This window comes from Pseudoalteromonas sp. A601, from assembly GCF_002165575.1.
GTDB lineage: Bacteria > Pseudomonadota > Gammaproteobacteria > Enterobacterales > Alteromonadaceae > Pseudoalteromonas.
The window spans coordinates 115343-173013 of the sequence record NZ_MXQF01000007.1; the positions used below are offsets into that span (position 1 = coordinate 115343).

General features: G+C 39.4%; 49 protein-coding genes (2 of these 49 running past the window's edge). 27 read left to right on the top strand and 22 right to left on the bottom strand.

The annotated features are described in order from the left end of the window. The 5 genes from B5G52_RS07600 to yegD form a co-directional block, all read left to right on the top strand. A protein-coding gene (locus B5G52_RS07600; RefSeq protein WP_087532050.1) for a TonB-dependent receptor crosses the window boundary here: on the top strand, positions 1 to 1639 show its 3' portion. 641 nt of this gene lie to the left of the window's left edge; only the last 1639 of its 2280 coding nucleotides appear in the window; its start codon lies beyond the left edge, outside the window; it ends in the stop codon at positions 1637 to 1639. A 106-nt stretch (positions 1640 to 1745) separates the two neighbouring features. After that, a complete protein-coding gene (locus B5G52_RS07605) occupies positions 1746 to 2045 on the top strand; it encodes a hypothetical protein (protein WP_087532051.1) in 300 nt (99 codons plus the stop codon). Between the two features lie 58 nt (positions 2046 to 2103). Continuing rightward, positions 2104 to 2760: an HAD family phosphatase gene (locus B5G52_RS07610; protein WP_087532052.1), complete on the top strand. Its 657-nt coding sequence runs from the start codon at positions 2104 to 2106 to the stop codon at positions 2758 to 2760. Between the two features lie 30 nt (positions 2761 to 2790). Beyond that, positions 2791 to 3657, top strand: coding sequence for a DNA ligase (locus B5G52_RS07615; RefSeq protein ID WP_087532053.1), 867 nt, complete (start codon positions 2791 to 2793; stop codon positions 3655 to 3657). A gap of 64 nt (positions 3658 to 3721) precedes the next feature. Beyond that, the gene (gene yegD / locus B5G52_RS07620) at positions 3722 to 5089 is read left to right on the top strand and encodes a molecular chaperone (RefSeq protein ID WP_087532054.1); all 1368 of its coding nucleotides are present in this window, start codon (positions 3722 to 3724) and stop codon (positions 5087 to 5089) included. A 12-nt stretch (positions 5090 to 5101) separates the two neighbouring features. Here the strand turns inward: yegD and B5G52_RS07625 are convergent, their stop codons facing one another. The 3 genes from B5G52_RS07625 to B5G52_RS07635 are packed head-to-tail and all read right to left on the bottom strand — an operon-like array spanning position 5102 to position 7418. Next, positions 5102 to 5566, bottom strand: a complete 465-nt coding sequence (locus tag B5G52_RS07625; RefSeq protein ID WP_087532055.1) for a methylglyoxal synthase — start codon at positions 5564 to 5566, stop codon at positions 5102 to 5104. A gap of 17 nt (positions 5567 to 5583) precedes the next feature. Further along, the gene (locus tag B5G52_RS07630; protein ID WP_087532056.1) at positions 5584 to 6222 is read right to left on the bottom strand and encodes a LysE family translocator; all 639 of its coding nucleotides are present in this window, start codon (positions 6220 to 6222) and stop codon (positions 5584 to 5586) included. Beyond that, the gene (locus B5G52_RS07635; RefSeq protein ID WP_087532057.1) at positions 6222 to 7418 is read right to left on the bottom strand and encodes a multidrug effflux MFS transporter; all 1197 of its coding nucleotides are present in this window, start codon (positions 7416 to 7418) and stop codon (positions 6222 to 6224) included. Before B5G52_RS07635 ends, B5G52_RS07630 begins: the two co-directional genes overlap by 1 nt. Before the next feature lie 205 nt (positions 7419 to 7623). Between B5G52_RS07635 and B5G52_RS07640 the strand changes: the two genes are divergently transcribed. Next, positions 7624 to 8097 carry a hotdog fold domain-containing protein gene (locus tag B5G52_RS07640; RefSeq protein ID WP_087532058.1) on the top strand — a complete coding sequence of 158 codons (474 nt, stop codon included), beginning with the start codon at positions 7624 to 7626 and terminating at the stop codon, positions 8095 to 8097. A 2-nt stretch (positions 8098 to 8099) separates the two neighbouring features. On the opposite strand, the gene B5G52_RS07645 is transcribed toward B5G52_RS07640, so the two are convergent. From B5G52_RS07645 to bcsR, 12 genes are all read right to left on the bottom strand, one after another. After that, entirely contained in the window at positions 8100 to 8591 is a 492-nt protein-coding gene (locus B5G52_RS07645) for a polymer-forming cytoskeletal protein (RefSeq protein ID WP_087532059.1), read from the bottom strand. After that, on the bottom strand, positions 8581 to 9729 hold the full coding sequence (locus B5G52_RS07650) for a M23 family metallopeptidase (protein WP_087532060.1): 1149 nt from the start codon (positions 9727 to 9729) through the stop codon (positions 8581 to 8583). Before B5G52_RS07650 ends, B5G52_RS07645 begins: the two co-directional genes overlap by 11 nt. Before the next feature lie 153 nt (positions 9730 to 9882). Further along, a complete protein-coding gene (gene fahA / locus B5G52_RS07655; RefSeq protein WP_087532061.1) occupies positions 9883 to 11196 on the bottom strand; it encodes a fumarylacetoacetase in 1314 nt (437 codons plus the stop codon). 115 nt (positions 11197 to 11311) lie between these two features. Beyond that, positions 11312 to 12358 (bottom strand): 4-hydroxyphenylpyruvate dioxygenase, encoded by a 1047-nt coding sequence (gene hppD, locus B5G52_RS07660; protein ID WP_087532062.1) that lies wholly within the window; start codon positions 12356 to 12358, stop codon positions 11312 to 11314. 313 nt (positions 12359 to 12671) lie between these two features. Further along, positions 12672 to 15407, bottom strand: coding sequence for a metallophosphoesterase (locus B5G52_RS07665; protein WP_087532063.1), 2736 nt, complete (start codon positions 15405 to 15407; stop codon positions 12672 to 12674). 269 nt (positions 15408 to 15676) lie between these two features. Then, positions 15677 to 17173 (bottom strand): peptide MFS transporter, encoded by a 1497-nt coding sequence (locus tag B5G52_RS07670; protein WP_087532064.1) that lies wholly within the window; start codon positions 17171 to 17173, stop codon positions 15677 to 15679. 296 nt (positions 17174 to 17469) lie between these two features. Next, a complete protein-coding gene (locus B5G52_RS07675; protein WP_087532065.1) occupies positions 17470 to 21303 on the bottom strand; it encodes a cellulose synthase subunit BcsC-related outer membrane protein in 3834 nt (1277 codons plus the stop codon). Next, positions 21294 to 22424 carry a cellulose synthase complex periplasmic endoglucanase BcsZ gene (gene bcsZ, locus B5G52_RS07680; RefSeq protein WP_087532066.1) on the bottom strand — a complete coding sequence of 377 codons (1131 nt, stop codon included), beginning with the start codon at positions 22422 to 22424 and terminating at the stop codon, positions 21294 to 21296. The genes B5G52_RS07675 and bcsZ overlap by 10 nt, the downstream gene beginning before the upstream one ends. A gap of 2 nt (positions 22425 to 22426) precedes the next feature. Further along, positions 22427 to 24673 (bottom strand): cellulose biosynthesis cyclic di-GMP-binding regulatory protein BcsB, encoded by a 2247-nt coding sequence (gene bcsB, locus B5G52_RS07685; RefSeq protein ID WP_087532067.1) that lies wholly within the window; start codon positions 24671 to 24673, stop codon positions 22427 to 22429. Continuing rightward, on the bottom strand, positions 24666 to 27335 hold the full coding sequence (bcsA, locus tag B5G52_RS07690; protein ID WP_087532068.1) for a UDP-forming cellulose synthase catalytic subunit: 2670 nt from the start codon (positions 27333 to 27335) through the stop codon (positions 24666 to 24668). The genes bcsB and bcsA overlap by 8 nt, the downstream gene beginning before the upstream one ends. Beyond that, complete coding sequence (gene bcsQ / locus B5G52_RS07695) at positions 27328 to 28047, bottom strand: cellulose biosynthesis protein BcsQ (RefSeq protein WP_087532069.1); 720 nt, start codon at positions 28045 to 28047, stop codon at positions 27328 to 27330. The genes bcsA and bcsQ overlap by 8 nt, the downstream gene beginning before the upstream one ends. A 6-nt stretch (positions 28048 to 28053) precedes the next feature. After that, complete coding sequence (gene bcsR / locus B5G52_RS07700) at positions 28054 to 28263, bottom strand: BcsR/BcsP family cellulose biosynthesis protein (RefSeq protein ID WP_254911165.1); 210 nt, start codon at positions 28261 to 28263, stop codon at positions 28054 to 28056. A 98-nt stretch (positions 28264 to 28361) separates the two neighbouring features. On the opposite strand from bcsR, the gene bcsE reads away from it, so the two are divergent. The 3 genes from bcsE to tyrR all read left to right on the top strand — a co-directional run bounded on the left by bcsE (position 28362) and on the right by tyrR (position 33811). Further along, positions 28362 to 29984, top strand: coding sequence for a cellulose biosynthesis protein BcsE (gene bcsE / locus B5G52_RS07705; protein WP_087532070.1), 1623 nt, complete (start codon positions 28362 to 28364; stop codon positions 29982 to 29984). Between the two features lie 169 nt (positions 29985 to 30153). Next, positions 30154 to 31746 (top strand): cellulose biosynthesis protein BcsG, encoded by a 1593-nt coding sequence (gene bcsG, locus B5G52_RS07710; protein ID WP_087532071.1) that lies wholly within the window; start codon positions 30154 to 30156, stop codon positions 31744 to 31746. A 508-nt stretch (positions 31747 to 32254) separates the two neighbouring features. Further along, positions 32255 to 33811: a transcriptional regulator TyrR gene (gene tyrR / locus B5G52_RS07715; protein WP_087532072.1), complete on the top strand. Its 1557-nt coding sequence runs from the start codon at positions 32255 to 32257 to the stop codon at positions 33809 to 33811. A gap of 14 nt (positions 33812 to 33825) precedes the next feature. On the opposite strand, the gene B5G52_RS07720 is transcribed toward tyrR, so the two are convergent. After that, positions 33826 to 34314 (bottom strand): hypothetical protein, encoded by a 489-nt coding sequence (locus tag B5G52_RS07720; protein WP_087532126.1) that lies wholly within the window; start codon positions 34312 to 34314, stop codon positions 33826 to 33828. A gap of 108 nt (positions 34315 to 34422) precedes the next feature. Here B5G52_RS07720 and B5G52_RS07725 point away from each other — a divergent pair, with 108 nt between their 5' ends. Further along, on the top strand, positions 34423 to 34959 hold the full coding sequence (locus B5G52_RS07725; protein WP_087532073.1) for a thioesterase family protein: 537 nt from the start codon (positions 34423 to 34425) through the stop codon (positions 34957 to 34959). A 38-nt stretch (positions 34960 to 34997) separates the two neighbouring features. On the opposite strand, the gene B5G52_RS07730 is transcribed toward B5G52_RS07725, so the two are convergent. Continuing rightward, on the bottom strand, positions 34998 to 35651 hold the full coding sequence (locus B5G52_RS07730; RefSeq protein WP_087532074.1) for an OmpW family protein: 654 nt from the start codon (positions 35649 to 35651) through the stop codon (positions 34998 to 35000). 235 nt (positions 35652 to 35886) lie between these two features. Here B5G52_RS07730 and B5G52_RS07735 point away from each other — a divergent pair, with 235 nt between their 5' ends. Continuing rightward, on the top strand, positions 35887 to 37305 hold the full coding sequence (locus B5G52_RS07735; RefSeq protein WP_087532075.1) for an MATE family efflux transporter: 1419 nt from the start codon (positions 35887 to 35889) through the stop codon (positions 37303 to 37305). Between the two features lie 57 nt (positions 37306 to 37362). Further along, positions 37363 to 38544, top strand: coding sequence for a succinyl-diaminopimelate desuccinylase (gene dapE / locus B5G52_RS07740; RefSeq protein WP_087532076.1), 1182 nt, complete (start codon positions 37363 to 37365; stop codon positions 38542 to 38544). Between the two features lie 66 nt (positions 38545 to 38610). On the opposite strand, the gene B5G52_RS07745 is transcribed toward dapE, so the two are convergent. Next, entirely contained in the window at positions 38611 to 40323 is a 1713-nt protein-coding gene (locus B5G52_RS07745) for a lysophospholipid acyltransferase family protein (protein ID WP_087532077.1), read from the bottom strand. A gap of 162 nt (positions 40324 to 40485) precedes the next feature. On the opposite strand from B5G52_RS07745, the gene B5G52_RS07750 reads away from it, so the two are divergent. After that, a complete protein-coding gene (locus B5G52_RS07750; RefSeq protein WP_087532078.1) occupies positions 40486 to 41406 on the top strand; it encodes a glyoxylate/hydroxypyruvate reductase A in 921 nt (306 codons plus the stop codon). A 96-nt stretch (positions 41407 to 41502) separates the two neighbouring features. After that, positions 41503 to 41634 (top strand): hypothetical protein, encoded by a 132-nt coding sequence (locus B5G52_RS22350; RefSeq protein ID WP_254911166.1) that lies wholly within the window; start codon positions 41503 to 41505, stop codon positions 41632 to 41634. An 18-nt stretch (positions 41635 to 41652) separates the two neighbouring features. Here the strand turns inward: B5G52_RS22350 and smrA are convergent, their stop codons facing one another. The 3 genes from smrA to B5G52_RS07765 form a co-directional block, all read right to left on the bottom strand. Further along, positions 41653 to 42231, bottom strand: coding sequence for a DNA endonuclease SmrA (gene smrA, locus B5G52_RS07755; RefSeq protein WP_087532079.1), 579 nt, complete (start codon positions 42229 to 42231; stop codon positions 41653 to 41655). A 132-nt stretch (positions 42232 to 42363) separates the two neighbouring features. Further along, positions 42364 to 42609, bottom strand: a complete 246-nt coding sequence (locus tag B5G52_RS07760; RefSeq protein WP_087532127.1) for a hypothetical protein — start codon at positions 42607 to 42609, stop codon at positions 42364 to 42366. Between the two features lie 99 nt (positions 42610 to 42708). Next, positions 42709 to 43161 carry a hypothetical protein gene (locus tag B5G52_RS07765; RefSeq protein ID WP_087532080.1) on the bottom strand — a complete coding sequence of 151 codons (453 nt, stop codon included), beginning with the start codon at positions 43159 to 43161 and terminating at the stop codon, positions 42709 to 42711. 114 nt (positions 43162 to 43275) lie between these two features. Here B5G52_RS07765 and B5G52_RS07770 point away from each other — a divergent pair, with 114 nt between their 5' ends. Continuing rightward, positions 43276 to 43659 (top strand): response regulator, encoded by a 384-nt coding sequence (locus tag B5G52_RS07770; RefSeq protein ID WP_087532081.1) that lies wholly within the window; start codon positions 43276 to 43278, stop codon positions 43657 to 43659. A 75-nt stretch (positions 43660 to 43734) separates the two neighbouring features. Here the strand turns inward: B5G52_RS07770 and rpsT are convergent, their stop codons facing one another. Further along, positions 43735 to 43995: a 30S ribosomal protein S20 gene (rpsT, locus tag B5G52_RS07775; protein ID WP_016708897.1), complete on the bottom strand. Its 261-nt coding sequence runs from the start codon at positions 43993 to 43995 to the stop codon at positions 43735 to 43737. Positions 43996 to 44249: 254 nt separating this feature from the next. Here rpsT and murJ point away from each other — a divergent pair, with 254 nt between their 5' ends. The 12 genes from murJ to B5G52_RS07835 form a co-directional block, all read left to right on the top strand. Then, complete coding sequence (gene murJ / locus B5G52_RS07780; RefSeq protein WP_254911167.1) at positions 44250 to 45830, top strand: murein biosynthesis integral membrane protein MurJ; 1581 nt, start codon at positions 44250 to 44252, stop codon at positions 45828 to 45830. A 73-nt stretch (positions 45831 to 45903) separates the two neighbouring features. Beyond that, positions 45904 to 46830, top strand: coding sequence for a bifunctional riboflavin kinase/FAD synthetase (gene ribF, locus B5G52_RS07785; RefSeq protein ID WP_087532082.1), 927 nt, complete (start codon positions 45904 to 45906; stop codon positions 46828 to 46830). Positions 46831 to 46855: 25 nt separating this feature from the next. Beyond that, entirely contained in the window at positions 46856 to 49684 is a 2829-nt protein-coding gene (ileS, locus tag B5G52_RS07790; RefSeq protein WP_087532083.1) for an isoleucine--tRNA ligase, read from the top strand. Between the two features lie 9 nt (positions 49685 to 49693). Continuing rightward, entirely contained in the window at positions 49694 to 50194 is a 501-nt protein-coding gene (lspA, locus tag B5G52_RS07795; RefSeq protein ID WP_087532084.1) for a signal peptidase II, read from the top strand. After that, entirely contained in the window at positions 50191 to 50649 is a 459-nt protein-coding gene (fkpB, locus tag B5G52_RS07800) for an FKBP-type peptidyl-prolyl cis-trans isomerase (RefSeq protein WP_087532085.1), read from the top strand. The genes lspA and fkpB overlap by 4 nt, the downstream gene beginning before the upstream one ends. Next, on the top strand, positions 50649 to 51578 hold the full coding sequence (gene ispH, locus B5G52_RS07805) for a 4-hydroxy-3-methylbut-2-enyl diphosphate reductase (RefSeq protein WP_087532086.1): 930 nt from the start codon (positions 50649 to 50651) through the stop codon (positions 51576 to 51578). Before fkpB ends, ispH begins: the two co-directional genes overlap by 1 nt. Before the next feature lie 32 nt (positions 51579 to 51610). Further along, positions 51611 to 52654, top strand: a complete 1044-nt coding sequence (locus B5G52_RS07810) for a sensor histidine kinase (RefSeq protein WP_140394309.1) — start codon at positions 51611 to 51613, stop codon at positions 52652 to 52654. Then, a complete protein-coding gene (locus B5G52_RS07815; protein ID WP_087532088.1) occupies positions 52651 to 53352 on the top strand; it encodes a LytTR family DNA-binding domain-containing protein in 702 nt (233 codons plus the stop codon). The genes B5G52_RS07810 and B5G52_RS07815 overlap by 4 nt, the downstream gene beginning before the upstream one ends. A 147-nt stretch (positions 53353 to 53499) precedes the next feature. Further along, positions 53500 to 54060, top strand: coding sequence for a type IV pilus modification protein PilV (pilV, locus tag B5G52_RS07820; RefSeq protein ID WP_087532089.1), 561 nt, complete (start codon positions 53500 to 53502; stop codon positions 54058 to 54060). Between the two features lies 1 nt (position 54061). After that, on the top strand, positions 54062 to 55060 hold the full coding sequence (locus B5G52_RS07825) for a PilW family protein (protein ID WP_087532090.1): 999 nt from the start codon (positions 54062 to 54064) through the stop codon (positions 55058 to 55060). Then, complete coding sequence (locus B5G52_RS07830) at positions 55048 to 55530, top strand: pilus assembly protein PilX (protein ID WP_087532091.1); 483 nt, start codon at positions 55048 to 55050, stop codon at positions 55528 to 55530. Before B5G52_RS07825 ends, B5G52_RS07830 begins: the two co-directional genes overlap by 13 nt. A gap of 13 nt (positions 55531 to 55543) precedes the next feature. Next, positions 55544 to 57671, top strand: partial view of a pilus assembly protein gene (locus B5G52_RS07835; protein WP_087532129.1) — the 5' portion only. 1037 nt of this gene lie beyond the right edge of the window; only the first 2128 of its 3165 coding nucleotides appear in the window; its start codon is at positions 55544 to 55546; the stop codon falls past the right edge of the window.

Below are 57671 nucleotides of genomic sequence, written 5' to 3' on the forward strand. Positions count from 1 at the left end.
CCAAGAGCGTGATGACTATATTGATAATCGTTTAGCAGGTAACGAGATTGATGATGCAACGGGTGGCTATCAAGAAACAGCTGCTCGTGTGCAGTTTTTATATGAAAAAGATGACTTAAGTGCACTATTTAACTACCACACACGTGATTTAAATGGTAAGCCAATTGTATTCCATGCAAATGCAATTGAAGCGGGCACTAATAAGCCTCGTGCTGATTTTGACCCAGAAGTTATTTATCAAGATTCAGTGCAGTTTGCGACGCAAAATGTTGAATCTCAAGGTGCAAGCTTAAAAGTTGAATATGATTTTAATGATTATACTCTAACATCAATCACCGGTTGGGAAAGTGCTGAAATCTTCTCTCGTGCGGATGTTGATGGTGGTTACGGGTGTGATAACCCATTTCAACCAGGTTGCCCTACAGCTGAGATGGGGCCGGGGGTCATCTTTTTGACATCTGAAACGGCAGATGCATTACCTGATCATAATCAATACACGCAAGAGTTACGCTTATCAAGTGACTTTGCTGGCGATTTCAACTATCAAGTAGGTGCTTTTTATTATAATGAAGAGCAGGTAATCGAAACTTACGGTTATGACGGTTTAGGCGCCAATATCTTAACGGGTTATGTACGTCAAGATCAGGAAACGACTGCATGGGCTGTATTCGCATCAAGTGAATATCAGTTAACTGATAAGTTAGAAATCACAGCAGGTTTACGTTATTCAGATGATAAGCGTGACTTTACTGCGTCACGTTATGCATCACCTGAGTCAACTACTGCTAACTTAACTAAATCAGTGGCACCAGAAGATAGCCATGTGTCATGGGATTTAGCTGCTGCTTATAAATACTCTGATGACGTAAACTTATTTGTTCGTGCTGCAAACGGTTTCCGTGCACCAAGTGTTCAAGGACGTATTTTATTTAGCAACGACGTGACAGTTGCAGACTCAGAAACCATTAACTCTATTGAAGCCGGTATTAAGTCAGACGTACTTGATGGCAGTGGTCGTGTTAATGCAACCGTTTTTTACTATCAAATGGATGATCAGCAGCTAACGGCTGTAGGTGGTAGCTCAGGTAATGAGGCACGCTTGCTTAACGCTGATAAAACAGTGGGTTATGGTTTTGAAGTGGATACGCAGTGGGTATTATCAGATAACTTTGATGCAACCTTTAACTTCAGTTATAACAATACAGAGTTACAAGATGATGGTTTATATTCAGCTGGTTGTTTTGCTTGTACTATAACTGACCCGCTGACAGAACAAGGTTATAGCTTAGACGGTAATAGCTTACCACATGCGCCAGAATGGATTGCTAACTTTATTTTACGATATACAAAAGAAGTGGGCGATGGAGAGTTTTACGCATACACTGACTGGTCTTACCGTAGCGAAATTGACTTCTTTTTATATGAATCGGTTGAATTTACTGGTGAAGCCCTACTTGAAGGTGGCGTGCGCACTGGTTATAAATGGTTCTCAGGTGACTATGAATACGAAGTTGCTGCATTTGCGCGTAATATAACAGATGAGCAAGTGTTTATTGGTGGTGTTGATTTTAGTAATAATGCAGGCATCGTAAATGAACCTCGCTTTATTGGCGCAGAGTTTAAAGTTAACTTCTTTTAAGGTTAACTAAATATATATAAAACCCGCTTTTACAGCGGGTTTTTTCGTTTATATTACCCGCTGTTACTGCTAAAGTAGCACTAATTATATTTTAAAGAGGATGACCATGGCTGGATTTTGGAACTACCGCGTAATTTTTTGTGAAGCAACCAAAGATGAAGCGGCGCAATATCAAATTCATGAAGTTGAATATAACTTAAATGGTAAAGTAACGAACTGGTCTGAAACCGGTGCTGCACCATTTGGTAACACTGTCGAAGAACTACAAGCTGACAGTGATCGCCTAAAAACGGCATTTGATAAGCCGGTGTTAAAAGTGGTTCGTAAAGAACGAGGTTATGAACTTGTTGACGTTGAAACAGGTGAAGAGGCCTTTGCCGAGCCTCCTGCAGGCTTAACGCAATAATGTAAAATGAAAAGGTGCCAAGTGCGCCTTTTTTTAGCACTTTAAATAAGGAGTGGTGATGACTTTACAGGCAATACTATTTGATATGGACGGCACGCTGGTTGACTCCGAAAGTGTGCACTTTAATTGCTGGAATGACATTTTAGCCGAGTATGGAATTCGTTATGAAGAAGATGAATTTTGTCAGCGTTTTTCAGGTAAAGCAACTGTAGAAGCGGCAAAAGAAGTTGTTAGTTATTACAATTTAGCAATTTCACCGCAAGCACTAGCGCAACGTAAGTATGACTACTTTAGTGAATTTGTCACAACTCACTTGCCACCACTTATGCCATTTGCAAAAGAAACCTTACTCGCGGTTAAACAAAGTGGTCTAAAGATGGCGTTAGTAACAGGCAGTGCACGAGATGAAGCCTTACCTATCCTTAAAGGATATGGTTTTTATGAACTGTTTGACTGTGTAGTAACGAAGGATGATGTGGTAAACCCAAAACCTGCTGGCGATCCGTATTTATTAGCACTGCAAACACTCGCAATTAATCCTGCAAATGCCGTCGCGGTTGAAGATACCAATACCGGCGTAACTGCTGCTTTTAATGCAGCGCTTGCTGTAATTGCAGTGCCTAATAAACATACTTTAAGCCATGACTTAAGCAAAGCAACGGCACAGCTTGTTAATTTGCATGAGTTTTTGCAATGGGTACAAAATAAACTATAGTTTAAGTATCTTACTTGTAAGGATACAACAATGAAAAAAGGACTCTATACTTTATTATATTTATGGCTAGTTTTACTAAGCTTACCTTTTTTAGCCCAAAGTGCTGATAAGGCAGATACCACACCCCACGTACAACTTGCAAAAGTGTATGATAAAAATAACACAGCTGAAGTATCTGAATATTTAGTAAGTGAAAAGTTTGACGGAGTCAGGGCCATTTGGACTGGGGCTGAGTTTGTCACTCGAAATGGCAACTCCATTAATCCACCGCGTTGGTTTAGCAGTGTTTTGCCTAATGTGTGGCTCGATGGGGAGCTTTGGACAAAGCATAATGACTTTGCAGCTTTAAGTGGCATTGTGCGCACAGCCAAGCCGATAGACAGTGATTGGCAGAAAGTGTCTTTTCGTATATTTGATATGCCCGATCAGACAAATCCATTCAGTATTCGCTATAAAAATTACCAGCAGTTAGTGAAAGCAATTAACAAGCCACACATCATTGCTGTAGAACAACATCAGTTTTTATCAAACCAAGCCTTAACCGCCTTTTTTGAACGAATAATTAAACGCGGTGGTGAAGGGGTTATGTTACATCTTGCGAGTGCAAAGCATCAAAATGGCCGTACATCAGCACTATTAAAACTCAAACCTTACTTTGATGATGAAGCCATTATACTTGACTATTTACCAGGTAAAGGTAAATACTTAGGTATGCTTGGTGCAATACGCGTTAAAAATGAAGTCGGCATTGAATTTACAATCGGCACAGGCTTTAGTGACCTCCAAAGACAAAATCCACCCGCTATTGGCGCAAAGATAACGTACCGTTACCATGGCTATACAAAAAATGGATTACCTCGCTTTGCCAGCTTTTTACGTGAGCATGTGCAGGAATAACGTTTTAAAGCTGGATTAAATGTGCTAAATTGCGCGGCCTTTTTGTCGTCAACGTGGTGAAGCAATGGTAGTAGGTTTTGATTATGGTAGCTCTAATTGTGCAATGGGTGTCATGGGTGAAAACAACCTTGTTGAACTTGTGCCATTAGAGCAAGGTAAGCATTACTTGCCATCGACTCTATACACTCATCATAGTGCATTAGTCGTTGATTTTGTTGCTAAGCACCTAACTGGCACTCCATTCGAACACGATTATAAAAGCCAACGCCAAGCCTTGCTAAATACATTGCCACGTATAAAGTCTGACCTTGATTTAGCGGTTGATGAACAAAGCTTATTTATTGGCCGTGAAGCAATTAACGAGTATGTGCAATTTCCTGAAGAAGGTTACTTTGTTAAATCGCCGAAATCATTTTTTGGCGCAACGGGCTTAAAACAAGGACAAATCAATTTTTTTGAAGATATTGCTACGGCAATGATTTTAAAAATAAAACAACGCGCTGAAGCGTCTTTACAACAATCCTTAACACATACAGTAATTGGTCGCCCAGTTAACTTTCAGGCTGTGGGTGGGGACGAGTCAAACCAGCAAGCCATTGGTATTTTGGAGCGCGCAGCTAAACGTGCAGGTTTTAAAGACGTTGCATTTTTATATGAGCCTTTAGCCGCAGGGGTTGATTACGAAAGTAATTTAACTCAAAACCAGAAAGTACTCGTGGTCGATATTGGTGGTGGTACGAGTGATTGCTCATTTGTGCAAATGGGCCCTGATTTTCGTGGTAACAGTGAGCGCGATCATGACTTTTTAGCCCACAGCGGTAAACGTATCGGTGGAAATGACTTGGATATTGCGCTGAGCTATCACGGTTTAATGCCGCTATTAGGCCTTGGCAGTTCGTTCAAATCGGGCTTACCTTTACCCAATCAGCCTTTTTGGCAGGCATGTAAAATTAACGATGTGAATTTGCAAAGCCAATTTTACGCGCAAGCACATGCTCGTGAGCTCATTGCTGCGCTTCGTGAAGTAAGTGAACCTGCGCTTTTCCAACGCTTAATTAATTTACAGCAAAATAAACAAGGGCATCAGCTAGTACAACAAGGCGAAGCCGCTAAAATTGCCTTATCATCCCAGCAAAGCTTTAATTGTAATTTAGACTTTCTAGCGAAGGATTTATCTAAAATATTGAATTTAAGTGACCTAGCGTTAGCCGTTGATGATTCTATAAGTCAAATAGTGACGCTGGCTAAAGAAGCAATTAAAGAGGCAAGTGTCACGCCTGATGTTATTTATTTAACGGGAGGCAGTGCACAGTCGCCGTTAATAAAAGCGGCACTCAAACAGCACTTAGGTGATATTAATATGGTGAACGGCGACCACTTTGGTAGTGTTACCGCCGGCCTAACCAAATGGGCAAATATGATTTATAAGTAAGCCGATGTTTACTTATAAATCTACTTGCCGAGTTGCGAGGTATTTTTCGTAATCCGGCAAGGTACGCTCAAGCTCACTATTCATTAACGTTGAGCTTAATAACATATCTGCACTGACTTCATTACAGGCCACAGGAATATTCCATACTGCAGCCAATCTTAGCAATGCCTTTACATCTGGATCATGGGGTTGTGATGCAAGAGGATCCCAAAAGAATATAAGCATATGTACTTCGTGCTCGGCAATCTTTGCTCCGAGCTGTTGATCGCCACCCATAGGGCCGCTCAATAGTTTTACAACGTTTAATCCTGTCGTGCGTTCGATTAAATGTCCTGTGGTGCCTGTACCATACAATGTGTGTTGGCTAAGGCTTGCGTGGTGTTTTTTACACCAAGCTTGAAGGGCTGCTTTTTTACCATCATGGGCAACCAAAGCGATATTTTTATGTGCTGGGAGTGACTGTAATTTTTGTTCCATATTGACTCTTATTGTTATTACATCAGTAAATTAATGGCCAGTGCTATAAATACTACGCCTGTTAGTCGATCTATCCAAATCTGGCTTTGTGGATGTGCTCTAAAATAGTTTGCAATTTTATCGCCAAAGTAAATATAAGTGCAGTCGATAGGAAAAGCAAAAAGAGGGTAGAGTAAACCAAAAAATGCCAGCTGAAATGTGGTTGAACTCGACAACGTCGGATCAACAAATTGTGGTATGAAAGCAATAAAAAACAGCGCCACTTTTGGATTAAGCACTTCTGTCATCATAGCTTGAAACATAACATTGGACTTCTTTTTGGAGCTTACATGAGGCTTCTCGTCACTACTGCATTGTGGTTGCATAAACGTGCTTTTAAGCATAATAACGCCTAAGTAGCAAAGGTAGGCAGCGCCAGCGTACTGCACTGTCGCATATGCTGTTTCAGAGGCTTTTAAGATAGCTGTTAAACCAACTACGGCTAATAAAGTGTGTACTACGCCGCCAAGGGCAAAACCAAACGCACTTTGTAAGCCGGCAGCACGGCCATTAGCAAACGTTTGCGCCATTAAAAATGCATTAGAAGGCCCTGGTGCCACTGCTATTAAAAAACTCGCGGCTAAAAATGATAATACAAATTCAGGATTGACGAGCATTACTTTACCACTTCAGTTGTTGGATGATAAATATCTGCTTTGCGCGTGATTAAAATTAGCCATAGTGGTAACAATAGCAATAAATGAAAGGCAATAAATTGCGGTGCATTAAAGGGCAGCACTTGGGTTAGTATGACTAATACACCTGCACCACTCATTTGCATTAAGCCAATCAGTGCTGATGCGGTGCCTGCTTGTTTTGGGAAATGTGACAAGGCCATGCCCGCGGCGGAACCTAAACTCAGTGCAAAGCCAAGTGCAGCAATCAAAATGGGCAACATAAAAGTAAATGCTGTTTTAAAATGACTCAGTAACAATATGAGCACACCAGAAAAAATGAGTAAGCTAACTCCTAGCTTCAATGCTTTTTGACTGTGACGCTTGATATACATAGGCGCAATAAAGCTGGCGACGATACTAATAATCGCATTCAAGGTAAACCAAAAAGTAAAGTCACTCACAGTGCCACCCAACTCGGTCATGATCCAACCCGGCGCAAGAGTGACAAAAGCTAAAATTGCCGACATGGCTATCATGCATAAAAGGCTGTTAAAAAAGAATACATTTGTGGTAATAATTGGCACAAACCGACGTAAGTCTAAAATATGCCCTTGATAGTGACTATCACTTGGCCGAGTTTCTTTAAAAAACAGCAAGGTGATTATAAGGCCTAGGCAGGCGAAGCCGACTAAAAATAAAAAGTTCATTCGCCAGCCAAATTGCACGGTTAACCAAGCGCCTAAAATAGGTGCGAGCGCTGGCACAAAACATACAATTCCATTTAAGTAAGTAATCATTTGGCCACTCTTAGCGCTACCGTATATGTCTCGTACAATTGCAAATGCCACTACAAAAGTTGCACAAGCGCCAAATCCTTGTAGTGCTCTAGCAAACATTAAAACACTAAAGCTTGGTGCTAGGTAGGCCAGTAAGCCCGCGATGCCATAAAGGCTTATTCCTGTAATTGCAATGGGTTTACGGCCAAACTTATCAGCTAAGGGCCCTGCAATAAGCTGACCCAAACCAACAGTGAGCATAAAAATAGCAACAGTGAGCTGCACTTTTTGCTCACCTACAGAGAGGGCTTGCGCTATTTCAGGAAAAGCAGGCAGGTAAATATCAATAGCCAACGGGCAGAAAATAATTAATAAAGCGAGAATTAATACGGTATGCAATGAGTGTTCAGTTTTTGGCATGGATGCTCCTTATACTCGTATTTTATTGTGCCTGTTATGAAATGGAAAGCGATAATAGAGAGACATATACCCAAATCACCTCAAGATGCAGAATTCAGCGTTTAACTGGCGCTTAATATCAAGATGCACCATAATAATTAAACTTCTGTTAACTGGTCTGATGTGTTAGTTTTATTGATAATAAAAAATTTGCTTGAGAAAAATAATGAGTGATAAATCTGCCGTTTTAAAAACCTGGCTAAAATTAAAAAAGCTACCATTTGGGAATTGGCTATTTACTAAAGCCGTCTGTGTTAAAGCCCCTTATTTTGCTTCAATGAAGCCCTATATTTTAGATGTTAGAGATGGCTATTGCAGTGCCGTGGTTAAAAACCGTCGTAGCGTTCATAATCACATTGGGACTATTCATGCCATTGCACAATGTAATTTGGCTGAACTATGTGCTGGGGTTATGGTTGATGCAACAGTTCCCTATAAAACCCATCGCTGGATCCCAAAAGGAATGACGGTTAATTATTTAGCAAAAGTGGATACAGATGTCACAGCTATTGCAGAGATTCAGTTGCCAAGACCATGGATTGATAAAGAAGATTTAGTGGTTCCGGTCAAACTGTACAATACCCGCAATGAGCTTGTATTCACCGCAGATATTACAATGTACATTACTAAGAAAAAATAACCTTATTCCTTTTCTGCGGCTTGCTTGTTGAAAAACGACAAGTCGTTATCACCTTCGTTTAAAACCGATGTTAGCTCAGGTTTTGACTCAATTGATTGACTGATCAACTCAACAGTTTCGGCCTCATGCCGCTGTTTTAAGTTACCCTCAATAACAGCTCCAGCTTCAATGCTTAACGTATCTTGATAAACATCGCCGTGTACTTCGGCAGTCTGTTCAATCGTGACTTTACTCGCGTTGAGTGAGCCAATAATTTTGCCTTTGACAATAACACTATCTGCGACAACGCTGCCTTCAACAGTACCTGTGGTACCAATGACAAGATGACTAACTTTTACATCACCATCAATTCTGCCATCAAGTTGAACTTCGCCCTGACTGACTAACGAACCAGTAAGACGAACGTCTTCAGATATAATTGAAGGTGCGTGATTAGTTCTTTTAAGTTGGTTACCAGCTGAGTGAGTATTAATTTGCTTTTTTTTACCGAACACGAGAGAGCGCCTTTGTAATTTTAACTGGATTAACATGTTTGTCGTTAAGTAACACTTCATAGTGTAGGTGAGTGCTCGTACTTCTGCCAGTACTGCCCATCAAGCCAATGACATCATTTTTAGTAACTGACTGTCCTTTTTTAACTTTAATTTTATTAAGGTGGCCAAAGCGTGTTACAAAACCATTTTTATGCTCAAGCTCAATAAAGTTACCATAGCCGCCATTGCGTCCGGCTCGTAGTACGGTGCCATCGGCAGGGGCAAAAATTTCAGTCTTATGCCACCCAGCTAAATCAACACCTTTATGAAAAGCACGACGACCATTCATTGGATCTTTACGTAAACCATAGCTGCTCGAAATATAATAGTCAGCAGCGGGTAGCGACTGTGGAAGTTCGCTGAGTAAACTCTCAAGGTTATTTAAGGATAATAGTTTATCGGCAGTGGTTAAAAATTCGCTGGGGATCCTTGATTCATCAAATAAATTTAAAGGACCACCTTGGGCCGAATCATTAACTGGATAATTTAATTGATTAGCAAACGCTGTATCAAGGCCTGCACCTTTGAGCATTGTTAAAATGTTTTTTTGGCGCTGATCAATATGAGTTTCTAGCTTATTAAAGCTTTGCTTATATTGTGTACTGAGTGCAGCTAAGCGTTGCTCAAGCGAACTGCTTTGCTGTAGTGGTATATGACTTCCTTTGCTTTCATCTATTAACGGCTCATGTAAGTCGCTTTGCTGTTGTTTTTCTTCAATTTCAAGTGTCGTACTATCTTCAGCTTTACTTAGAGAGTCAGGTAGTGATTCAATCATGCTTTGTAGTAGTGCATGTTTTTGTTCGAGTGTGGCTAATTGTTCTAACTGTTGTTCATGCAGACGCTGTTGCGCTTGTTGCTGCTGTTGCCATTTTTGTTGTTTTGTTATTTGGCTTTGCTCAATATCAGAAATTATATTGGTTTGGCTATAAACCTGCAAAGTAGAAACTGTTAACCAAGTTATTGCTGTTAAAATACAAAACATGGCAAAAACTTGCAGCCAAGGGGTTAAGATCACATGCTTCACTTCACCATTTTGACGGATCAAAAGCTGTCTAACTGGGAATAATTTGTGATAAAAAGACTTAATAAATACTGACATGGCTTATAAATACTGGCTATTAACCAGATTAAGATAGCAATTTGATATAAAAAAGCCAGAAAAAAATTGTAACCTTTACAATTTAGTGTGTAAAAAGCGCCCAACTGGGCGCTTTCATTTTTTAACATGTAGTTAAAAAGTTAGGTGGTTTAATCACTTAGCAGGTAGAACTGTGCCTTCAACAGAGCCAAAGCCAATTCGAGCAAACCCGTCTTTTTCACACCAGCCACGCATAATAACATTATCGCCATCTTCTAAAAAGCTACGTTGCTCTCCATTGCTTAGCGTGATCTTCTCTTTGCCACCACGCGATAGCTCAAGTAAAGAGCCCGCTTCTTCATGCGTTGGGCCTGATTGAGTACCTGAGCCTAACATGTCACCTGGCATAAAGTTACAACCATTGACGGTGTGGTGAGTAACCATTTGCGCTACCGTCCAGTATGAATGCTTAAAGCTTGATTTAGACACTTGCGCTGGTGCATGGCCTTCGTCACGCATTTTCTGCGTTTCAATCTGTACATCCATTTTAATATCAAAAGCACCGTGCTCACGGTTATGAGCTGACTCTAAATAATCTAATGGTTGTGGATCATTTTCATCACGGGTCCATGATGTTTTGTAAGGTGCTAATGCTTCAGTGGTGACAATCCACGGTGATACTGTTGAAGCAAAGTTTTTCGCAAGAAATGGCCCTAACGGTTGGTATTCCCATGCTTGTAAATCACGTGCTGACCAGTCATTGAATACACAGAAACCAAATACGTGATTTTCTGCATTTTCAATAGCAATGGCATCCCCTAACTCGTTACCTTTACCTAAGTAAATACCAAGCTCTAATTCATAATCTAAGCGTTTACATGGGCCAAGCGATGGAACATCGGCATCTGGCGCTTTAGTTTGTCCGTTAGGGCGATGGAACGTTTGTCCTGATACATCAATTGATGATGAACGGCCGTGGTAACCAATTGGCACCCACTTGTAGTTAGGCAGTAATGGGTTATCAGGGCGGAATAAACTGCCTACGGCTGTTGCATGATAAATTGAGGTATAAAAGTCAGTGTAATCACCGATGCGACATGGCAAGGCAAATTCAATGTCAGCTTGAGCGATTAATGCATCAGTTAGTTGTGTTTGCTCAGCTGCACCTTCACGTAGTGCTTTAGATAAAGCTAAACGCAATGCTGACCAGTATTGTTGGCCAAGGCCCATAAATTCGTTCAAGGTTGCTTGGCTTGCAGCAGCAGCCGCTGTTTGGGCATCACCAGAAAAAATAGCGATCTCGTTTACTTTTGCAAGGTCAATTACTTGGTCGCCAATAGCAACCGCACCGCGAAAAGCTTCGTTAGAGTGCTTACGACGAACTTCAGCAAAAGGTAAGTTTTGAATTGGGAAGTCACAATTTTCGGCGTTGGCGGATTCAACCCAGCTAGTTAAATTAATATCATGGGTTTCGTTAATGAGGCTCATATTCTTTCCTTATGGTTTGCGCTGATTGAATACACTAGTATATGGAGGCAATCAGCACAAATTTAAACGACAAAAAGCAGCGAGTTCGCTGCTTTTTAATTTTATATTCTAAAGCTTAAAGGACGCCGCGACGCTCTTGGTCACGCTCAATCGATTCAAACAGTGCTTGGAAGTTACCTTCACCAAAACCACCGTCATCAACACGTTGGATCATTTCGATAAAGATTGGGCCAAATAAGTTTTTAGAGAAAATCTGTAATAGGTAGCAGTTTTCGCTTTGGCTATCGACTAATATTTGGTGCTCACGGATTTTTTCTTTGTCTTCTGCAACCCAAGGTACACGGTCAAAAATAGTGTCGTAATACTCAGGAATAATATCAAGCGTGGCAATCGTTGACTTATCTAGCTTATCGAGCGAGCTTACTAAGTCATCTGTTAAGAATGCTAGATGCTGAACACCTGGACCATTATACTCACCTAGGTATTCATCAATTTGGTTATTATCGTTGCCTTTACCTTCGTTAATTGGAATAGAGAAGGTACCGCACGGTGATTTAAGTGCATACGAAAGTAGCGCAGTTTTTTGACCTTTAATGTCAAAGTAACGCACTTCGGTAAAACCAAACACGTCTTTATAGAAGTTAGCCCATGTTTCCATCGTGCCTTTATAAACGTTGTTTGTTAAGTGGTCGATGCGCAAGAAGCCTTTGTCAGCAACAATATTTTGTTCGCTTAAATCTTCAAAATCATTTTCGTAGATAGAACCATTATCACCAAATTGTTCAATGAAATAGATTAAGCTGTCGCCAATACCGTAAATTGCTGGGTATGGTAGGTCTTTATGGGTTGAGTCAGTCGCTGGTTTTGCCCCACGTTCTACAGCTGTTTCGAATGCTTTTTGTGCATTCTCAACACGCCAACCCATCGAACAAATAGCAGGGCCATGGCTTTTTGCAAATTCAGCAGAAAAACCGCCGCGCTCGTTATTCAGTAAAAAGTGAATATCGTTTTGATTATAGTAAACGATATCTTTACCTTTAAATGTTTTTAATTTAGAAAAACCAAAATCGGTAAATACTTTGTCCATGTAGTCAGCGTCTGGCGTTGCGTACTCAGTAAATTCGATACCAACTAAACCTAAAGGGTTTTTTACTTCACTCATTTTAATTCTCCCGCAATATTTAAGCACTGCGTTTTGTTGTATTTAATAGCGCAGATGATTAACCATAAATTGCATGAGGGGAAGAGGGGGCAATTATTTAGCTCAGAGGAGGTTTGTAAATTAAATGGGACGGTGAGTCAAAACTGAATTGCAGGTTCTAGAATACCGTTATATAAGCTTGAGATTTTTCACTTTAAAAATAATGCTAATGTATTTTTTAATATTGATTTATATAGTATTTATGAGACTTTCAGTGAAGTCGCAGGGTAAATAATAGGAGCGTTTCTCTCTATATCTCACCCTGCGATTGTAATTATTTGTTTACGTTTTTAGCGCGATTGTTAAAAAACTTGCTACGTTGTTCAAGCCAGAGGTTAGGCATGATGGTGGGGGCGTTTTGATAATGGCGTTCTACAGTTTGATTTAGTTCACGAGTGCTCGGTATAAATTGCAGTTGTTGCTGCGCACCACCCATTGCCTTTATTTCATCTCGAGTCATACTTCGCCCAGCGTATAACAGCGCATTTAAATAACCGGGTTCTGTTTCATAATCATCGTCAGTTAAAAGCAGTACTGCTTTATTCAGTGCCCAGCGACTGTTTATTTCACCTTCAGTTTTCACTCCTGCTAACTCACCATCTACATACACCTCAAAGACACCATTGCTTGGTGCGGTATAAAAGACAAATGCGATGCGATGCCAAGTATCAGGTTGAGTTGCACCAAAATACCCACTCTTACTTGTAGACTTGCCCAAACCGCCCTCAGGATTAATAAAAATATCAGCATCGTCTTCGGGAGTATTTTCTATGTTTGTTTGCATCAGTGCCCGGTAGATATCCTTAGCGGCAAATGGCCAATATATATCCATGACTATTGTGTAATCTGATACTAATCCTTGCTCTGCAAAATCGCCATTAGCTGGAGTATTTAAATTAATAATTAAGCCTTCATTTGGTGCATGATCGCTAAAAGCCATAACGCCAGATGGGCCATCAATTAAATCATCTATTTCTAGAGAGGTGGTAGTATCGAATGTACTTTCTCTTGGCCCCCAATTTGTAGTATTTGGATCATAGTAGTTTAGTGTTGACGGTCCATAGTCTGCTTTGAATGGATTACTTGCGTCGTTAAAGTTCCAAACAGTTATATTATCAATACTTTGGCACGCATTTAGAGGTTTATCTGTATCTATATGTAAACACTGACTGGTGCGATAGCGGGCATATTTATCAAGTAGTTCCCAGGTTTCAGCTAATAAAGCAGGGTCAGTGAAACCTATATCGTTAAAGAATAGTTCACCATTAAATGCGGGCCCTTTTTGTAAAGCTAAAGTGTAATTACTGTCATCATTAATAGACTCAGGAAGAAGCGATACCCAGTCAGGTTGACTAGAAACAATGTCTTTTAATTGCGATCCTGACACTGTTACCTGATAGATAGCGCTAAAACCTGGCGTGTTAGAAGGCTGTCTTTCGACTTTAAAGGCATTATGAAAATCTTCTTGTGTTAGTGTGCCCGGTGTCCAGCGAGTTTGTACTTGAGCGGAGTCAAACAATACAGCATCGACTTGATACTGATGCTGTGCGCTTAGCGCGGTAATTTCCATGACTTGTTCTGCTGTAGGGTAGTTTTCTGAAATTGCTATTTCAGTATTTGCATCTGGTGCATATTTACCCATTATTGAATCTATTTCACTCTGCAGCTGTTCATCAGTCGTTGAGATGGTAGATGTTGCTATAGTTTCGTAATCAATATTCGTAAGCTCTTTCGTATTTGAATCGAAAGTAAGTGTTAAATCCGTCAGCCCTTGGGCAAAGAAGTTAGGTTGTATAACAATACTGCCATTTTCTAATAGTTGATAATTTTCGCCACCATGGGTATGTCCGCCAAGTACTAAATCTATTCCCGGAACATTTTGTGCTATACGGGTATCAGTGCCTTCACCTAGGTGGCTTAGCATCACCATGAAGTCTACATCTTGGCTATATTTACCGACTATTTCTTCAGCTATTTCTTGCCATTCCCAGTTCATTTTAAAGTTCGCGATGAAGTCTGGGATCGGTGCGGTTTCTATTGGTTGATCTAATTCATTCCAAGGCACAGATGTCATGCCAAAAAAGCCTACTTTTAGGCAGCCGACTTGTACGATAGAAAACTCCACCCCATCAAAGGTTTGTTCACTATTTCCAGCGTAACGGGTATTACTTGCTAGTACAATTGCATGATCATCATTGGCATACTCTAATAACTGTTGCGGTCCCCAGGCATAGTCATGATTGCCCACAACACGTACATCAAATTTCATTGCTTTTATAGCTTCAACAGTTGCTACGCCTAATGAGGTTTGTTCAGCGACCGTGCCTTTTTCATAATCATCACCGCCATTGGTAAATAAGGTATATGGCTGCTCAGTTAATGCGTTGTTATAGTAACTTTTAATACGGCTAAAATACTGCTCTTTAAAGCCAAAACGGGCGTGCAAGTCAGCAACGTGGATAAAACGCAGAGTTTGCTCTGTTTGGTTATCTGTACAGGTAGGGCCTATATTTTTTGTTATTGTAGGAATTGTTCTTGCCTGAACGGCAAAAGTACCAAAGCTAGTCATTAATGCACTAACACTGTTTGAGCTACTGGTTATAGTTGTTAAAGGCTGCCAGAGACCATCGACCAATTGCACGATAGTCAACATTTGCTGTGGTTCAGTACTTGTAACATCAATTTTTATGGTAATAGACTTTTTGAATTCTAAGTTTTGGGGTCTAAATGTATAAAGAGGAGAAACAATATCGAGTTCTTTATTAGAGGTATCTAACTCGGCTTTACTAAAAATAAAGCTTGTGTCAACTGTAACTGAATTAGCGGGGGCGCTTAGCTGAACTAAATTGTTATCAAAACTTTTAACTAACCCATTATTTGCTGAAATCACTAAGCCTGTTTCTTCAACTTCAAAGTTAGTGTCTTTGTTCGTATCGTCACCGCCACAACCGTTTAGTAAAACTAAAGTAGCTATAAAAATAGGGAGTTTAATTAATGAAGAGAAAGACATATACCTGTGCTACCAATTAATTGAATAGCTTAATTATATCAGTTATAGAAACAAGCTTGTAGGAAAATCAATCATCAACGATTCGAAATACACTAAATTAGTTTGTTGATTAATACTCCATAATGCTTAATTGCTTCTATTAAACATTATTTTTAGTGACTAAAAATGAGTAAATTTAAATTGCGATGGGTTTGAAAGTAATAAGGCAAGATATTGCTATCTTGCCTTTTAGGAAAAGTACATTGCTGTTAATGCATCAAGTTTATGAACTACTGAGCACCTGTCTCAGATAAACCTTGCTTTTCCCATATTTTGGCTTTAAAGCTCATCAGTACTAATACAATACCTACACCTATACTAAATAATGCGATTTGTAGATATAGGTAAGGAATTTCTTCCATATTATTAGGATCAAAACCACCAGCAAGTATACCCGCAATAATGTTACCAATAGAGTAAGTAAGTACGAATATCCCCATCATTTGACCAGAGAAGCGTTGTGGAGATAAACGGCTAACAGCACTTAATGCTACAGGGCTTAAACAAAGTTCACCCACTGTATGTAAGAAGTAGGTTGTTACTAACCAATAAGGCGCAACCTTTAAGCCTTCAGCGGCGTAATGAGCTGCCATAAACATAACTAAAAAACCACTCGCCATAATGATAAGACCAAATGCACATTTGACACTGTATGACGGTGAAATCATTTTTTTAGATAGGTTAATCCAAAGGGCAGCAAAAAATGGAGATAATACAATAATAAAGATAGCATTTAATGACTGAAACCAAGCGGTAGGTATTTCAAAGCTACCTACAAGACGATCGGTGTAGTCACGAGCAAATAAATTCAGTGAAGAGCCCGCTTGTTCAAAACCAGACCAGAAACACGCTGAAGCAACACACACTAAAAATAAGGCCCACATGCGGCGCTTCTCAGCTTCGGTTAACTTGCCTTTAAAATAGATAATGCCAAAGTATGCGAAGAAAATTAGTGAAAACACGATCGCTACATAACCGGCAATAATCACAGGGTCAATAACTAAATGACCTGTCATTGTTGCAGTCATTACTGATGCTACAATAATAACAAACGCTGCAATTGCAAACCAAGTGCGAGTGATACCGCGAGGGCTTAATGGATTAGCTGGAGCTGAACTATGACTAGGTAAGTGCTTAGTGGTTAAATGATATTGAATTAGACCAATACCCATACCAACAGCTGCTGCACCAAATGCCCAGTGCCAACCGACATTTTCCATAAAGTAACCACAAACGTAGTAACCAATAATTGAACCTAAGTTGATACCCATGTAGTAGATGGCATATCCACTATCACGGCGCTCATCTTCACTCGAATAAAGTTGACCAACCATCGCGCTGATATTTGGCTTTAATAAACCAGTACCCGAGGCGACGAAAACTAAACCGATAAAAAACGAATACTCATGCGGTACAGCCAAAATAATATGACCAATCATGATGATGATACCACCGTACCAGACCGCTTTTTGGCCACCAAATAAACGGTCAGCGAGCCAACCACCTGGTAAGCCTAAAAAGTAAACCGCACCTGTGTATAAACCATAGATAGCCGCTGCTGAGGCGACAGTGAAACCAAGACCTTCTTGTTGCAAACTAGCAGTCATGAAGAGTACTAGTAAGGCACGCATGCCATAATAGCTCATTCGCTCCCACATCTCAGTGAAGAACAGTGTTGAAAGTCCTTTTGGGTGGCCGAAAAACCCCCCAGTTGAAGATGAACTCATATTTACTTCCTAACTTATATTATTATTGCGGCCTTATATTTTTGCTTTTATTGCTCGTGTAAGTAATACACTAACTGAACGGGCGGCCATGAATGTTTTTTAATGCAGCTAAGGTAATGGTTTGCTTACTAAGATGTTACTTAGTGGAAAGAGTCACACCCTTATCCTAGCTACAATTGCGGCTAAGTATACATAGACCTTATGGTTAGGGGAAGTGCTTGCGACAGTTGGTATAAATAGTGGGTATTGCCAAACAATCTCATTTTGAGAGTCTTATTGAGATTGTTTGGCATATTTTAATAGTCTGCGTAAGGTACTACAGGTGTTCCTGGGAATATCATTTCGCTGTACACCGGATTGAAATAATACCTAAAGTATAACTGTGCGTAGTTTGGCTCGTAAAAATCAGCACGGTCTAAATTAAAGAAACCACCGAAAAACCAATGCGGAGTAAAGCGGTACTCAAAACTGCCTCCGAGGTTGTAAGATATCCCTGAGCTTGAATCCCCTTCAAAGTAAGGGTTAACACCCGTTATAGACCTCCATCCTTCAGCTTGTTGTTGGAGTTGTGAGTCATTGGGGAAAAAATCGCTCCCGTCATTGGTGGTCGTTGACCATGATAGCCCAGCCCGCAATTGATATATAAAGTCGTTATTTACCCGTTGGTCAAAGGTAACTGGTAGAGAAACGCCTATATAGCTTTGTGGGCTATAATAACCCCCATGGCCAAAGGTTTCTTCACTTAAATTGTACTGATAAGCCCAATGCAATAAGTTAGCCCCCAGAGTTAACTCGGTATTTTTTTCGCGAATGTAGCGATGATATACTCCACCCATAATACTATAGCGCTGGTTGTCTTTAACGTTTTTACCTTGCAATAGTTGAAAATCAGTTGAGCCCCAAAAGCCCCAGTCGAGACCAAGATCATGAGATAGGTTAAAGCGTAAACTGGTTGCTCTTACACCGCCCCATATTTCATTGGTACGTACATCTTCTAGGCCTGCATACGATAATACGGAGCTAGTTACGGGACGTTTATTCAATGTAACGCTATAGCCGAAGTCACCAAAATTGTCATTATAGTCAACACCCCAAACAACATCTTCAATTAAAAAACCAAGTGGGGTCGTCCCTAAGTCAAATCGCCAAGTTTCATTTTTCCATGCTAAACCAATATCAAGACCTTGCTGTTTTGGTGTAATACTATTCAATGGGCAATCTAAAATACATAATAGGCCTTGGCCATAACGGCTACCTGAGAATGTTTCGTCAAAACGGGTTTCTTGACTCGATACCGACATTGGATCGAGCTTAATAATAGCCATCCCGTCCCATAACGAAAAACCAGCTTCTATAGGAAAAGAATTTGCACCTAAGGTCGCATCGCTTTGCGTACTTGTTTGACTACTTAAATTAATACCTGCGGTGATATAGGCTTGGTTTTGTTGCTGCATTCTTGCAAGTTCTCGTTTAGCATTATTGACATACCATGGGGCATTTTCATCTATGCTGTAAAGTTGGTAATTTAGAGAAGGGTTGTTTTTCGACCTAATACTACTGTGCGGCTCAATCGCTTCTTTATACCAGTTTTTAGCAAAATCTGCTTGTTCATGACTTTGTGCAACTTGCGCTGCTTGATAATACATCTCTTGACTATAGTTTGATTTTACAAGCAAGTCATTTGCAAGGCGTATCACATTCGCTTCGTCTTTGAAGTCTGTAAGTGCGGTCATTAGTAATTGTTGTTGATAAGTCTGCTCTTTATCAACGTCATTTATTAACCCAGCGATGATTCGGTCGGATAAAGTATCTTCACCTAATTCACGGCTAACTCTTGCCACAGCAAGCTCTGTTTCTTGAGCTAAGGCTACACCTTGCTGATATTGCTGTTTGTATAATTCAATGGCTTCATTAGAGTAACCCAACTGGATATTTGCGTTAATCAAAGCATCGTATACAGCAGAATTATTGGGGTAGGACTGCGTAAGTTGATTTAACAACCCAAGGCGATCTTCGCCTTGGTTAAATTTGTTTATATAATCAGCCTGTAAAATAACCCAATTAGTTTGCTGTTCTTCAGTTGCAGGTTGGGGCAATTGATAGTTAGCAAACCATTGCTTCGTTTCTTGTTCGTTATCACCTTCTAAAAGCCACTGCCCATAGGTCATATGCCAGTATGCATTCAAAGTAGAGTCTCGCTCTAAAGCTATTTTTAACTGTCTAATTGCGTAATTATATTCATTGATTTGCATCCACTGTGTAGCGAGCTCCGCTTGCATTAGCGGAGTTAATGGTTGCGCCCCAAGTTCAGTTAAATTATAAATTATAGTCGCTCTATTATCCGTTACATTACTGGCAAGTTTATTCATTTTTGCATTGATATTGAGCTGTTGCATTAGCTGAACAACATTTTCATCACGCGCATTGTTTGGAACATAAGAAAGGGTTTCTAAAGCACCTTGATAGTCATTAAGAGAGCGAAGAAAAACTGCATGGCTATATCTTAGCTCCGCATCAAGAGGGAATTGCCATAATGTTTTTTTATAAAGAGCTTTAGCATGATCTAATAAACCTTGCTGTTGATATAAATTAGCCAAATCGTAATATAACCAACTTTGTCTTGGAGTTTGCTTAATCGCCAATAGTAATAAATTTACAGCTTCATCAAGTCGACCCTGTTCGGCTAAATTTGTTGCCCGTAGCCGCAGTTGTTGACTCTGTAATTGAGAGTATTGCTGTGCAATCGCGATTTGTTGTGCTTGAGTTAATTGATAATAAAATTGGTTTGTGCGCTCAAAGTTATTATCTATACTTAAAACCTCTAATATCGCACTTAGTGCTGATGCGTTAGTTGGGTCGCTTTGGAGTACTTTATTATAATAATCTATTGCTTGCTTGAATTTCCCTTGCGTACGCAAAAGTTCACCGCGGTAATAGTTTACGGTTTCAGGGTTTTCAGAGAGGGTATCAGCAAGATCTATTTTTAGTTTCGCTTTTTTGAAATGCTTAGAGGCTATAGCTTTTTTTGTTTCATCAATATACTGCCAAAATTTAGCTGTATTAGCCAAACCGCGATAGACCGCAACTAAATCTATATTATCAGTACTGCGTTGAGCCTTTTTAAAATAAGTATATGCTTTTGCATTTATACCTTGCCTTAAATATAACAAGCCCAAACTATTAAGCACATCATGATCAGAGGGGCGTCCTTTATAGGCTTGTAATAACAGTCTTTCAGCTTTACTGTATTGTTGTTTTTCAAGTGCAACAGCGCCTCTTTTCCATAACTTATAAGCAGGATCCGATTGCTTTATTAGCTCTTGCTTTAATGCTTTTTGAAAGTCTGTATATTGTAACTGGCCTTTACTGCTATTAGGGTAACTATTTAAATACTCACGATATGCTTTATCGGTTTTTTGAGTAATGGGCATATTATTGAGCGCCGCTAACCAAGCAAATTCAGTTTCTACACTGTATTGATTACTTTGTGCATAATGGCGATAAATTGCTAAAGCGCCTTTATCATGAGGTGTCTGTTTTAAAACATGTCTGGCGTAGGCTATATCAAAACGACCTACGTTAGGGTAGCGGGCACGTAAGGATTGATAGCCTCTATACGCTTGTTGCCAATTACTTGAATCACTGGCAATCCAGTTGATATGTTCAAATTCATACTCAATGCTAGGGTAAGCACTAGAAAATAATTTACTGTAAATTTTTATCGCTGCAGGGTACTGACCTGCACGAGCAAGCAATTTAGCCTGTTGAATTTGTTGTTTATCAGAAGTATTTACCCGTACGAGCAACTTTAATTGCTTCACACATGCTTGTTTATTATCTAAAGCATTAAATTGGTTGATAATAGCTTTTGCTTGATCCAATTTATTTTGTGTCAGAAATACTCGAGCTCGGGCACATTTAGCGAGAATATTATTAGGTGCTATGCTTAACAGCTTATCAAGGCTATCAGTCATCAGTAATTGATTCTGCTGAATTTCACCAAGCTCAATTTGGCTAACTAACCATTCTATGGAGTCTGTATCAAGATCAGCAGATGTTTGAGATGTTACATCGGAGATATAACAGCAAGCACTTAAAATAGTCGCGCCAATTAGCCATTTTAGTGGCATTTATTGCTCCATTTAGGTTCTAGCTTGCCTAACGTGTCGATTTCATACAATTTATTAATTGTACTTAGGCCAAATAAATATAATACGCTGTCATAATAGCGGTTTTTGGTAAATGTAGTATCAACCATTAATTGTTGCTGTAATGCCGTCTTTGCTTGTATTTCATTATGGATTTCAAGTAGAGGAAGCATTGCTGCATCAAAGCCAAGAGGTCCATTATTTTGTGCTTTGCCTGTTTTTGAAAAAACATTCAATGGAGTCTTTACTCTGTTAGCAACGTGATTGCTCATGGGCTTAAAATGTGTAATTAACTCATCTCTAAAAGGTGCGTCGTCGGCCATCATACTTGCCCACAAATAAACCCTAATTGCATTATAACTGCCGATATCGGTAGTCGTTTTATCATGATAAAAACCTTTATCTGCTTGGTACATTACCCAGTCAGGGCTAAGACCTTTGGGGCTTGATTCTATGATCATTTTAGCCGATGCATCATGAAGTTGTTGCCATGGAGAATTTGGATATAGTTGACTAAATTGCTTTAAAATAAACAGCGGAACATAGCTTGGGTTTAGCTTCCAACGTGTCTTATCAAATTCAAAGCCATGTGGTCCCGGTAATAATGATAAACCTAAGTTAGGCAGGTAAGCTGTTTCTTCACGAATGATACGTTTTGCCATAACAGCTGCAAGTACACTGTAACGTCTATCTTGCCATAGTTGCGCTGCTTGCGATAATGCATATGCTATCCATAAATCTGAGTCAGAAGCAGGGTTAGAATCCAAAATAGTTTCTTGGCCTTGCTTGTTTATGCCCCATTGCCAGGCTGGTAAACGTGTACTTAAATCACCTTCGGCAAGATTGATTTGTGTCCAGTCCAATACTTTGTCGAATGTAGCTTTATCATTTGCAATGAGTGCAAAAAATAAGGCGTAAGATTGACCTTCTGAGGTGGTAATTGATTGGCGACTACCTATATCGATTACTCGACCCTCTGGGCTGATAAAGTTCGTTTTAAATGTATCCCATTGTGGCCAAGGTGTGCACATAGTTTGTGAGAAACTAGGTGTTGAAAATACAAATATAATGAGTATTAAACACGCTTTAAAATAAATATTCATAGTTACGCATCCCCTTCAGACAAACGTTTTTGAGTTAACACACCTAGTAACCGCCATAATAAAAAGGAGATAAGCAATAAGACTAAAATCGAAAGTAGCGCTAATATAAACGGATGATCAGAAAAGTGGAACCATATTAATGTGTGAATAGGTACGTAGCCGACAAAATATTGATCATCAGTATTAATTGTCTTTATGCCAGCACTATTAATTATTGCAGCGCTGCCTTTGATTAAAGCTGTTGATTCATCTTTTATCATAGCGTCACTTAGTAATGTAAATGCATTATCGGTCGTTGCTGTCATTGATACTACAGAACGCTCAGAATTAAATGGTGACTGGAAACCAGCAATAATCCCTAGTTTACCTTGGCTTTCAATACTCACTTTTACTTTTTGAGCATTGTTATTATCGTAAGCACCATTATAAATTGCTTGTTCAACGATCCGTTGATTAGTTTCTAACAAGACACTGATTGCAGCATCTTGAGGTAACTCTGTCGTTAAAGCATCCGGTTTTGCAATGACGATCAAATCTTTATCATCAAGAACTAGAGTGGGATCTGGAAACTCAATATCAAGTCTATGAGTTGGATACCCCGTAATCTCTCCTAAATGCCCCGTAAAATTTAACAGTAATTGTATCGCCTGCGCAGAACTTTCTTTTTGCATAATAAGTGTCGTCTGATCTAAATCAGCAAATTTCGTAAATGGGAATCCACTGTTTGCAAATACATTTAAATCAGGTAATGCGATGTAATGTTCAAAACCACTTACATCAATGGTAGAGCTGCCGTCTATCACTCCATATTCACCGCCGGCTGGTACCGCACTGCATTCGCCCACTTTAATTACGCCAAATTTAAAGTCATAGGTAAGCTTGTTCTTTTTACTTAAATCCAACCCTGTAATATCAAAGTCTTGTTCGTTGTGCGCTGTACCTTGGCGTGAAACTAAAGGGGCAAAACTTTCGTTTTCAACTGTTTTTTCATCATGACTCTTAAGTTCAAAACCATTGATAAACTTACCATTAATGAGCATATTCAAGCGAGAAAGTAGAGCATCTTCGGCTGGTGCATTACGATAATGTAAGTCGATAGGTATACCTTCTTTACGCCAAGTAAATAGGTCAGGGGCAAAACGAAGATTAAGATCAACTGGTTGTCCTTTTAATCCTTGTGTTTGTAATTGGGTTGGATACTCAATAAACTCATCAAATGTAACGGCTCTATCAGATCTTACCCAACGAGGCGCATCATAAGCATCTCTTAAGGGTAAATGATTAATTTCATTAATACTTGCAGTTCGCCCAGTCATTACTTTGTGACCAAATGCTAGACCTACGACGGCATCTTTTAGCTGCTCCGTGTCCTTACCTAGTATCAGTAGTACTTTTGCATAACGTTGAGTTGGGCTTGAAATGATTTCAACGGTTGGTTTTGATACATCTGGATAATCGAGCAAAAAGTCAGGTTTATTGGTATTGGTCGCCAATACTACACTATGTGTAGTAGGTGTTTGATTAAACTGCACTGGGAACGTTGCTTTACGCCAATCGGCTTGCGCCCCAAACCAGCTTGATAGAGTCGCAGCGGCTTCAAGTGTATTTTCATCAGGGTTGTTCGCAAAGATAAAAGGTAAACTTAGTTGTGTATAATCTCGCTCATCAAAAAATGGTGCAGGAAAATACTCAAGCAAGCTTTCCAAGGCTAATGATTGCTGTTCTAGAGTAATAGAGCTATTTTGGCTTAACTCAGTCCAAATTGTTTTACTAAAATCATCTTGACAGATCAAGTCGTAATAACCAACGAGTTCAAAACGTATTTGGTTAAAGTCTTTAATTAACTTTGGATTGAGATCAAGGCTATGGCTTTTTAACTGACTAATTTGTGTCTCTTGATCTTTGATTGGCATAACAGTAATCAAGTTATCATTAAAATAAACTTTTAAGTGTGATACGCGGCTGATTAGCGCTGGCGAATGGCTATAGGAGAAGTTTAACTTAAGTTGTTTACCTATTTTATCTAGCCTATTGGTAAAATCGACATAGGTTGTGGTGTCAACTCCGTCTAGTTTAAATTTATTAACCCCCAGACGTTTAAAGCTGAGTGTTAGACTTTCTGTAGGTGCTTGCTCAGGGTAGCCATCGTCAAATATAGACTTATCTATAAGAGGGGTTGCTGCTTTTGTAAATTGACTATTGGCTAAAGCTAGCATTATTAGGGCAGAGGTAGCTAATTGTTTAATCATATAATTTAGAATACTTTTTTGGTTTTTTTGGTAATAGCGAAATCATGACTTCAATTACGTTAGTCATAAAAATAATGAATGGCCTAAATGGTTTAGGCGCATGGAAAATCAAGTTACTATAGCCACGAAGACTTGTATAAAATACCCGCTTGAAACTGTACGATGGTTTATCATGTTTAAAATTATCTTGCCAATCGAGCCAAGCATCTGCGCGAGAAAATGTGCATTGAATGAATGCTTTTTGTTTGTCTAAGCTAAGGTCTCTTAACGTTAAGCCAATTTGCCTTTTTCTTGTATTACAAATAAAGGTCGGAAAGGAAAACTGTTTTTTCCCTCGGCTCATGAGTAGTTCAACTTTATCATTTTCTCGACAAGAATGTTCATGTACGGTTTCAATACCAACACCACTGTCAGAATAATCTGTAATTTTTACTTTTATTGTGCGTCCGTTTGCAAGTCTAATGGCCGCAGGAAAGTTAGCTTTTATTCTATGAGAACTTCTCACTTGCTTAGCTTCAGCTGCTACGGCAACAGCGGCACCTAAGATCATCATATTATAGCTAACCCACAACATGCTGATTAATAGCACACCAATTTGTGACACATCACCAAAGATTAACCTAAAGATGGCGTAACACATACCAAGTACGTTTAATAGTAACAGTACTATATATGGCTTCGAGATAAGCCAATCATATCGAGCAACATCATTTAAACCGCCTTTTTCTGTTACGTTAAATTTCCCTTTGTTAGGATTGAATAGGGCGACAGTGGTGGGTTTTAAAATATACCAAGCAAGTACAGATTCATAGACCTCCCCCCAAAATGAGTAACGGTACTTACCTTGAATACGTGAATTTGTAATTTTCACTTGCATCAAGGTTGGCACTATATATAAAAATATAGCGATAAAAGGGGCGTAGATTATGTAAGCATCTAGGTAAATTAATGCCAGCGGGGCAGTTAAAAATACAATTCGAGGAATACCAGATAAAAAGTGCAGCATGGCATTTATATAACATAAACGTTGTACCAAACTGAGTCCCTTTCCTAGTAGTGGGTTGTCGAGTCTGAATATTTGCGCCATGCCTCGAGCCCAACGAATACGTTGGCCAACATGGGCCGATAGACTATCTGTAGCAAGACCTGCAGCTTGAGGAATATTGATATATGCTGTTTTATAGCCCGCGCGTTGCATTCGCAGTGCAGTGTGTGCATCTTCTGTGACAGTTTCGACTGCAAAACCGCCAATATCATCCAGCGCTTTGCGCTTTAAAACTGCACAAGAGCCGCAAAAGAAGGTTGCGTCCCACATATCATTACCATCTTGAATAAGCCCGTAAAACAACATGTTTTCATTGGGTATTTGGCGATGATTATCAAGGTTACGTTCAAATGGATCAGCTGAGAAAAAGTGATGTGGAGTTTGAACTAAGCATACTTTTTCGTCTTTAATAAATTGGCCCATGGTCATTTGTAAAAATGAACGGGCAGGTATATGGTCGCAATCAAAAATAGCAATGTACTCGCCATCGGTATATTTCATCGCGTGATTCATATTACCTGCTTTGGCATGGCTATTATCTGGTCTATCAAGGTAACCCACGCCAATTTCTTTTGCCATTTCTGCAAACTCAGGTCGCTTACCATCATCTAAAATGTAGATGTTTAGTTTATCTGCTGGCCAATCTATGCTTTGTGCTGCAATTGCAGTAGGTTTAACAACATTTAGTGGCTCGTTATAGGTAGGAATATATATATCGACAGTTGGCCATTTTGATGTATCACCATCCATTGGGATCGGTTTTCTATGTAATGGATTGATCGTTTGAAAAAAGCCTAAAATAAGTACTAGCCATGCATAGGTTTCTGCGAGTAATAAGCCAATACCTAAAGTTAATGCCAGTGGGTCGCCCCAATTTAAAGTATCGGTGTAACGCCACCACAAGTAGCGTGTTGAAGTCGTCACAGCGAGAGTTATCATTGTAATTGTGGCCATTTGACCATCAACACGTCTTAATGAGTAGGCAACTATTAGAATTAAGCTGATAAATATTGCTTGTGCTTCAAGACTGAATGGGACTGTAACAAAAAGTAGTACAGTAAACGCTAACATGAAATAAAATACAAATTTTAATATACGGTTTTGCCATAAATTGAAACTATTAACACGTTGTAATGGCTTCACATTTGTCTTTTTTTGAAACTGTAACCACCACTTTTTGCACCTTCGCGTCAGCTTACTATCCATATAGCGAATAATTCTAAATACTCGGTTAATTAATCGTGCAGTTGCCTTGGTATGTTCATTTCGTGAAGGGGCGTCCTTTGTTGTAACGTTAAAGGTAATCAGATAAACACTTTGCAATAGTATTCGGACAAAGTTTGCTAATGAGCCAAAAGGCGAAGTTATATGCGGGTAGAGCAGTGATAACTTAGTCTTTAATTGTTGTTTTTTCTTATTATCTAGCTTGATGAATAGAGCTACGAACAGCAAAAAAAACGGCGTTACAAATGCTGCTAAAGCACTCATTTTATGTTGATTAAAATAACAATGGAATTTGTAAAAAATAAAACGAACGAGTTTTTCAGTAAATAAAATACTGAGTATGAGAGCAAAGAACTGCTGAAGAACGCCTGAGGCATAATGATGCTTAATCATTCTTACTCGCCTTGCTCACTAACCACCCTGCAAGTGTTTCAAAATCATCATAAGCAACACTGTAAGGTGCGCAATTTACAGCGACATTTTTAAATGCAGTAGATTCTTTTATCACTTCATCTTTATTTATATGGATAGGGGCTAATAGCGGGGTTTCAGATTGCCATACCTGTAACAGGTCAGACTCAAGTTCACTGGCTGAATTATATTTATTTACTAAAAAATAATGTTGCCAATCTTTTGTCGCTTGGTTTAATGAAACTAACCGCTTATAGACTAAACTGTGGCAAATAGCATCACAATTAATGACCTCTAAAACGATATCTTGTTCAGTGAAAGAAAAATCATTGAGATCGATATAATTAGGACAGTCAAAAATAACCCACGCACTTTGACTTGTTTTTAAATTGCTTACACCCGCTATGGTTTCTTGCAAGCGCTTAATTCCCAACGAATTACTGCCATAAGGAAGAAATATTACGCCATCATTATCAGTAAAAAACTCTTCTATTGCACTTTCGAAGTTGGGGAAATTACTCCAACCTGAATTATGCTGCCAAGGAAGACCAAGATGCAGTCCGACATCACTTTTGGGATCAAGATCAATGAGTAAAATATCTTCATTAGATTTTCGAAATGCACATGCAAGATTAGCCGCAACAGATGTTGAACCAGTACCCCCTTTAATACCTTTAAGAAAAACTCTCTTCATTGCTTCCTACTTATTTTTTAAAGTACTTATCGATTTTGCATGCGATATTTCTTTTAATAGCGGGTATTTTGCAAAGATTTGTTGATTTTTTTGCACATCAACAATTTCAATATAACTCTGATCTTTACCACCGAAACGGTTTAACAAACATTCAATATCATATTGAGTTAAAATATTTGACTGATCTTTGTAAATATTATGCATGTACTTACTCATGTTAAATAATAAGCTTTGAAATTGTGGACTTAATTTACATTATATATAGAATAAGAAACAAAACTAGTGAAAAAGTACTTTTTTTATAGGATGTTCATGTGCCTAGCTTGAAAATAGAGGGGTTACCCACTGCACTTGCAGAACTGAAAAGTGATGCCATATATATACTGCTCTCTCCGTTGGATAACCAAGGAGTCGAGTTTGCTTTACAGGCAATTTCAGAAGAATCAAAGCAAGATGTGTTTATTTTATCTTCGCAAATAGAGATTTTCTTCGAGACTCCATATTCTGACGGTGTAAGCGATTTATTTAACAAAGGCAAAGTACATCCATTTACATTTAATAGCGATATTGCCTTGAAAAAGAAATTACATTTCATCCGTAGCTTACTGGCAGAATTAAAAATTTATGATGGACTATTTGGCTCTACCGTTATTTTGCATATCAATACAGATTTGATAACACACTATAAGCATAGTGAATTGATTGAACAGTTTAAATTGTTCGAAAGTTTTACAAAAAAATATCAACTGACTCTTATATTTATAACTACCGGCCTTGAAATTGCGCGCGCGCGGATGCTGATTCGCGGCGCAAATAAATCCTTTGATGGCATAGTGTATGTAAATGAGTCAACGGTTAAGGCCTTAGAGTATGATTACTGGAGCCATTCAGAGGGGATCATAGCTGGAGAAACTGTGCTATTAGAAGCGAGCACTAATAAATTTAAAGTTATCGAGGGAAATAATACTGAAACTAAAACGTTCAAACGTAATCACGATTTTGATGAAAATGATGTTTGGCTCGTAAAAAGCGCAGTACCAGAAGGCACCAAACTACCCGAATCTTATAAACTGCTTGAAGATAACAAAGCTCTTTACCAGCATGCGAGTGAAATGAAAGCAGCCACTTTAGTGTTTGCAGTAACACGTTATACAGATTTGGCAGATTTAGCAAAACAATGCTTTTCTTTACGAAAGTTATGTGGCAAAAAACTGAAACTCGTTATTCAAAATGTAGATGGTATTATACGCCATCAAGATGAATGTTTATTTTTAACACTTGGGGTTAACCTTATTTTATATAGTTTCTCTGAGCCATCCCGATTATTATCTCAGATTCAATCTATTCAGGGATTTGAGTTTTCAAGGCCGTTACCCAGCTCGATTGATGAGGTATTACAATACTCACAAAGCCCGCTGAGCAAAGGTTTTTTACCTTTATCTGAGTTTGTGGAGCAGGTTATAGACTATAGCGATTCAGCGGCTAATTTGGGCGTTAGTGGTGTAATGGTTACATTAAGGCTGTTACCAAGAATTGATGTGATTCACCCACTGCAGCTATTTCATGTTAAGCGTGAAGGAGACGTTTTTACCACAGTTGATGAGTACGTGTATCTATATCTTCATGCATGTCGAGAGCATGACGTAGATAATGCCATTAGACATTTATTTAAACTTGAAATTGCTGATTTTTTTGATTCAAAGACAGTCATTGCCGATCACTTTTTTATTCAACAAGAATGTAGACGATTGAAAAAAGACTATAAAGATAGTGACGTTCCAGATTATACAGATAAATTGAAAGGGAATTCTAGTTATAAATATAGTCAAGAGTCTATAGACTTATCTTCATTAGATATTGAATCACCAGAGTTTAATCGCGTTAAAAGACCGGATGCTCAACGTTTTCCAATGACATTGAATGAATCAAAATTATGAGTTTAGATCAATTTTTTATCACATTTTCAATTGCGTTAATTATCGGTGTTATTCTGAGTAACGTGAGTAAAACAGTTTTTACAAAATTACTAAAATATTACCGTAAACTGACATTTCGCCATGTATTGTTGACGCCTTATACACCCGCTAAAAGAAAGAAGGATGAAGAGTGAAAATATCAGGTTTAGGGGTTTGGAATCTATACTTTTTAATTAAATTTGCATTATTTGCTTATGGTGAAATTTCATTTCACTTTTTAGAAAATTTAGCGTTTTTTGCTTTCCTCACGCTATCGTTTAGTGAAGCTTGGCAACAAAGGTTGAAAAACGTATCTGCAGCTATTTTTGCTAGTGCTTTGTTATATTATGATTCATGGCTGCCTCCAATATCCCGTTTAACAAAACAGGTTGGTAATGTACAAGACTTTAGCCTGGACTACTTTTTTGAAATTAGCGCTCGCGTAGTGAGTATCGATTTACTATTAAGTATTTTTATTGTTTGTGTATTGTATCGTTTTTCGCATAAATGGCTTCGCTATACTAGTATCTCATTATTAGGCTTTGCTTATGCGTATTGGTTATCTACTGCACCGGTAATTAATTCTTCTCAAACAGCACAATTAACCGAACAAAGAAATCAGCCAATTAAATCAACTCAACCCACTGTAAATGTTGGGGCAGGTAAACGAGAGCAAACCCCAGATGAACAATTAGAAGATTTTTATCAGCAACAAAGTTTGTTAAAAAGCGTTTTTCCTGATCGGCCCACTGGTGAGCCTTTTGATGTTTTAATTTTGAACATCTGCTCACTTGCTACCGCTGATCTTGAGGCTATTGGTGTTGATGAAACTCAGCTATTTAGTAATTTTGATATTTTATTTAGCGATTTCAATTCTGCGACCTCATACAGTGGCCCCGCGGCTATTAGGCTTTTAAGAGCTAGTTGTGGGCAAACAAGTCAAACAGATTTATTTAAATCTGTGCCAGAGCAATGCTATTTATTTAATAACCTGCAAGAGCTTGGTTATGATACTTCTGTGGCGATGAATCATGATGGCCACTTTGATGACTTTAAAGGGTTAATAAATAAGTACGGTGGGATGAATACGACCGAGTTGGATTTTTCAGGTTACTCTCCTGCCCAATATGGCTTTGATGGTAAGCCGATATATTCAGATAAAGACGTACTCACAAATTGGTTGGATGCTCAGAGTCAAAATAGTGGCCCACGTTCTCTTTATTACAATACTATAAGTCTTCATGATGGCAATCAGATCGCAGGTTATGATCGAATGAGTAGCACCAAAAGTTACCCCATTAGGCAGCAGCAGCTATTTTCAGATATAAACCAGTTTATAGAAAAGTTAGAGCAACAACAGCGTAATACCCTACTCGTGATAGTGCCAGAGCACGGTGCTGCACTTGAAGGAGATAAAGTTCAGTTTTCAGGCCTAAGAGAAATACCAAGCCCTAAAATTGTATCAGTACCTAGCGCCATTAAGTTTATTGGTCCGAATGTAAGGCACTCAGGATTAATTGAAGTAAAAGACTCGACTAGTTATTTTGGGTTGTCAGAACTAATAAGTAGAGCATTACGTAATGATATTTTTTCAGGTGACAGCTCGATACAATCATTGTTAGATAACTTACCTCGTGCACCCAAAGTGGCTGAAAATGAAGATACCATAATGATGTATATTGGTAATAAGCCCTATATTCAACTTGATGGTGGTGAGTGGACAGCCTACCCGCAAAGCGATTAAGTAAAGCGATTAAGTAAACAGACATAAAAAAGCCGGGAAGTGGGCTCCCGGCTTAATAGGTTTAGCTTTATGTAGCTATGTACTGATTGAATTAGTTACTATCAACAAAGGTTAAATCATTAATATGTGAAGGGTCTTCTATTACAAAAGTTACTTTAGTTGTATTTAGGTCTAGGTGTTAATTTTGTTGTCTTTTCACCATTTTCACGTTTAGATATATAAATCGTGCCACCATGTAGTGCAATACTAGAGGCTGTACTCGTTAATCCGGCAACTTTAGAGTAGCAAATAGTGTCAAAAAGCAGACAAAGCCTGCTTTATTTTCACCCGCGTTATTTAATGTTTATGGTTAGTGCGATAATCACTAAGCTACAGGAAGTACAAAAGAAAGGGAGCTAACTTAAAAGTTAAAGTGTAATTGTCCAAAAATCTTTACAATCTACTATCCACAACCTTTTAGTTCGCGTATTATTCGCACCATATTGATTTTCTCTTTTTTGAGGGTGAAATGCGTTTAGATATACACTGTGCAGACCGCATCGGTATTGCTCAAGAAATACTTAATATTTTAGTTAATTACCAAGTTGATTTAAAAGGGATTGAAGTCGACTCAGTTAACTGTCGTATGTATGTAAGTTTTCCGCCTATTGAATTTGAACAATTTCAAAAAATAATGCCATCCATTCGCTTGATTGATGGCGTGATGGATGTTCGTACCACGGCTTTCTTACCTTCTGAACGTGAGCATAATGAGCTTAATACACTATTAAGAGCATTACCTGATGGCATCATTTCTATAGATGCCAAAGGGTGGGTTCGGCTTTGTAACGATGCAGCATGTAAAGACCTTCAACTCACTGAGCAGGAAGTTATTGGCTCAAATATTAATAATTTACTGAAAGGCTTTAACTTTACGCGCTGGCTAGAAAGTAAAGAAGTGCTCGGTCAAACAACTCGAGTTGAAGTGGCTGGCGAGGATTATATTGCGGATATTTTGCCAATTGCTGTACCGCAAGGAGCCGAAGGCGATGTACTTGCGGGCGCGGTAATAAATATTAAATCGCAAAGCCGCTTAGGTCAGCAGGTAAGTGCGTTTAGACGATATGGTCAAGAAAGTTTTGCAACTATTCATAATTTTAGCACTGCTATGCGTCGAGTGGTTCGTGAAGCGCGTAAAATGGCACAACTTGAAGCGCCTATTTTGATCACCGGTGAAACTGGCACAGGAAAAGAATTATTAGCACGTGCCTGTCATTACGCTTCTAACCGCTCAGTAAAACCATTTATTGCCTTGTCTTGTGCTTCGCTGCCAGATGATGTGGCAGAGTCTGAATTATTTGGTTACGCCGGTTACGAGGAAAATGCAGCGCCGAAACGTGGTGTGCTTGAACAAGCCGATGGTGGGACTGTATTTTTAGATGAAGTTGGAGAAATGTCGACTCAGCTACAAACTAAATTACTTCGTTTTTTACAAGATGGTACCTTTAGAAAGGTTGGCGACGAGAATGAAGTTAAAGTAAACGTGCGTATTATTGCTGCTACACAAAAAGATTTACCTGCAATGGTACAAGAAGGGGCGTTCAGAGAAGATTTATATTACCGCATCAATGTATTAACGCTTGAGATCGCTCCTCTACGCGACCGAAAAGCAGATGTAGGGCCACTAGCTGAGCACTTTATTCAAAAATATGCGCAGCAAAATGGCCACGCAATACCTGAGTTATCGGCTGAGTGTTTAGCATTTTTACAAGATTATCCTTGGCCTGGTAATGTTCGTCAGTTAGAAAACGCTATCTATAGAGCGGTGTCATTACTTGATGATAATGAGTTAAGAGTAGAGCACTTACAGCTGCCTACATTCACACATGATTTAGGTTATTTAGAGTCAGATTTTGAAGGTTCATTGGATCAAGCCGTTAAACGTTTTGAGGCGACCCTGTTACGTAAACTGTATCCGGCGTATCCAAGCTCAAGGCAGTTAGCGAAACGCTTAGGTTTAAGCCACACTGCGGTGGCTAATAAGCTTCGCGATTATGGTATTAATCGCAAAACAGTTAAGGTATAAATTTATATTGGGCGCTACTGTTTAGTGCCCATGTTTTTTGTTACTCCATCAATAGCGACACTATCAATACCTTCATCTTTAAATTCAACCATAATGCTAATATTATTACGGGCAAAGAAGTAGTCTTTGTTGTCTAAGCTTATAACGTAATCGCCTTTTACTGGGTCTTTAAATTTTTGTTTTTTAAGTTGCAGCGTATGTTCGCCAATTTGCCAGTTAAAGCTCTCGATAAATCCATTGTTGAATTCTTGCACCCAAATTTGTTGCTCATCCTTAGATAAAGTGATGGCAATAGAGTAAGACTCAGGTAATTGCATGTCATAACTTTTTTCGCCGATGGTGAATTTTTTACTATCTGCGTGCCAACCAAAACCAAATTTAAAAGGTTTTTCAACCCCAGTTGGATAGCGTACTTTACCTTCTCCTGGGTAATCAAAATCGGCCCAAGTAGGGCAGGAGCAAAGCGCGAGTAAAATACTCATAGAAGATATTAGTTTAATCATCATTTAAAATACTATTTTTTATCGTATGCAAGAGATTAGAGTAGAATATTCTCCATTGCAACTAGCTGTGCTACACTCAGGCTATTGTTAACTGGTAAGACCTTTATTGTGAACCTTTATTTTCGTCTCCTACTATTATTTTTTAAAATTAAACGTAACCGCAGCTATCAGTCATTATTAGACACGGTTGATATTGACTATAAAGCACTACCATCTGATTGCGATATTAATTTACACCTGACAAATTCTCGCTACCTCGCGATGATGGATTTAGCGCGCACATGGATGACTGAGCGGGTGGGCTTACTAGGCGTAATAATGAAGAAACGTTGGTTCCCGATTGTTAATGCCACAGCGATTACTTACATACGAGATATAAAACCAATGCAGCGCTATACTATTAGTACGCGTTTGGTTGGCTGGGATCATAAATACTTTTATATCGAGCAAAAATTTCACTCTGAGCGCGGCTTACATGCAATTGCTTATGTGCGTGGTGTTTTTAAGCGTAAAAAAGGCGTGGTAAGCGTTGAAGAAATGCTTACTGAAGCAGGATTTGAGGGGGTTGCACCTATTTTACCTGCCGAAGTGATGCATTGGAAAGAAATGCTTGAGCAGAAAAAAGTCACTAATCTGGCTCCATAAAAAAAGGCCTTGCGGCCTTTTTACTTAAGTGCGTATTATTAAAACTTATATTTAATACCTAGCATTGCCACAACGGGGTCAATCTTTACAGTTGAGGTAAGTGCTTGAGCACCATCTGCATAGACGGTTGCATCAGTTTCGATATCCATTACAGATACCATAGCGTGCAGGCCCCAGTTTTGGTCGAACATATAATTGAAACCGGCTTGTGCAACAAAGCCAAATGAATCATCGAGTTTTACTTCAACGTCATTTGTGCCAAGTACTGACTTAAGTGCTGCAGACGGCTCTTCATCAAAAAACACGGTATAGTTAACCCCAACACCAACGAATGGGCGAAATGCTGATGTGCCCTCTAAAAAGTGATACTGGGCAATAAGCGATGGTGGTAAATGCTTGATGTTAGCAATGTTATTACCTGCTAAACCGCCCGCACCGTTTACATCGTGAGAGAAGGGTGTTGCAGCAACTAACTCTAATACCCATTGATCATTAAATGCATAATCTACAGTAATACCTAATTGCGTATCAGAATCTGGTTTTAAACCCAAAGCTGAGTTTTCGTTGATTGCTGAGCTACTGTTATCAGGGTTTACATTAATAGCACCCAGATTAACGCTCAAGTTTGCACTAGCAAATGGAGACGCGATTAATAAAGAGGTAAATAAAGCTGCGCTAAGTTGTTTTTTCATGCTGTTCTCCGAGAACTACTTTTTTTGAATTAGGTCTATTATCAAGTGAATTCGGAATAAAAAACTGTTCTAGATCAAGGTTTATCAAGGCGTATTCCATCTTTATTAAATTGTTTGATTTAGATTAAAGTTTTGCTCGGTTGCGCTTAAAAAGTATTGACTCGTCTCAAGTCCTATTTGTTCATCAATAGGTCATTGTTTTAAGCTATAATATTAGCCATAGACAAGGGGTACTATGAATCAAAGCAACTTTCTTTTTCTCAATGGCTCAATCAGTAAAGCATTACTGACACTCGCAGTTCCTATAATACTTATTAATATTTTACAGTCAGCGTATCAGCTGACTGATGCCTTTTGGGTGGGTCGTTTAGGTGCGGCTCAAGTTGCAGCAGTTTCAGTGAGTATGCCTGTTACATTTTTAGTTATCGCTATTGGTTCAGGACTTGCTATGGCTGGGGCTATTTTATCGGCGCAATATATGGGAGCAGGACAACAAGATAAGGTTAACCATGTTGCTGCGCAAACCATGCTGATGGTGACAATTACAGCCTGTGTGTTAGGTTGCCTAGGGTATATGCTCTCACCCTATTTTTTGGCTTTGCTAGGTGTTGATAAAGCGGTATATAACGATGCGCTAAAATTTATGCATGTGTCATTTATTGGAGTTATTTTTGTTTTTATTTATGCCATGTTTCAAGCACTCATGCGGGGGATCGGGCAAACAAAAGTACCGTTAATTATTGTTAGCTCAACTGTACTGCTAAACTTTATACTTGATCCACTATTTATCTTTGGCTATGGCAGCTTTTCTGGTTATGGTGTGATGGGGGCCGCTTTAGCAACCCTTGTTACGCAAAGTTTGGCAGCGATAGCTGGGGTCGTTATTTTTATGCGTGGCCGCCATGGTATCCAATTAAAGCTTTCAAGTTTCATTCCCGACTACTCTTATATTAAACAAGCTTTCTTTTTAGGAGCCCCAGGCTCTGTGGAGCTCTCTACACGCGCATTTGGTTTAATTCTCATGTCTTTTCTAGTGGCAAGCTTTGGTACGCAAACGATAGCGGCATATGGGGTTGGCTCTAATATATTGCAAATGGTAATGATCCCAGCGATGGGCTTATCGATGGCTGTGTCTACTTTAGTTGGGCAAAATATGGGCGCTGGAAATATTAAACGTGCAGAAAAAATAACAAAATTAGCCGTTGTTTGGGGGTTAATAGGCTTAACTGTGATTGGTGTTCTGGCGTATGTATTTGCACCTGTGCTGGTGGCGTTTTTTATTCCCGATGATATCAATGTAATTAATAAAGGTGCGCAATTTATTCGTGTGATGTGCTTAACCTGGGGGGGTATTGGCGTGCAATTATGTGTTGTTGCTGCCTTTAGGGCATCAGGTAATATGCTAAATGCGATGATATTGGCTTTATTTTCGCAATGTGTAGTGCAATTTCCAGCGGCTTATATTTTATCTAAACATACTAATTTAGGTGATTACGGTATTTGGTGTTCATTTGCTGTCACCAATGTTTTAGTTGCACTGGTGTCTTATGCATGGTTTTGTCGCGGTCGCTGGCAGCAAACACAATTAACAAAAGATGATAAAAACATTGCAAAAGTTACCCAAGAAGCGTTTATCGAAGAGGGCAGTCATTAAGCGGTCATAAACTCGCGTTGTAATGAACTTACTTAGTTTTTATTAGGTAGGCTTATTATGACGTTAGCAATTCAAACACACTCTCTAAGTGATACAAGCCATGCAGAATCTGTGGTTGCTTGTTTACAACATCTCATTCAATTTAAGTCAGTTACGCCACAGCAAGCGGGTGCAATTGACTGGTTAGCGCATCAGTTAAAAGAGCTAGGTTTTGAGTGTGAGCAATTCTCTTTTAATAACGTGACGAATTTAATTGCCAAAATAAGTTTTGGCAGTGGGCCTGTTTATGCATTTTCGGGGCATATAGATGTGGTACCTGCAGCGGCAGAGCAATGGTGTGTCCCGCCTTTTTCTGGGCTGATAAAAGACAATGCCGTTTATGGGCGCGGAGCTGCCGATATGAAAGGAGGAGTGGCTGCAATGTTGAGCGCAACCCGTAAACTGATAGCCGATATTTCGCAAAAAGAAGGCTGCTTTTATTGGCTAATTACTTCAGATGAAGAAGGTGAAGCTGAGTACGGCTCTTTGCTGATTGCAGAACGCTTGGCGCAGCAGGGAATAGAGCTAGATGGTTGTATTGTGGGTGAGCCAACGAGCCACTTATATGTTGGCGACACTATTAAAAACGGTCGTCGTGGCGCGCTTTCAGCACGCTTACAGATAAAAGGTAAAGCAGGTCATGTTGCATACCCTGATAATTCCATTAATGCAGCTCATTTAAGTGCTGATATTGTCAAACGCTTGACTAATATTGATTGGCAACACGATGAAATGGGTTCAACAACCAGCTTACAAATTACAGGGATCAATATTGCAAACGTGGTCGATAATATGGTGCCAGCACAATGTGAGATGACATTTAATATTCGCTATAGTCATGGTTATAAAAGTGCCGATATAAAAAATGAAATTCGATTTGCTTTAGAGGATTTAGCACAATACCTCAATATCGAATGGGAGCGCCCATGTGAATCATTTTATACCGCTCACCAAGGTAGTCATTGCTTATTGGCACAAGTAGAGCAAGCAATATTTAACGTGACGGGGAGTTACCCTTTATTGAGCACGAGTGGGGGAACGTCCGATGGCCGTTTTTTTGCTAATAGCCACACCCAAGTGATTGAGTGCGGTGTTCGCAATAACACTATTCATCAAGTTAATGAGCACGTACCTATTGGTGATTTAATAAAAATAGAGCAGATATACACACAGGTAGTAAGCAATTTATTTAAGGGCTAATAAAATGCTCGCGTTGTATGGCGAGCATTTTTAGCTTAATTAAAGTAAGCTAAACAAAATAGGCCATTACTCTTTGCTTAGATAGCGCTTTGCCTTTCCTGCTTTTACTTTTTCAAGATCAACCAGCACGAGCCCATCAATACAATTATTAAACTCAGGATCTACACTAAAACTTAAAAACTGCACACCACCAGGCTCACACAATTCAGTGTATTGCTTAAATAAAGTGGGTACTTGGGCTCCCATATTGGCGAGAACATGTTTTAATTCAACAAAATCTTCTTTTATATCATCACCTGTAAATAAGCTTTGGCATTGTTTTATTTGTTGCTCTGTGGCTTTAAATTCATTGTTTGGAGTCGCAATGATTTGTTTAGCACCGTAATAATGCTGGTAGTAGTGCACCAGCATTGCTTTGGCTTGATCAGGTAGTGCGTTCGATACACTTACTGCGCCGTATAAATAGCGATATTGCGGATAGTTTTTGACAAATGCGCCTATGCCATACCATAAATAATCAAGACTTTTACGACCCCAATATTTAGGTTGTACAAAGCTGCGGCCAAGTTCGATACCCGCTTTAAAATAGGGAGTCATTTCATCGCTGTAGGAAAATAAACTATCAGTGTATAAACCTTCACGACCATGTTTATCAATGATCTCTTGTGCACATGCGAGGCGATAGGCGCCCACTAACTCTAATTGGCTAGGATCCCACAATACTAAATGCTGATAATCCATATCATATTTATCGATATCGCGACGTTTACCGCTACCTTCGCCCACTGTACGAAATGAAATCTCTCGTAGCCTTCCAAGCTCTCTAAAAATAGCTGAGCTACCTTGGTATTGATATAAGTAGATTTGCATGCCATCTTGTGTAGTGCCTAATAATTGACACTTTTCAATGGCTTTTTTCAGTTCCTTACGACATTCTGATGTAGCAATAGGGGTCTGCGTTTTTAGTGGTAATGTTTTCTTAGATGTTAACGCATAGAGTTGTTTGCGAATTAAATTGACGACTTCTTTATCTTTTAGATTTTCAATTAAATATGATTCGGGAGGGATCGATGCGCCAATTTCAAACTCTAACGATTTTTGCCGCTGTTTAAACATTTCTTTTACTAATAGTAAACTAGCCAGAGGTTTATAAATCATTGAAGTACCATAAAACAGAGGACTATTTTTGGCTTTAATATAAATAGGTAATATTGGACAGTTCGCTTTTTTAGCAATGCGCAAAAATCCACTATTCCATTTACAATCTTTAATACCTGTTGGGCCAAGGCGAGAGACCTCCCCAGCCGGAAATATTAAAATAACGCCTTCATCTTTTAGATGCTGGTGGATGTTGCTGAGTTCTTGTTTTTTACTTGTACCAGATAAATTATCTACCGGTAATAAGAGCGAATGCATGGGAGTGACCGACATTAGCATACGATTGGCAACCACTTTTAAATCTTGTCGAACGCCAAAAAGTACCTTGATCAGCGCTAATGCATCTAATGAACCTATGGGGTGGTTTGCCACAATTACTAACTTCCCTTCGCTCGGGATATGCTCAATCTGCTTTGGTTTGTATCGGGTGTCAAAGTCAAGTTCATCAAGCACTTGCTCAACAAACTCGATGCCTTGTAAATGAGGATAAGCGTCACCAAATGCGACAAACTCTTGCTCATGAAGCAAATAACCCAATCCTTTTTTTACTAATCCTTTTACCTTCGGAGAGTTTTCTAATTGTGGAAGGTTGGCCGCAATGACTTTATCAACACTGATCATAATTACCTCATTGTCTCTGGTGATCAATATACGAACAGATTAAAAGTTTGCTATGACAGTTAGGTTGCAGTTGTATGACTTTTTAAAGAGGGTATCTTTAATCATCGTTTTTTAATAGCTTAAGGATATAATGATTAAAAACACATAAACTTTAGGAATGCCATGCATCTACTTATCGCGATTAGTAACCGAGACTGCACAAAGCTTATTGAAACGTTAAAAATGTACTTACCTGAGGTAGAGATATCGCAGTGGCCTGATTGCCATAATTTGGCCAATGTTGAATTTGTTATTGCGTGGCAAGCACCTGAACAAATGTGGCAACAATTGCCCAATCTTAAAGCTGTCTCATCATTCGGCGCTGGAGTTGATAGTATAAAATTAGACTTGTTAGCTGATGATGTTGTGGTGACACGAATTGTTGATGAAGTCTTAGCGGATGATATGGCCGAATATGTTTTAACTCATATTTTAGCGCAAAAGCTAAAATTAAAAGAGTATTTTAGTAAACAACGAGCTCAGCTTTGGCAACCAAAACGAGCACATAAATTTGATCATGTAGTATTTTTAGGTTTTGGCCAATTAGGGCAGCACTGCGCTAAACGTTTACTTGTTAATAATTTTGTTGTAAGTGCTTTTTCACAAAGCCCTAAACAATTTACTAATGTAACCTGTGTTCATACTCAAGAAGGATTGACAAATATTCTGTCTAAAGCAGATTACCTCGTGTGCTTATTGCCTTTAACGTCACAGACTAAAAATATTATTGATAAAGCGCTATTAACTCAGCTTCCTGAGCATGCTGTTGTGATCAATGTTGCGCGTGGTCAGCATGTTGTTGAAGAGGATTTAATTTGGGCACTCGACAATAAAGTAATACGCGCCGCGACCTTAGATGTATTCAGGCAAGAACCTTTAGCAAAAGAGCACCCATTTTGGTCTCACGATGCCATTACTATGACTCCGCACTGCGCTGCATTATCCAGTATAACGAGTGTTGCACAGCAAATTGCAGAGAATGTTCAGCGGCTAGGAAAAAGGTTAGAACTAAATCATCAGGTTGATAGAACAAAAGGTTATTAAAATTTGAACAATTAATGCTTTATACATCTTGTTAACATATATGATTTTAGCTAGTCTAGTGATGTCACAAAAATAATAATAAAAACAAGGTTAGTTATGAAAAACCAACAAGGCGGCGTTAAATTCAGTCTCATTGTATTATCGGTCATTCTTATGGGAGTGTCTGCTTGGTTTAATCAGGCGAATGCCGATGAGCCAAACCAAGCTGAAATTACCCAACAAGATTAACCATACACTTGTGAGAGCTCAGTGCTTAGCATGACGCTCTCTATTTTCGTGTTTCTTCTCATCACTTTTTTTCAGTAAAACATACGTTGCACCTATACCTCCGTGGTGTTTTAAAGCGGTATGAAACGCTAATACAGCGCTGAGTTCTTGCAGCCATTTATTGGTGTAACTTTTTAATATACCCGGTGTCTTCCTATTTTTTATCCCAATACCATGGTGAATTAATACCACACGTATATTTTTATTATGGCAATCATGTATAAAATCAAATAACGCTTGGCGAGCAGATTTAAGTGGTTGTCCGTGTAAATCGAGTGTGGCATCAATTTGGTATTTTGCTAGGCGCAAGTTTTTAAACACCCCTTCTTGCACTCCGGTGTTTTTATAACTCAGTAACGCATCAGGGGCCAACAGTTCAACGAGTTCGCTTCTAAGATAGTTTTCATCAATCATTCGGTCTGTTTCGGCGGCTTTACGTTTTTCTTGTTGTGCAAACGAGGGCGATTTTTTCAAATGCTGTGGTGTTACAGTATCATGGCTAAGTGGCTCTACATCTTCCATAGAAGATAAAAATAAATCAAAATCAGATAACGACATAAGATAGGCCACCTCAAAATAGATTAATACGCAGCGAATTTTAACTTAGTTCATAATGTTAGTCATTCGATAGACAAAAAAATACCCCAGTGAGTAAACTCAATGGGGTATCAAATTATCTTGGGAGAGATATTAATTGGGTGTTACATTCAATTGGCCAAAGGTATAAACCTTGAACAAGTAAAATGTGTTGATCAACACTAAACTCATATTCGAGATAACACTCGATGACATTACATCTAAGCTAAACGATAAAAACAGTAATACGCAGGCGCTAAGTGCGGCAACACGTAATAAAGTCAATTGATTGATAAATAACGCCCCTAATCCTAGGGCTAACAGAGTAAAGTTTAAAAGCCAATCTAGCTCGTTTAACATGATCGTTTCAGTGTACTTGTGTTGAAAAAGGAGCGCCATTATGGTGATCTTTTGCACACCTTTCAACCAAGTAATTTTATATTTTTCAGATTAGTTTTATTAATCCAAAATTAGTTTACTCATCGCTGCAAAAAAGCTTTTTTTCTCAGTGACTCGGTATTTTTGACAGCTAGCAGGTTGATTTAGGTTTTGGCATAGATATAAGGTATTACGCTCTAAGTCTGCTCTTGGCTCTAAGCTAGAATCAAACAAGTTAGCGCCGTAACCAAACAAACCAGGCCAATACACGCTTTGTGTTACTAGACCTAACTTTTGATAGGTAATTAACTGCGGTTTAGGGGTAATTAAAAAGACTAATAGTAGAATAACTAAAGTAATGGTTAATACTCTACTTTTGGGCTTACTATGCGTAGTGGTATTTGTCGAATTACTATTTTCAACCTTTGTGCTTGTTGTATTTGCTGTGGCTTTTCTTTTATTTGTTGTTGGTTGCGTCTTTTTTCTTTGCGGGGCTTTACCAAGCAACGCTTGTTTTTTTATTTTATTAGACATGAAGCAAATCTGGCCTTTTAAGCAGGTGTCTCTATAATGAGATCAATGAATTAAATAAGTTTATATATTTAGTATAATAACTTAAACCTAGCTTATAGCCTATGGGGATCAAGTATGAATGCGCAGCTTTCAATTTTAATCGTGGATGATGTAGGGACGGTACGTAGCTTTCTTAACCAAACGCTTATGCATTTGGGTATCGAAAATGTCAAAGAGGCTTCTACAGCGGCCCAGTGTATTAGTGCCTGCCAAGCAGCAGACTACAATATTATCTTTTTAGATATCGAGTTGCCTGATGGTGACGGCAAAGAAATTATTGCCAAAATAAATGAAATCAACCCTGCAACAAATGTTGTTATGGTATCCGCTCATTCTACGGTTGAAAACGTTAAAGACGCAATAGATAAAGGAGCGAAAGGATTTGTTGTAAAGCCGTTTACCCCTAAGAAGATAGCTGCAATGTTGAAAAAGTTTTATCCAGAATTAGAAATAGCTTAATAAATAGTGTTGAAAACAAATTTTAGATACAAAAAAACCGGCCTAGGCCGGTTTTTTATAATCTACAAAAACAAATTATAGTGCTTTAATTTTAGCAGCTAAACGGCTCTTATGACGAGCAGCTTTGTTTTTGTGAATTAGACCTTTAGTTGCGTAACGGTCTAAAATTGGTGTAGCAACTGCGAAAGCTTGCTGTGCAGCTTCCTTGTCGCCCGCTTCAATAGCAACAACTACTTTTTTGAAGTATGTACGCATCATTGAACGACGGCTTGCGTTATGCTGACGGTTTTTTTCGCTAGTGATAGCGCGTTTTTTTGCAGACTTGATGTTAGCCAAGGTTTGCTCCTAACAATCTTAAAATAAGCTTAATTTAAAGGCCGTGGAATATGCCTTTTTTAATCATGAATGTCAATAAAAAATTGACATAACAAGAAAAACTGCTCCTTTGTAACGAACATCAATTTGCCGCTTTAGCAGTTAATATCGCTATTGTAACAAAGCCCATGCACTGAGCCTAGTGCTTTAGAGCGATTTATAAAAAAGTCTGTGGCATAATTAACTTTCTCATTGGTTTTAAAGCAGGTTTTAGTGTGGCAAAAGGATTATTTCGTTCTGGTATGATTGTGAGTGCAATGACCATGATATCGCGTATCTTGGGCTTAGTACGAGATGCCGTGGTGGCAAATTTACTGGGTGCCAATGCCGCTGCTGATGTTTTTTTGTTTGCCAATCGTATTCCAAACTTTTTACGCCGATTATTTGCTGAAGGGGCTTTTGCACAAGCGTTTGTGCCGGTTTTGTCTGAAATCAAAGAGCAACAGGGCGACGATAAAGTACGATTTTTTGTTGCTCAAGCTGCGGGCACACTAGGCACTATATTATTGATTGTTACCTTAGCTGGCGTGATTGCATCGCCAGTGATAGCTGCATTATTTGGTACAGGCTGGTTTATTGAGTGGTATCAAGGAAACCCTGAAGGTGAGAAGTTTGTGCTTGCTAGTGAATTACTTAAATGGACATTTCCTTATTTATTTTTCGTGAGTCTCGTAGCGCTAAGTGGCGCGGTTATGAATGTTTATAACCGCTTTGCGGTGGCAGCCTTTACACCAGTATTACTGAATATTTCAATTATCAGCTGCGCAATTTTATTACACGATCAATTTTCAGTCGGGGCATACTCACTTGCCATAGGGGTATTTGTAGGTGGTGTTGTGCAGTTATTGTTTCAATTGCCGTTTCTATACCGAGCAAAGATGCTCAGTAAGCCGCGTTGGGCTTGGCAGGACGATAATGTAAAAAAAGTCCGCACCTTGATGATCCCTGCGCTGTTTGGTGTATCTATTAGTCAAATTAATTTGCTGCTTGATACCATGATTGCCTCATTGTTGATGACAGGATCAATCGCCTGGCTTTATTACTCAGATAGACTAATTGAATTTCCATTAGGTTTATTTGGCATTGGCATTGCCACCGTTATTTTACCTGCGCTATCTAAATTACATAGCAGCGATAAAAGTACTGACTTCCAACACACATTAGATTGGGGCGTAAGATTTGTAATATTTTTAGGGCTCCCTGCCATGGTTGGCTTGATGCTGATTAGCCCGTTAATTATTTCAGTCTTGTTCGATCATGGCGCATTTAAAGAAGGCGATATTGACCATGTTCAAGCGGTGAGCCTGGGTGTAATGGCTTACTCCGTTGGTTTAGTGAGTTTTATGTTAATTAAGGTGCTGGCGCCAGGTTTTTATGCACGCCAAGATACTAAAACACCAGTGCGTATAGGTATTATTACTTTGGTTTTAAATATGGTGTTTAATATTATGCTAGCGCCGTTTATTGGCTACTTAGGGTTAGCTTTGGCCACGTCAATGTCGGCAAGTTGCAATGCTTATTTATTATACCGACAATTAAATAAAGAGCAGGTATATCATTTTTCAAGTTTTAGTGGACGATTTACATTTAAGTGTATTGTTGCAAGTGCTGTAATGGGTTTATCTGTTTGGTATACCTCAAATCAATTCTTATGGCGTGATTGGCATTTTATGCAGCAAGTTATTTTACTCAGTGGGTTATTGATTTTGGCTGGGTTTGTTTATTTCTTGTCCATGTTCATGCTCGGTGTGCGACTAAATACGATAAAAAACGTAGCAACTACTGAATCAAATTAAAAAAAAGATTATAATCGGCGTTTCTATAGCTGGAATATATATTCAGGCTGGCTCGAAAAGGCAATTAGGTGGTATGGAGTTAATCAGAGGTATTCATAATATTCGCACGCAACATTATGGTTGTGTGTTGACCATTGGCAATTTCGATGGTGTTCATTTAGGCCATGGCGAAGTGCTTAAAGGCTTACTCAATGATGCTAAAAAATACCAGCTGCCAAGCACGGTGATGTTATTCGAACCTCAGCCACAAGAATTTTTTGCCAAAGATAACGCACCAGCTCGCTTAACGCGATTACGTGATAAGCTCAAGTTGTTAGCTAACTTGGGCATTGAGCGAGTTATTTGCATTAGCTTCAATCAACAGTTTGCAAATATGCAGGCTGAGCAGTTTGTTAGTGAAATACTGATTGATAAACTTGGTGTAAAAGCATTAACGGTTGGCGATGATTTTCGATTTGGTAAGCAGCGTCGAGGTGATTTTAAGTTGCTATCCCAAATGGGGCAAGCGGCAAAAATGGATGTTAAAAGCACCGCGAGTTTTCGTCAATTAAATGCTAGAGTAAGCAGCACGTTAATCCGTGAAGCACTGGCTCACGGACAATTAACGCAAGCGAAGGCGATGCTTGGTCATGACTATGCTATTTCAGGGCGTGTAATACATGGTTGGAAGCGTGGTCGTGAACTTGGCTTTAGAACAGCTAACATAGCTTTAAAGCGTCAAGTATGCCCTGTAAATGGGGTGTTCGCGGTGCAGGTAACGCTAAAAGATAAAACAATATATGGGGTTGCAAATATAGGCAACAAACCCACATTTAATGGAACACGCGCATTATTAGAAGTGCACTTATTTGATTTTGCGCAAGAAATATACGGACAGTTTATGCATGTGGAGTTGATTGAAAAACTTCGCGATGAGCAAAAATTCGAGACATTAACACAATTGACGGCACAAATAGCAACTGATGTTGCTGCCGCTAAGCAGTGTTTTGGTTTAAATTAGGTAGCCGATACGGAAAGTAGGATTAATGAGCGACTACAAACATACTTTGAATTTACCGGAAACAATGTTTCCAATGCGCGGCAATTTGGCACAACGTGAACCAAAAATGCTTAAAACATGGTATGAAGACGACCTGTACGGTCAAATTCGCAACGCTAAAAAAGGTAAAAAAACCTTTATTTTGCATGACGGCCCTCCGTATGCAAACGGCGATATCCATTTAGGCCATTCAGTAAATAAAATTTTAAAAGACATTATTGTAAAGTCTAAGACTTTATCTGATTTTGATGCCCCTTATGTGCCGGGTTGGGACTGTCATGGTCTACCAATCGAGTTAATGGTTGAAAAAAAGGTTGGCAAACCGGGTGTTAAAGTCACTGCGGCAGAATTTCGTGAGAAATGCCGTGCTTATGCTAAAAAGCAAGTTGAAGGTCAAAAAGTTGACTTTAAACGCTTAGGTGTTTTTGCTGATTGGGATAAGCCTTATTTAACGATGAACTTTGATTTTGAAGCCAACGCCATTCGCGTATTGGGTCGCATTATCGAAAAAGGGCACTTGCATAAAGGCGCTAAGCCAGTTCACTGGTGTACAGATTGTGGTTCAGCATTGGCTGAAGCAGAAGTTGAGTATCAAGATAAGCAATCGCCAGCAATTGATGTACGCTTTGAGTTCACTGATCAAGCCGCTGTTGTTAACGCATTTGATTTAAAGGCAGATCATGAAGGCACAGGCACTGTAAGCACCGTGATTTGGACAACGACACCGTGGACGCTACCAGCTAACCGTGCAGTTGCCGTTCACGCTGATTTAGAATATGCCCTTGTTCAAGTTGACGATGAAGGTGCACAACAGCGTTTAATTTTAGGTTCAGAGCTTGTTAAAGATGCTATGGACCGTTACGGCTTTAACCATTACCACGTTTTAGGTTATGTAAAAGGGGCGGTACTTGAAAACCTTCAAGTTGCTCACCCATTTTATGACTTTAATGTGCCTGTAATTGTGGCTGAACACGTTACGACTGACTCTGGTACGGGGATTGTTCATACAGCACCGGGTCACGGCCAAGAAGATTTCGTGGCAGGCTTACAATACGGTTTAGAAGTTGCTAACCCAGTTGGCGCTAATGGTGTTTACTTACCAGACACCGAACTGTTTGCAGGGCAACACGTATTTAAAGCAAACGCCAATGTGGTTGATGTATTAACTGAGCGTAACGCGTTAATGCACCATCATGCGTTAACGCATAGCTACCCGCATTGCTGGCGTCATAAAACGCCGATTATTTTCCGTGCAACACCGCAGTGGTTTATTAGCATGGACCAAGCTAATTTACGTCAAGATTCATTATCAGAAATTAAAAACACTCAGTGGTTACCAGAGTGGGGCGAAAGCCGCATTGCAAACATGGTAGAAGGGCGCCCTGATTGGTGTATCTCACGTCAACGTACGTGGGGCGTACCAATTGCTTTATTTGTTGATAAAGACACCGGTGCATTACATCCGAATACGCAATCATTAATTGAAGACGCGGCTAAACTGGTAGAAAAATCAGGTATTCAAGCTTGGTATGATTTAGAACCTGCAACGTTATTAGGTGAAAAAGACGCTCAGCAATACATGAAAGTGCAAGATACACTTGATGTATGGTTTGACTCAGGTGTAACGCATGCGTGTGTGGTTGACGCTCGTGAAGAGTTAACAGGCCCAGCTGATTTATATCTAGAAGGGTCAGATCAGCACCGCGGTTGGTTTATGTCATCAATGATGACCTCAGTTGCGATTAATGGTCATGCACCTTATCGCCAAGTACTTACTCATGGTTTCACCGTGGATGAGAATGGCCGTAAAATGTCGAAATCATTAGGCAATGTAATCTCACCACAAAATGTGATGAACAAACTAGGCGCTGATATTTTACGCCTTTGGGTTGCTTCAACAGATTACACTGCTGAAATGACGGTTTCTGATGAGATCTTCAAACGTTCAGCGGATCGCTACCGTCGTATCCGTAATACCAGCCGTTACTTACTGGCTAACTTAAGTGGCTTTGATCCAAAAACTGATCAAGTGGCTATTGAAGACATGGTTGAGCTTGATCGTTGGATTGTAGGCCGTGCAGCGCAATTACAAGGTGAAATTGTGGCAGCCTATGACAGTTACCAAATGTTGCAAGTTACGCAAAAATTAATGAACTTCTGTACGGGTGAGTTAGGCTCGTTCTACTTAGACGTAATTAAAGACCGTCAGTACACAGCTAAAAGTGATAGCCATGCACGTCGTTCATGCCAAACAGCCTTATACCATATTGCTGAAGCAATGACGCGTTGGATGGCGCCTATCATGAGCTTTACAGCGCAAGAAATCTGGGAAGCATTACCAGGTGAGCGTGACCAGTATGTATTTACCTCAGTTTGGTATGATGGCTTAAAAGCAGTGACTGAAGGCCAATTTAGCAATGATGATTGGTTAACTATTTTAACCGTGCGTGATGAAGTAAACCGCGTACTTGAAGGTGCTCGTAAAGAAGAAATCATTGGCGCAACGTTACAGGCTAATGTAAGTATTTTTGCAAATGCAGAAATCGCGGATAAATTAGCGGCATTAGGTGATGAGTTACGCTTTGTACTACTGACTTCTCAAGTAACGGTTACTGCTGTTAATGAGCAACCAGAAGGCACTCAAACAACTGAAATTGATGGTTTGTACATTAGTGTAGCAGCAACAGATGCAGAAAAATGTGAGCGTTGTTGGCACTATTGTGATGATGTAGGCGCGAACCCTGCACATCCTGAAATCTGTGGTCGTTGTGTTAGCAACGTAGATGGCGAAGGCGAAACGCGCCAATTCGCATAGGAGTAGTCAGTGAGCAAGCTAGCCCAAAAAAGTGGTTTAGTGTGGCTTTGGTTGAGTCTGCTACTTTTAGTAGCAGACTTTGCCAGTAAAACGCTAGTGGTGAATACAATGAATCTGCGTGATTCGATTGATATATTACCGTTTTTTAACCTTACTTATGTACACAATTACGGCGCAGCTTTTAGCTTTTTAAGTGATGAAAGCGGTTGGCAACGTTGGTTTTTAAGTTTAATAGCAATCACCATTAGTGGTTTGCTGATTTGGTGGTTAAAGCGCTTACCAGCGTCTAATAAAATTTTATGTGGTGCCTATTCACTTGTTTTAGCTGGCGCGATAGGTAATTTATACGACCGTATGTACTATGGTTATGTAATCGACTTTTTGCACTTTTATTATGAAAACTGGCACTTTCCTGCGTTTAATATCGCTGATAGTGCAATTTGTATAGGTGCAGCATTGTTATTATTTGATGCCTTTACTGGCGAAAGTCCAAAGGAGCATAAAGCATGAGCCAAACAGTTATCACCGAAAACTCAGAAGTGATTTTTCATTTTTCAATAAAACTCTCTGATGGCTCTGCAGCTGATTCGACCAAAGTACATAATAAACCAGCTAAGCTGGTAATGGGTGATGGCAGCTTAACCGCAAACTTTGAAAAGTGTTTATTTGGTTTAGCGCCAGGCGACAGCAAATCGTTTGAGCTGGAGCCAGAAGATGCCTTTGGTCAACCAAACCCCGATAACATCTATTATGTTGAGCGTAGTAAATTTGGCCCAGATACGCCAGCTACTGTAGGTTCTATCATCGCGTTCACGCAACCTGATGGTACTGAATTACCAGGACTTGTACGCGAAGTGCAAGGCGAGTCGGTAACAATTGATTTTAATCATCCTTTATCTGGTCAGAATTTAACCTTTGAAGTTGAAATTTTAGAAGTTGATAATACACCTAAGGTAAATGATTAATGGATATTTTATTAGCCAATCCTCGCGGTTTTTGTGCGGGCGTTGACCGTGCGATTAGTATTGTTGAGCGTGCGTTAGATATATTCGAAAAACCAATTTATGTGCGTCATGAAGTTGTACATAACCGTTATGTGGTTGATGGCTTAAAACGCCGTGGTGCGGTATTTGTTGAAGAGCTTGATCAAGTACCTGATGAAAGCATTGTAATTTTTAGTGCTCATGGCGTATCACAAGCTGTTCGTAGTGAAGCAAAACGCAGAGAGCTTAAAGTGTTTGATGCAACCTGCCCACTGGTTACTAAAGTGCATATGGAAGTGACCCGTGCTAGCCGTAAGGGAACTGAGTGTATTTTAATTGGTCACCACGGTCATCCTGAAGTTGAAGGCACCATGGGGCAGTACGATAATAGTAATGGCGGTATCTATTTAGTTGAAACTGCAGAAGATGTCGCTAAACTCAACGTAAAAAATCAAAATAACCTTTTTTACTGTAGCCAAACGACTTTGTCGGTTGATGATACGGCTGATGTGATTGATGCTTTACGCGCTAAATACCCGGTTATTGATGGTCCTCGTAAAGATGATATTTGCTACGCCACGCAAAATCGCCAAGATGCAGTTCGTGACTTAGCTGATAAAGTTGATGTGTTATTAGTGGTTGGCGCTAAAAACAGCTCAAACTCTAATCGTTTACGAGAGCTTGCTGATAAAATGGGCACCGTAGCGTACTTGATTGATGATGCCAGCAATGTTGAAGATGCTTGGTTTACTAATGCAAAGACTGTGGGTGTAACCGCCGGTGCATCTGCACCAGAGGTTTTGGTGCAGCAAGTTATTAGTCGATTAAAGGAGCTCGGTGGTAAACAAGTGATTGAAAACCCAGGTGAGGAAGAAAACATTGTTTTTGCTGTCCCTGTTGAGTTACGCTAATCTGATAGTTTAAATACTCGAAGGAGAGCCCCGTGAGCAAGTCGATGCAAACTAATGTGTTGTTTTTCGTGGCTCTTTTTACTGAGCGAGGTGTGTTAGCCACCTTAGTTGTGGTGCAAGTTATTGCAACTATATTGGCTTTTGCACCTACTGCAGCTCAAGACATCTGGATCCGTTTAGGTGTTATCAGTTTATTTTTACAGCTTACCTTTCTATTGAGTCTTACTTGGCTTTTTTTACTCCGTTTTATTCTAAAAAATTATTCGCACTTTATACAAAGTCTCAGTTTATTTGCCTCACTTTTTTTTACCACCTTACTAATGAGTTTAATGCTTACTGGATTGGCACAAAGCTACATTGAAATAGCAAACCCTGCTGCTTTTATATTTCGGAATCTATTAATTGTATTGTTAGTGGCATGTTTATTCATTCAGTTTTTGACAATCTATTTTGAAAAGCAACAGCAAACAAATGCGCTAGCAAGAGCTGAGCTTGATGCACTACAGGCGCGTATTCGGCCACACTTTTTATATAATAGCCTTAATACAGCCGCCGAATTGACTCATTACGATCCAGATGCTGCGGAGCAAGCGATCTTAGCATTAGCTGCATTATCGCAAGCTGCAATGCAAGTCGGAAAAGAAACCGCATTGTCTGATGAAATTACATTGACCCGGCAGTATTTAAGGTTAGAAAGCTGGCGGTTTGCAGAGCGGCTACAAGTTGACTGGCAATTACCAGAACAACTCCCAAACATAACAATTCCTTGTTTAACATTACAACCACTATTAGAAAATGCCGTGTGTCATGGTGTTGAGCCTTCATTGACGGGGGCTGTTATTTATGTCGAATTACATGTAAGTCAACGCTCGTTGGTGATTATCGTCGAAAACCCCGTGTCTTCATCATCGCAACAAACACGGCCAGGAAATGGCATGGCATTAGATAATATTCGCCAACGGTTAGATCTCTATTATCAGGGGCGTGCTAAGTTGACAATGACAGTAAGAGAAGGGGTGTATCGGGTTAAATTGGTACTGCCTTTGGATGTTGATTATACACAGGAGCAACAATGAAAGTTCTTATTGTCGATGATGAGCCATTAGCTCGATCTCGCTTGCAGCGCTTACTTGCGAAAAATCCAGACTACAGTGATATAGCACATGCAAGTAATGGCACCGAAGCTATACAGCAAGTAAAATGTTTGGCGCCAGATATTGTATTTTTAGATGTCAATATGCCCGCCATGAACGGTTTAGAAATTGCTGCGCAATTAAATACACTTAGTGTGCCACCCGCGATAATATTTGTGACCGCTTACCCTGAACATGCTTTGGATGCTTTACAACTTAGTGCAGCAGGTTACTTAGTCAAACCAGTTACAGAGCAAAATTTGGCCAATACTATAGAGCAACTTGGTCGTCTCACTCGTGCTCATGTGCAAAAACAACGCCCAGCGATGATTAACTATCAACTGGCAGGAGTTACGCGAAGTGTTGCACTAGAAGATGTCTATTATGTGATCGCTGAAGATAAATACACACGTTTAATTTTTACTGGTGGCGAAGCGTTACTTGATCACAGTTTAAAGCAGTTAGAAGAAGAGTTTTCCACGCACTTATTACGAATTCATCGCAAAATATTAATTAATCAATCACGCCTAATTGAACTGAAAAAAAACGCTAACGGAACGCATGCTGTTGTATTGAAAGGTTGTGATTGTTTATTACCTGTTAGTCGACGTGCGTATAAGAACGTAAAAGAGCATTTTTGATTCCCCCTCCTCATTTTAGATACACAGGTTATTAAAGCTGTCCGAGTAACCACTTATCAACAAATATAACCGTTTATCCTGAGCAGAGTTGAATCTACCTACTGATAGCATATGCTTATAGTCAGATAGCTTTATATTAGGTGCGTTATGAAATTAGTCAATCATACACCACAGCAAGGTTTTACATTAGTAGAGGTATTAATTGCGTTTGTGATTCTAAGCTTCGGTTTATTGGGTGCCGTTGCATTACAAGCAAAAGCGAAACAAGCAAGCTTTGATTCAATGCAGCGAGCGGCTGCGGTTGCTCTAGGCAATGATATTATTCAACGGATACGGGCTAATGATCGTGTGGCAGCAATTACTCAATATAATGGCACATTTACGAGTGATACCGAGCTTGAACAGTCACGTACTTGCTACAGTGACGCATGTAGCTCAGCGCAAATAGCGGCACTTGATCGGCAGCAATGGATCCGTGCAATACAGGCTAAAGAAAATACAGGCGCTTTAGATGATGCAACGGTATGTATAGAGAATACTGCCGTACCAAATAGCGATGATAAAGCATTTAATATTCAAGTAGTGGTGAGTTGGCAAGGCCGCCAAAAGTTTACCGGCACGACAGAAACCCAGCAATTAACGTGTGGTGAGAGTAATAGCAATCGCCGTATTATGGTTTTGAAAAGTTATATTTACCTAAGGAGCTAATATGAAGCAGCAAGGTTTCACTTTAGTCGAAATGATGGTGGCATTATTTATTGGTGGTTTAGTGCTTGGGGGAGTGATGTTCACGTATGTCAGTATGAAAGTAACCACGAGAGATACAATGACAATAGGTGACTTGCAAGAAACAGGTCGCTTAGCGCTTAATATTATGCAGCGTGATATAGAGCAAGTTGGTTTTTGGGGCACCTTTTATGAAGATTCTTTTTCAGCAGAAAATACACAAGTGTCACTTACACCTGGACAAAAACCAGCCCCAGATTGTTTTGCGGGGGCGAATAATGGTAGCTTTCCTGTTTTTAACGTGAACACTAATTTTCGTTCAGTGTATTCCATTGAAACAATGGGGGGAGAAGCACTAAATTGCCTTAATAAGACAAAAGAAAACACTGATATCTTGCAGGTAAAATTTTTAGAAGGGTTACAAATTGATCCAACTGATAGCACTGCGAATAACTATTATTTTATTGCAGAGCAAGAGCGAGGCGAGTTTCGTAAAGGCCCCATTGCTGCAAATACCATAGGCGGTAATGCAACGCTTTGGCGCTATCGTCATCATGTTTATTATATTGATGAGCAAACTTTTAAAATAAACGATCGTGATAGAGAAGTACCCGTATTGATGCGACGTCGGCTGGCACCGAGTGGAAAAATGGTCACTGAAACGATTATGGAAGGCGTTGAAAATATGCGGTTTTTATTCGGTTTAGATACGAACAATGATGGTCGAGTAGATACTTACCGCAGTGTTAATAAAATGACCGCAGCTGATTGGGAAAACCGCCGAGGCATTTTAACGGTGCAAGTATTTATTTTAGTACGAGCATTACAAGAAGATGCTAACTTAAAACAGCTCAATCAAACATATACCTTAGGCGAAGATGTCGACCAAAGAATACTTGAGTTTGATGATAAGTTTCGTCGAGCTCTATTTACAACAACGATTCGCTTAAATAATGTAGGAGCAAACCTATGGAGAATTTAAGGTTAGCTGCAAAACAGCAAGGTGTTGTTCTGATTGTGGCGCTGATCATGGTTGTTGCTGTCACAGGTATAGCTGTGACGCTTATGAGTAGCAGTAGTGTGGATATGAAAATTACCAATGCCGCATTTGAGCGAGAAGAAGCTGAAAACGCTTTGATGGGTAATGTACAACAAGTGATAGCTGATGAAGCGACTAAAGGAGGAACCAGTTACTTTTTATATACGCGAGCGCAAATACCGAATGGTTCAATCGCATTAGATAAAGTGGGCGATACAGTAAACTCAATGAGTAATTTAAATAATGGTGCGCTAGATCTGCCCTGCCCCCGTAAGTTTAGTTTTACCGCAGGTATTTCATGCAACATGGTGCAAGTTGATAGTACGATAACCTATGGCTCAAAAAGTAAACACACTATTACAATAACGACTGGAATCGCCCAAGAAATGGCTAGTTTAAATACTGGCGGTTAAGTGAGTAAATATGATGAAGTTTGAAAAGTTAGTTATAAGTATTTCGCTCTGTATTGCACTGCTTTTAAGTATGCACAGCTACGCTGAAGATATTGAATTATATGTTAATCATAATGTTGAGCTTGATGAAAAGCCTCGTGTTTTATTAATTTTTGATACTTCAGGCAGTATGGCTTGGAGTGTTGTGGATGGTGATAGTCAAGTCTGCTACAGAAGAGTTAAATCGAATCAGTTCGAAAGAGGAGATTGTTTTAAAAGCTTAGATAGTTACTCATGGAAAGAACAGTGTTATATCATCAGGAGTGGTTATTATAGAGCTGAATGTGATGACACAAGGCTGGGTGTTGCTAAGAAAGCTATATCTCAATTAATTGAGGAAAATGATGATATTGAATTTGGCTTGATGCGCTTCAATGGTAGTAATGGAGGGTACGTTCTTGCAAAATTAGGCTCTGAAAAATCCTTTTTATTAGATAAAGTCGATAACTTACCAGCTAGTGGAAGCACACCTCTAACAGAAACACTTTGGGAAGCGTATTTATATATCACAGGTCAACATGTGTATTATGGGGGAAATACTAATGACCGGGATAGATCTGCTGAGTCATCAGGCTATTATAAGTCGCCTTTTATACCTGTCGCAGGGGAGCCTTTAAGGTGTGATAACAGTGTAAACATAATTTTAATGACAGATGGTGATCCCACAAGTGACTCCAATAGAAACAATGATATTAAGAACTTACACAATTACCATTATACATCAAATCCGCCAGTTGTAAGTAATAGTTACTTAACGGCATTGGCGAAAGTTATAAATGGTACAAGTGATGTTGAAGTAGACTTGTATACTCCTACGACAGAGATCCGAGAGTTTGGCCGAGTGTTCCCTATAGGGTTTGGTACCGGGATGAGCAACTCAGGTAAGGATTTATTATCTCAAGCTGCGACGTATGGTGGTGGCCAATATCTGCATGCCGATACTGCTGAGCAACTTTCAGAAGCATTAAAAAATACAATCACTCGTATCCGTGAAGTGAACGATACATTTACATCTCCCTCAGTGGCAAGTAATAATGTTGATCAGACACGAAGCCGAGAATCGATTTACTATGCCATGTTTTACCCAGAAGCAGGCGCTCGTTGGCGAGGAAATTTAAAAAAATTAAAAGTGTCAGGTACAGAGATTATTGATGCGCAAAGTAATCCTGCGCTTAATGATGATGGCTTGATTAAATCAACAGCCCATACCTTTTGGTTACCTGAAAATTCTGCCGCAGATGGTAACTTAGTGCAAAGTGGTGGTGTTAATTTACACCTTACAAATCTAGCGGAGCGAACCGTGTACACCGATTCTGCCGCAGGAGGACTCATAGAGTTTAAAAGCTCCGTTTTGCAAACAGCTTTAGGTGGACTTGTAAATTTAGCTAATAGTTTCGGGGCCGATATACTCAATGTCGCCTCAACTATAGATTGGGCTAGAGGTGTTGACGTTGATGATGAGGATAAGGATGGCTCTCGTCGGGATCAGCGTCAGGACATATTTGGTGATCCATTACACTCAAAGCCCGTCACTATTGATTATGGTAATGATGATATACGTATACTGATTGGTACTAATGCTGGTTTTTTACATATGTTTCAGGATAAAGGGGACGAAGTGAGTGAAACATGGTCATTTATTCCTAATAGCTTATATAGAATTTTAACACCGTTGCGGGACAACCAAGCTGATACTAAAGTGTACGGCGTTGATGGCCCTATTACAGTCTTTTTCGATGACGCTGATCGTGATGGTGTTGTTGAAACTGGCGATCGCGTATGGGCTTTTTTTGGTATGCGTAGAGGCGGTAATTATTATTATGGTTTAGATATTACCAACCCTGATGTTCCTCGATTAATGTGGACAATTCAAGGAGGCACAGGTGTATTCTCTGAGCTAGCACAAACTTGGTCAGCGCCAATCGCAACATATATTAAAGGGAAAACAGATCCCGTGCTAATTTTTGGGGCGGGCTTTGATACTAATAAAGACAATATGCAGCTTAGTAATGATAGAAAAGGACGGGGGTTATATATTGTTAATGCATCAGATGGTAGTTTGGTGTGGGAGCTAACCCCTAAAACAGGCTTTAAAGGAGAGC

What these genes read in the sequence shown, in the direction of transcription:
- B5G52_RS07615 (WP_087532053.1), top strand. Translation starts at nt 2,791, where the DNA reads ATGAAAAAAGGACTCTATACTTTATTATATTTATGGCTAGTTTTACTA.
- B5G52_RS07830 (WP_087532091.1), top strand. Translation starts at nt 55,048, where the DNA reads ATGGAGAATTTAAGGTTAGCTGCAAAACAGCAAGGTGTTGTTCTGATT.
- B5G52_RS22350 (WP_254911166.1), top strand. Translation starts at nt 41,503, where the DNA reads ATGAAAAACCAACAAGGCGGCGTTAAATTCAGTCTCATTGTATTATCG.
- B5G52_RS07720 (WP_087532126.1), bottom strand. Translation starts at nt 34,314, where the DNA reads ATGATTAAACTAATATCTTCTATGAGTATTTTACTCGCGCTTTGCTCC.
- B5G52_RS07635 (WP_087532057.1), bottom strand. Translation starts at nt 7,418, where the DNA reads ATGCCAAAAACTGAACACTCATTGCATACCGTATTAATTCTCGCTTTA.
- bcsB (WP_087532067.1), bottom strand. Translation starts at nt 24,673, where the DNA reads ATGATTAAACAATTAGCTACCTCTGCCCTAATAATGCTAGCTTTAGCC.
- B5G52_RS07625 (WP_087532055.1), bottom strand. Translation starts at nt 5,566, where the DNA reads ATGGAACAAAAATTACAGTCACTCCCAGCACATAAAAATATCGCTTTG.
- hppD (WP_087532062.1), bottom strand. Translation starts at nt 12,358, where the DNA reads ATGAGTGAAGTAAAAAACCCTTTAGGTTTAGTTGGTATCGAATTTACT.
- B5G52_RS07650 (WP_087532060.1), bottom strand. Translation starts at nt 9,729, where the DNA reads ATGTCAGTATTTATTAAGTCTTTTTATCACAAATTATTCCCAGTTAGA.
- fahA (WP_087532061.1), bottom strand. Translation starts at nt 11,196, where the DNA reads ATGAGCCTCATTAACGAAACCCATGATATTAATTTAACTAGCTGGGTT.
- B5G52_RS07610 (WP_087532052.1), top strand. Translation starts at nt 2,104, where the DNA reads ATGACTTTACAGGCAATACTATTTGATATGGACGGCACGCTGGTTGAC.
- B5G52_RS07825 (WP_087532090.1), top strand. Translation starts at nt 54,062, where the DNA reads ATGAAGCAGCAAGGTTTCACTTTAGTCGAAATGATGGTGGCATTATTT.
- B5G52_RS07760 (WP_087532127.1), bottom strand. Translation starts at nt 42,609, where the DNA reads ATGTTAAACGAGCTAGATTGGCTTTTAAACTTTACTCTGTTAGCCCTA.
- B5G52_RS07605 (WP_087532051.1), top strand. Translation starts at nt 1,746, where the DNA reads ATGGCTGGATTTTGGAACTACCGCGTAATTTTTTGTGAAGCAACCAAA.
- B5G52_RS07735 (WP_087532075.1), top strand. Translation starts at nt 35,887, where the DNA reads ATGAATCAAAGCAACTTTCTTTTTCTCAATGGCTCAATCAGTAAAGCA.
- B5G52_RS07765 (WP_087532080.1), bottom strand. Translation starts at nt 43,161, where the DNA reads ATGTCTAATAAAATAAAAAAACAAGCGTTGCTTGGTAAAGCCCCGCAA.
- B5G52_RS07730 (WP_087532074.1), bottom strand. Translation starts at nt 35,651, where the DNA reads ATGAAAAAACAACTTAGCGCAGCTTTATTTACCTCTTTATTAATCGCG.
- pilV (WP_087532089.1), top strand. Translation starts at nt 53,500, where the DNA reads ATGAAATTAGTCAATCATACACCACAGCAAGGTTTTACATTAGTAGAG.
- bcsR (WP_254911165.1), bottom strand. Translation starts at nt 28,263, where the DNA reads ATGAGTAAGTACATGCATAATATTTACAAAGATCAGTCAAATATTTTA.
- yegD (WP_087532054.1), top strand. Translation starts at nt 3,722, where the DNA reads ATGGTAGTAGGTTTTGATTATGGTAGCTCTAATTGTGCAATGGGTGTC.
- B5G52_RS07665 (WP_087532063.1), bottom strand. Translation starts at nt 15,407, where the DNA reads ATGTCTTTCTCTTCATTAATTAAACTCCCTATTTTTATAGCTACTTTA.
- tyrR (WP_087532072.1), top strand. Translation starts at nt 32,255, where the DNA reads ATGCGTTTAGATATACACTGTGCAGACCGCATCGGTATTGCTCAAGAA.
- B5G52_RS07640 (WP_087532058.1), top strand. Translation starts at nt 7,624, where the DNA reads ATGAGTGATAAATCTGCCGTTTTAAAAACCTGGCTAAAATTAAAAAAG.
- bcsZ (WP_087532066.1), bottom strand. Translation starts at nt 22,424, where the DNA reads ATGAATATTTATTTTAAAGCGTGTTTAATACTCATTATATTTGTATTT.
- smrA (WP_087532079.1), bottom strand. Translation starts at nt 42,231, where the DNA reads ATGTCGTTATCTGATTTTGATTTATTTTTATCTTCTATGGAAGATGTA.
- B5G52_RS07745 (WP_087532077.1), bottom strand. Translation starts at nt 40,323, where the DNA reads ATGATCAGTGTTGATAAAGTCATTGCGGCCAACCTTCCACAATTAGAA.
- bcsQ (WP_087532069.1), bottom strand. Translation starts at nt 28,047, where the DNA reads ATGAAGAGAGTTTTTCTTAAAGGTATTAAAGGGGGTACTGGTTCAACA.
- B5G52_RS07630 (WP_087532056.1), bottom strand. Translation starts at nt 6,222, where the DNA reads ATGCTCGTCAATCCTGAATTTGTATTATCATTTTTAGCCGCGAGTTTT.
- dapE (WP_087532076.1), top strand. Translation starts at nt 37,363, where the DNA reads ATGACGTTAGCAATTCAAACACACTCTCTAAGTGATACAAGCCATGCA.
- ribF (WP_087532082.1), top strand. Translation starts at nt 45,904, where the DNA reads ATGGAGTTAATCAGAGGTATTCATAATATTCGCACGCAACATTATGGT.
- B5G52_RS07815 (WP_087532088.1), top strand. Translation starts at nt 52,651, where the DNA reads ATGAAAGTTCTTATTGTCGATGATGAGCCATTAGCTCGATCTCGCTTG.
- bcsA (WP_087532068.1), bottom strand. Translation starts at nt 27,335, where the DNA reads ATGATTAAGCATCATTATGCCTCAGGCGTTCTTCAGCAGTTCTTTGCT.
- B5G52_RS07670 (WP_087532064.1), bottom strand. Translation starts at nt 17,173, where the DNA reads ATGAGTTCATCTTCAACTGGGGGGTTTTTCGGCCACCCAAAAGGACTT.
- B5G52_RS07675 (WP_087532065.1), bottom strand. Translation starts at nt 21,303, where the DNA reads ATGCCACTAAAATGGCTAATTGGCGCGACTATTTTAAGTGCTTGCTGT.
- B5G52_RS07770 (WP_087532081.1), top strand. Translation starts at nt 43,276, where the DNA reads ATGAATGCGCAGCTTTCAATTTTAATCGTGGATGATGTAGGGACGGTA.
- ispH (WP_087532086.1), top strand. Translation starts at nt 50,649, where the DNA reads ATGGATATTTTATTAGCCAATCCTCGCGGTTTTTGTGCGGGCGTTGAC.
- fkpB (WP_087532085.1), top strand. Translation starts at nt 50,191, where the DNA reads ATGAGCCAAACAGTTATCACCGAAAACTCAGAAGTGATTTTTCATTTT.
- B5G52_RS07750 (WP_087532078.1), top strand. Translation starts at nt 40,486, where the DNA reads ATGCATCTACTTATCGCGATTAGTAACCGAGACTGCACAAAGCTTATT.
- ileS (WP_087532083.1), top strand. Translation starts at nt 46,856, where the DNA reads ATGAGCGACTACAAACATACTTTGAATTTACCGGAAACAATGTTTCCA.